Source organism: Streptomyces sp. NPDC059695 (assembly GCF_042733785.1).
GTDB lineage: Bacteria > Actinomycetota > Actinomycetes > Streptomycetales > Streptomycetaceae > Streptomyces.
In genome coordinates, this window is sequence record NZ_JBHWFF010000002.1 from 248,332 (window position 1) to 297,132 (window position 48,801).

General features: G+C 73.1%; 39 protein-coding genes. 24 read left to right on the plus strand and 15 right to left on the minus strand.

Going from position 1 to position 48,801, the window contains the following annotated elements:
* Nucleotides 1-109 precede the first annotated feature (109 nt).
* Nucleotides 110-703: a biotin transporter BioY gene (locus ACFV2S_RS03735; protein ID WP_383791024.1), complete on the minus strand. Its 594-nt coding sequence runs from the start codon at nt 701-703 to the stop codon at nt 110-112.
* Between the two features lie 265 nt (nt 704-968).
* Between ACFV2S_RS03735 and ACFV2S_RS03740 the strand changes: the two genes are divergently transcribed.
* From ACFV2S_RS03740 to ACFV2S_RS03750, 3 genes are all read left to right on the plus strand, one after another.
* Nucleotides 969-2,351 (plus strand): amino acid permease, encoded by a 1,383-nt coding sequence (locus tag ACFV2S_RS03740; protein ID WP_385553909.1) that lies wholly within the window; start codon nt 969-971, stop codon nt 2,349-2,351.
* A 116-nt stretch (nt 2,352-2,467) separates the two neighbouring features.
* Nucleotides 2,468-3,880 carry an amino acid permease gene (locus ACFV2S_RS03745; protein WP_383791030.1) on the plus strand — a complete coding sequence of 471 codons (1,413 nt, stop codon included), beginning with the start codon at nt 2,468-2,470 and terminating at the stop codon, nt 3,878-3,880.
* 168 nt (nt 3,881-4,048) lie between these two features.
* Nucleotides 4,049-4,693, plus strand: a complete 645-nt coding sequence (locus ACFV2S_RS03750) for a superoxide dismutase (RefSeq protein ID WP_385553911.1) — start codon at nt 4,049-4,051, stop codon at nt 4,691-4,693.
* 112 nt (nt 4,694-4,805) lie between these two features.
* On the opposite strand, the gene ACFV2S_RS03755 is transcribed toward ACFV2S_RS03750, so the two are convergent.
* Nucleotides 4,806-5,441 (minus strand): DsbA family protein, encoded by a 636-nt coding sequence (locus ACFV2S_RS03755; protein WP_385553913.1) that lies wholly within the window; start codon nt 5,439-5,441, stop codon nt 4,806-4,808.
* A gap of 147 nt (nt 5,442-5,588) precedes the next feature.
* Between ACFV2S_RS03755 and pepN (ACFV2S_RS03760) the strand changes: the two genes are divergently transcribed.
* Nucleotides 5,589-8,135: an aminopeptidase N gene (gene pepN, locus ACFV2S_RS03760; protein ID WP_385553915.1), complete on the plus strand. Its 2,547-nt coding sequence runs from the start codon at nt 5,589-5,591 to the stop codon at nt 8,133-8,135.
* Nucleotides 8,136-8,272: 137 nt separating this feature from the next.
* On the plus strand, nt 8,273-9,277 hold the full coding sequence (locus ACFV2S_RS03765) for a hypothetical protein (protein ID WP_385553917.1): 1,005 nt from the start codon (nt 8,273-8,275) through the stop codon (nt 9,275-9,277).
* A gap of 3 nt (nt 9,278-9,280) precedes the next feature.
* Here the strand turns inward: ACFV2S_RS03765 and ACFV2S_RS03770 are convergent, their stop codons facing one another.
* The 5 genes from ACFV2S_RS03770 to ACFV2S_RS03790 form a co-directional block, all read right to left on the minus strand.
* Nucleotides 9,281-10,438, minus strand: coding sequence for a serine hydrolase domain-containing protein (locus tag ACFV2S_RS03770; protein WP_385553919.1), 1,158 nt, complete (start codon nt 10,436-10,438; stop codon nt 9,281-9,283).
* 116 nt (nt 10,439-10,554) lie between these two features.
* The gene (locus tag ACFV2S_RS03775; protein ID WP_385553921.1) at nt 10,555-11,022 is read right to left on the minus strand and encodes an NUDIX hydrolase; all 468 of its coding nucleotides are present in this window, start codon (nt 11,020-11,022) and stop codon (nt 10,555-10,557) included.
* Between the two features lie 9 nt (nt 11,023-11,031).
* Nucleotides 11,032-11,541 carry an HPP family protein gene (locus ACFV2S_RS03780; RefSeq protein ID WP_385553922.1) on the minus strand — a complete coding sequence of 170 codons (510 nt, stop codon included), beginning with the start codon at nt 11,539-11,541 and terminating at the stop codon, nt 11,032-11,034.
* Between the two features lie 24 nt (nt 11,542-11,565).
* Nucleotides 11,566-12,426 carry a pyridoxamine 5'-phosphate oxidase family protein gene (locus ACFV2S_RS03785; protein WP_385553924.1) on the minus strand — a complete coding sequence of 287 codons (861 nt, stop codon included), beginning with the start codon at nt 12,424-12,426 and terminating at the stop codon, nt 11,566-11,568.
* 28 nt (nt 12,427-12,454) lie between these two features.
* Nucleotides 12,455-12,910 (minus strand): VOC family protein, encoded by a 456-nt coding sequence (locus ACFV2S_RS03790; RefSeq protein WP_385553926.1) that lies wholly within the window; start codon nt 12,908-12,910, stop codon nt 12,455-12,457.
* 131 nt (nt 12,911-13,041) lie between these two features.
* Here ACFV2S_RS03790 and ACFV2S_RS03795 point away from each other — a divergent pair, with 131 nt between their 5' ends.
* The 5 genes from ACFV2S_RS03795 (at nt 13,042) to pepN (ACFV2S_RS03815) (ending at nt 22,178) form a co-directional block, all read left to right on the plus strand.
* Nucleotides 13,042-13,584 carry a CGNR zinc finger domain-containing protein gene (locus ACFV2S_RS03795; RefSeq protein WP_385553928.1) on the plus strand — a complete coding sequence of 181 codons (543 nt, stop codon included), beginning with the start codon at nt 13,042-13,044 and terminating at the stop codon, nt 13,582-13,584.
* Between the two features lie 194 nt (nt 13,585-13,778).
* Nucleotides 13,779-17,099 carry a S8 family serine peptidase gene (locus tag ACFV2S_RS03800; protein WP_385553930.1) on the plus strand — a complete coding sequence of 1,107 codons (3,321 nt, stop codon included), beginning with the start codon at nt 13,779-13,781 and terminating at the stop codon, nt 17,097-17,099.
* A gap of 181 nt (nt 17,100-17,280) precedes the next feature.
* A complete protein-coding gene (locus ACFV2S_RS03805; protein WP_385553932.1) occupies nt 17,281-18,297 on the plus strand; it encodes an aspartate-semialdehyde dehydrogenase in 1,017 nt (338 codons plus the stop codon).
* Nucleotides 18,298-18,373: 76 nt separating this feature from the next.
* Nucleotides 18,374-19,558, plus strand: a complete 1,185-nt coding sequence (locus ACFV2S_RS03810) for a TerD family protein (protein ID WP_383801633.1) — start codon at nt 18,374-18,376, stop codon at nt 19,556-19,558.
* Between the two features lie 52 nt (nt 19,559-19,610).
* Nucleotides 19,611-22,178 carry an aminopeptidase N gene (gene pepN / locus ACFV2S_RS03815; protein ID WP_385553935.1) on the plus strand — a complete coding sequence of 856 codons (2,568 nt, stop codon included), beginning with the start codon at nt 19,611-19,613 and terminating at the stop codon, nt 22,176-22,178.
* A gap of 120 nt (nt 22,179-22,298) precedes the next feature.
* Here the strand turns inward: pepN (ACFV2S_RS03815) and alc are convergent, their stop codons facing one another.
* Genes alc through ACFV2S_RS03835 form a run of 4 tightly spaced genes read right to left on the minus strand, consistent with a single transcriptional unit; the run spans nt 22,299 to nt 26,370 of the window.
* Nucleotides 22,299-23,450, minus strand: a complete 1,152-nt coding sequence (gene alc / locus ACFV2S_RS03820; protein ID WP_385553936.1) for an allantoicase — start codon at nt 23,448-23,450, stop codon at nt 22,299-22,301.
* A gap of 60 nt (nt 23,451-23,510) precedes the next feature.
* Nucleotides 23,511-24,437: a LysR family transcriptional regulator gene (locus ACFV2S_RS03825; protein ID WP_383794670.1), complete on the minus strand. Its 927-nt coding sequence runs from the start codon at nt 24,435-24,437 to the stop codon at nt 23,511-23,513.
* 24 nt (nt 24,438-24,461) lie between these two features.
* Nucleotides 24,462-25,400, minus strand: coding sequence for a DMT family transporter (locus tag ACFV2S_RS03830; protein ID WP_385553938.1), 939 nt, complete (start codon nt 25,398-25,400; stop codon nt 24,462-24,464).
* Nucleotides 25,401-25,404: 4 nt separating this feature from the next.
* Entirely contained in the window at nt 25,405-26,370 is a 966-nt protein-coding gene (locus tag ACFV2S_RS03835) for an EamA family transporter (protein WP_385553940.1), read from the minus strand.
* 165 nt (nt 26,371-26,535) lie between these two features.
* Between ACFV2S_RS03835 and ACFV2S_RS03840 the strand changes: the two genes are divergently transcribed.
* The gene (locus ACFV2S_RS03840) at nt 26,536-27,042 is read left to right on the plus strand and encodes a MarR family winged helix-turn-helix transcriptional regulator (protein ID WP_385553941.1); all 507 of its coding nucleotides are present in this window, start codon (nt 26,536-26,538) and stop codon (nt 27,040-27,042) included.
* A gap of 77 nt (nt 27,043-27,119) precedes the next feature.
* Here the strand turns inward: ACFV2S_RS03840 and ACFV2S_RS03845 are convergent, their stop codons facing one another.
* From ACFV2S_RS03845 to ACFV2S_RS03855, 3 genes are read right to left on the minus strand one after another with little or no spacing between them, the layout of a single operon-like run.
* Nucleotides 27,120-27,347 (minus strand): hypothetical protein, encoded by a 228-nt coding sequence (locus tag ACFV2S_RS03845; protein WP_329855120.1) that lies wholly within the window; start codon nt 27,345-27,347, stop codon nt 27,120-27,122.
* A 20-nt stretch (nt 27,348-27,367) separates the two neighbouring features.
* Nucleotides 27,368-29,467, minus strand: coding sequence for a 4-alpha-glucanotransferase (gene malQ / locus ACFV2S_RS03850; RefSeq protein ID WP_385553942.1), 2,100 nt, complete (start codon nt 29,465-29,467; stop codon nt 27,368-27,370).
* A 1-nt stretch (nt 29,468) separates the two neighbouring features.
* Nucleotides 29,469-29,669, minus strand: a complete 201-nt coding sequence (locus tag ACFV2S_RS03855) for a hypothetical protein (protein ID WP_383794656.1) — start codon at nt 29,667-29,669, stop codon at nt 29,469-29,471.
* A 235-nt stretch (nt 29,670-29,904) separates the two neighbouring features.
* Here ACFV2S_RS03855 and ACFV2S_RS03860 point away from each other — a divergent pair, with 235 nt between their 5' ends.
* Nucleotides 29,905-33,000, plus strand: coding sequence for a beta-N-acetylglucosaminidase domain-containing protein (locus ACFV2S_RS03860; RefSeq protein WP_385553943.1), 3,096 nt, complete (start codon nt 29,905-29,907; stop codon nt 32,998-33,000).
* Between the two features lie 49 nt (nt 33,001-33,049).
* Here the strand turns inward: ACFV2S_RS03860 and ACFV2S_RS03865 are convergent, their stop codons facing one another.
* A complete protein-coding gene (locus ACFV2S_RS03865) occupies nt 33,050-33,613 on the minus strand; it encodes an HNH endonuclease (protein WP_383794651.1) in 564 nt (187 codons plus the stop codon).
* A gap of 239 nt (nt 33,614-33,852) precedes the next feature.
* Between ACFV2S_RS03865 and ACFV2S_RS03870 the strand changes: the two genes are divergently transcribed.
* From ACFV2S_RS03870 to ACFV2S_RS03925, 12 genes are all read left to right on the plus strand, one after another.
* Nucleotides 33,853-34,932 (plus strand): mechanosensitive ion channel family protein, encoded by a 1,080-nt coding sequence (locus tag ACFV2S_RS03870; protein ID WP_383794648.1) that lies wholly within the window; start codon nt 33,853-33,855, stop codon nt 34,930-34,932.
* A 192-nt stretch (nt 34,933-35,124) separates the two neighbouring features.
* On the plus strand, nt 35,125-36,339 hold the full coding sequence (locus ACFV2S_RS03875; protein ID WP_385553945.1) for an ROK family protein: 1,215 nt from the start codon (nt 35,125-35,127) through the stop codon (nt 36,337-36,339).
* A 52-nt stretch (nt 36,340-36,391) separates the two neighbouring features.
* Entirely contained in the window at nt 36,392-37,738 is a 1,347-nt protein-coding gene (locus ACFV2S_RS03880) for an ABC transporter substrate-binding protein (RefSeq protein WP_385553947.1), read from the plus strand.
* A gap of 13 nt (nt 37,739-37,751) precedes the next feature.
* Nucleotides 37,752-38,750 (plus strand): carbohydrate ABC transporter permease, encoded by a 999-nt coding sequence (locus ACFV2S_RS03885; protein ID WP_383794641.1) that lies wholly within the window; start codon nt 37,752-37,754, stop codon nt 38,748-38,750.
* Between the two features lie 3 nt (nt 38,751-38,753).
* Entirely contained in the window at nt 38,754-39,638 is an 885-nt protein-coding gene (locus tag ACFV2S_RS03890) for a carbohydrate ABC transporter permease (RefSeq protein WP_385553949.1), read from the plus strand.
* 5 nt (nt 39,639-39,643) lie between these two features.
* The gene (locus ACFV2S_RS03895; RefSeq protein WP_385553951.1) at nt 39,644-40,909 is read left to right on the plus strand and encodes a 6-phospho-beta-glucosidase; all 1,266 of its coding nucleotides are present in this window, start codon (nt 39,644-39,646) and stop codon (nt 40,907-40,909) included.
* On the plus strand, nt 40,906-41,889 hold the full coding sequence (locus ACFV2S_RS03900; protein ID WP_385554370.1) for an N-acetylglucosamine kinase: 984 nt from the start codon (nt 40,906-40,908) through the stop codon (nt 41,887-41,889). The genes ACFV2S_RS03895 and ACFV2S_RS03900 overlap by 4 nt, the downstream gene beginning before the upstream one ends.
* Before the next feature lie 295 nt (nt 41,890-42,184).
* The gene (locus tag ACFV2S_RS03905; RefSeq protein ID WP_385553953.1) at nt 42,185-43,612 is read left to right on the plus strand and encodes a hypothetical protein; all 1,428 of its coding nucleotides are present in this window, start codon (nt 42,185-42,187) and stop codon (nt 43,610-43,612) included.
* An 11-nt stretch (nt 43,613-43,623) separates the two neighbouring features.
* The gene (locus tag ACFV2S_RS03910) at nt 43,624-44,655 is read left to right on the plus strand and encodes a glutamate ABC transporter substrate-binding protein (protein ID WP_385553955.1); all 1,032 of its coding nucleotides are present in this window, start codon (nt 43,624-43,626) and stop codon (nt 44,653-44,655) included.
* Nucleotides 44,656-44,708: 53 nt separating this feature from the next.
* A complete protein-coding gene (locus ACFV2S_RS03915; protein ID WP_385553957.1) occupies nt 44,709-46,004 on the plus strand; it encodes a hypothetical protein in 1,296 nt (431 codons plus the stop codon).
* A gap of 59 nt (nt 46,005-46,063) precedes the next feature.
* The gene (locus ACFV2S_RS03920; RefSeq protein ID WP_385553959.1) at nt 46,064-48,556 is read left to right on the plus strand and encodes a tetratricopeptide repeat protein; all 2,493 of its coding nucleotides are present in this window, start codon (nt 46,064-46,066) and stop codon (nt 48,554-48,556) included.
* 2 nt (nt 48,557-48,558) lie between these two features.
* The coding region (locus ACFV2S_RS03925) for a zinc ribbon domain-containing protein (RefSeq protein ID WP_385554372.1) at nt 48,559-48,801 on the plus strand (243 nt) is incomplete at its 3' end.

Here is a 48,801-nt window from a genome sequence, read left to right on the forward strand (position 1 = left end):
CCGAGCCGCGGGGGGTGGGTGCGGGGCGCGCCCCGGAGCGACCCGGGCCCCCCCCCCCCCCCCCCGCGCGGGGGCCCCCCCCCGGGGCCCTTCGCGTACGGCCCGGGGCTCAGCCCTTGCGGCCCACGAGCTTCCAGGCGGCCGGCAGGGCGCCCATGGCGAGCGCGGCCTTGAGGGCGTCGCCGATGAGGAACGGGGTGAGGCCGAGGGCGACGGCCTCGCCGAGGGGCATGCCGGTGGCGAGGGCCAGGTAGGGCACGCCGACCGCGTAGATGAGCGCGGAGCCGAGGACCATGGCGCCCGCGGTGCGGAGCACCGAGCGGTCGGCGCCGCGGCGGGCGAGGGCACCGACGACGGTCGAGGCGAGGAGCATGCCGAGGATGTAGCCGAAGGTGGCCATGGAGGCGCCGGAGGCGCCTTCCGCGAACCACGGGACGCCCGCCACGCCCGCCACCGCGTACAGCGCGAGGGCGAGGAAACCGCGGCGCGCGCCGAGCGCCGTGCCGACGAGGAGGGCGGCGAAGGTCTGGCCGGAGACCGGGACCGGGGAGCCGGGGACCGGCACCGAGAGCTGCGCGGCGAGGCCGGTGAGGGCGGCGCCGCCGGCCACGAGGGCGATGTCGCGGGCGCGGCTCGCCGGGATGAGGTCGGCGAGGACGGTGCCCGCCCGGAGGGTGCGGGCGGGGGCGGCGGCGGTGCTCATCGGTACTCCGCGGAGGGTGAGGGTGGGAGGGACAGGTTGACGGTATGCCAGGAGTGAGCGCCCGATCACCGTCAGCCGCCGACAAAGGGACGGTCGAGCGGTTTATGGAGATCGAACAAACCCTGTCGATCACACCTCGCGCCACGTGACGCTTGTCACTGGGAACTCGTGTGGTGAGGTCCTTTTTGCGCCAGGAGGCGTTCACTGGAGAGACTGTGGGGTCCCAATAAACGTCTCCACGAGCGTCTGAGAGCACGAGCCCCCCATGCACGACCCCCTCGCCCCTGAACCGGAGCCCCTCTCCCACGGTCTGAAGCAGCGTCATCTGACGATGCTGGGGCTCGGCGGGGTGATCGGCGCCGGGCTCTTCGTCGGCTCGGGCGCCGGCATCGCCGTCGCCGGGCCCGGCATCGTGGTCTCGTACCTGATCGCCGGCGCGCTCGCGCTGCTGATCATGCGGATGCTGGGCGAGATGGCGGCGGCGATGCCCGCCTCGGGCGCGTTCTCGGTCCACGCGGAGCGGGCGCTCGGCCGCTGGGCGGGGTTCTCGGTGGGCTGGCTGTACTGGTTCCTGCTGGTCGTGGTCCTCGCCGTGGAGGCGACGGGCGCGGCGCGGATCGCGCACGGCTGGGTGCCGGGCGTGCCGCAGTGGGGCTGGGTGCTGCTCTTCATGGTCGTGTTCACCCTCGCCAACCTGGCGGCGGTGAAGAACTTCGGCGAGTTCGAGTTCTGGTTCGCGGCGCTCAAGGTCGGCGCGATCGTCCTCTTCCTCGTCCTCGGCGTGCTCGCGATCGCGGGGTGGCTGCCCGACACGGACCCGGTGGGCCTGGCCAACCTGACGGGACAGGGCGGATTCCTGCCCCACGGCTGGTCCGGGGTGGTCTCGGGCGTGCTGGCCGTCGTCTTCGCCTTCGGCGGCCTGGAGGTCGTCACGATCGCGGCGGCCGAGTCCGACGACCCGGCGCGGAACGTGGCGCGGGCGGTGCGCAGCGCGGTCTGGCGGATCCTGCTCTTCTACGTGGGCTCGATGCTGGTCATCGTGACCCTGCTGCCGTGGACCGCGATGGAGCCGGGCGAGTCGCCGTACGTGGCGGTCCTGGACGCGATCGGGGTGCCGGCGGCGGGTCAGATCATGAACGTGGTGGTGTTCGTGGCGCTGCTGTCGGCGCTCAACGCGAACCTCTACGGCTCGTCCCGGATGGTCTTCTCGCTGGCGGAGCGCGGCGAGGCGCCGAAGGGGCTGCTGCGGATCACGGGCGGCGGGGTGCCGCGCCGGGCGGTGCTCGCCTCGGTGGCGTTCGGCTTCGTCTCCGTCCTGCTCAATCTGAAGTGGCCGGATTCCGTCTTCCTCTACATGCTGAACGCGGTCGGGGCGGTGCTGCTGTTCGTCTGGGCGCTGATCGCGGTCTCGCAGCTGCGGCTGCGGCGGCGGATCGAGCGGGAGGCGCCGGAGACGCTGACGCTGCGGATGTGGGGTTTCCCGTGGCTGACGTGGGTGGCGCTGGCGGCGATGGGCGCGGTGCTCGTCCTCATGCTCCTCGACGACGGGGCGCGGCCCCAGGTGCTCTGGTCGGCGGGGGCGACGGGGGCGGTCCTGCTGGTGGCGTGGGCGCGGGAACGGCGCACCGCGTCAACGAAGCGGAACTGAATCTTCACCTTGTGTGAAGGTCGTGCCCGTATAGCGGACTCCGGTTCCCTCTGAGCGGTACGCCCACCCAGACTGTGGGCTCCCTCCCCGTCTCAGCTAGTGAACAGGGTTCGCCCATGTCTCGGACCACCGCGCCCGCGCCGGCCGACCGCAAGGACGGCGCGACCGCATCTGCCGAGGGCCTCTCGCACGGCCTCAAGCAGCGCCACCTCTCGATGATCGCCCTCGGCGGCGTCATCGGCGCCGGGCTCTTCGTCGGCTCCGGCGCCGGCATCGCCGCCGCCGGACCCTCGATCGTGATCGCCTACGCGATCTCCGGCATCCTCGTGATGCTGGTGATGCGGATGCTCGGCGAGATGTCGGCCGCGAACCCGGCCTCCGGCTCCTTCTCCGTCCACGCCGAGCGCGCCTTCGGCTCGTGGGCGGGCTTCACCTCCGGCTGGGCCTTCTGGTTCCTGCTCTGCGTGGCCGTCGGCCTGGAGGGCATCGGCGCCGCGAAGATCATGACCGGCTGGTTCCCCGGCAGCCCCGAGTGGGCCTGGGTCGCGCTGTTCATGGTGGTCTTCTGCGCCACCAACCTGGCGGCGGTGAAGAACTTCGGCGAGTTCGAGTTCTGGTTCGCGGCGCTCAAGGTCGGCGCGATCGTGCTCTTCCTCGGCATCGGCGTCCTCGCGATCGTCGGCGTCCTGCCCGGCACGGACGCCCCCGGCACCGCGAACCTCAGCGGCGACGGCGGCTTCTTCCCGCACGGCTCCGAGGGCCTGATCGTGGGCCTGCTGGCGTCCGTCTTCGCGTACGGCGGACTGGAGACGGTCACCATCGCGGCGGCCGAGTCCGAGCACCCGGTGCAGGGCGTCGCCAAGGCCGTCCGTACGGCGATGTGGCGGATCGCGCTGTTCTACATCGGCTCCATGGCCGTCATCGTCACCCTCGTCCCGTGGGACGACAAGGCGGTCGTCGAGAAGGGCCCGTACGTCGCGGCCCTCGACCACCTGGGCATCCCCGCGGCCGGCCAGATCATGAACGTGGTCGTCCTGGTCGCCCTGCTCTCGGCGATGAACGCCAACATCTACGGCGCCTCCCGGATGGCCGGCTCGCTGGTCGCGCGCGACCAGGGCCCGAAGGCGCTGGGCCGCCTGTACGGCGGGGTGCCCCGCCCGGCCGTGCTCGTCTCCTCGGTCGTCGGCTTCGGCTGTGTGCTGCTGAGCTACTGGTCGCCGGACAAGGCCTTCATCTGGCTGCTCAACACCATCGGCGCGATCATCCTGGTCGTCTGGTTCTTCATCGCCGCCTCCCAGCTGGTGCTGCGCCGCCGCACCGAGCGCGAGGCGCCCGAGAAGCTGGTCGTGCGGATGTGGGCCTTCCCCGTGCTGACCTGGGTGGCGCTGGCCGGCATGGCGGCGATCTTCGTCCTGATGGCGCGCGAGGAGGGCACCCGCGTGCAGCTGTACTGGACGGGCGGCCTGACCCTGGTGCTCGCCGCCGTCGGCTTCGTGCGCCAGAAGGCGGCATCGGGCCGCGCGGCCTGAGCTCCCGCCCCTCCCTCCCGGAAACCCCCGGACCGACGCTCGGTTCGGGGGTTTCGCCATGCCGGGAACACGAGACCTAGGACGAAGGGCTGATCAACAACGAGTCTCACCTACTGTTAGCCTGCACCTGCATATAGGTTGCAATAAGCCATCGAAGGGCTCGGTCACATGGCGATCTACACGCTCCCGGAGCTGCCGTACGACTACGCGGCGCTGGAGCCGGTGATCAATCCGCAGATCATCGAGCTGCACCACGACAAGCACCACGCCGCGTACGTCAAGGGCGCGAACGACACCCTCGAGCAGCTGGAAGAGGCGCGCGACAAGGACCAGTGGGGTGCGATCAACGGCCTGGAGAAGAACCTCGCGTTCCACCTCTCCGGCCACATCCTCCACTCCATCTACTGGAACAACATGAACAGCCCGAAGGACGGGGGCGGCGGCGAGCCGCTCGCCGCCGACGGCGTCGGTGAGCTCGCGGACGCGATCACCGAGTCCTTCGGCTCCTTCGCGAAGTTCAAGGCCCAGCTGACCAAGGCCTCCGCGACCACCCAGGGCTCCGGCTGGGGCGTCCTCGCGTACGAGCCGATCAGCGGCCGGCTCATCGTCGAGCAGGTCTACGACCACCAGGGCAACGTCGGCCAGGGCTCCGTCCCGGTGCTGGTCTTCGACGCCTGGGAGCACGCCTTCTACCTGCAGTACAAGAACCAGAAGGTCGACTTCATCGAGGCCATGTGGCAGGTCGTCAACTGGCAGGACGTGAACAAGCGCTACCAGTCGGCCAAGGCCTCGGTGCCGCTGATCTCGTTCTGACCCCTCGCTCCTGCTCGTGATCGTCTTCTCAACCTTCACCGGGCAGGCGGATGAACGAAGAACCCCCGCGATGACGTGAATCGCGGGGGTTCTTCCGTGCCTGCGGCCGGGACTACTCGAAGCTGGGCGCCGCCGTCCGGGTGCGCTTGATCTCGTAGAAGCCCGGCGTCGACGCCACGAGCAGCGTGCCGTCCCACAGCCGGGCCGCCGCCTCGCCGCGCGGGGTCGGGGTGACGACGGGGCCGAAGAAGGCGACCTCGTCGCCCGTCGGGCCCGGCACCGCGATGACCGGCGTGCCGACGTCCTGGCCGACCTTCCCTATGCCCTCCGTGTGGGAGGCGCGCAGCTCGGTGTCGTACGTGTCCAGGTCGGCGAAGTCGGCCAGGTCCTCGGGCAGGCCGACGTCCTTCAGCGCGCCGGCGATCGCCTCGCGGGTCGGGCCCTCGCCGTTGTTGTGGAAGCGGGTGCCGAGGGCCGTGTAGAGCTTGCCGACGACCTCGTCGCCGTGCAGCTGCTGGGCGGCGATCACCACGCGCACCGGGCCCCAGGCCTGGGTCTCCAGCATCTCGCGGTACTCGGCGGGGACCTCGTCGAGCCGGTTCTCGTTGAGCACCGCCAGGCTCATGACCTTCCAGCGCACGTCCACCGGGCGGACCTGCTCCACCTCCAGCATCCAGCGGGAGGTCATCCAGGCCCACGGGCACAGCGGGTCGAAGTAGAAGTCTGCGGTGGTCCTGCTCTCGGACATGTCACTCCTCGGTGAGGCCGCGGGAAGAAGAAGGTGGTGCGCCGAAAGAAGGGAACCCGCTCCGGCGCGCGCGCATTCCCGTGTCCCGGGTGACAGCTGCACATGGGAGGATCGGTGCTGTTTCGAACGCGCCACGAAGGAGTGACCGTGCCCGGTGAGAATCTGTCCCGCGACGAGGCCCACGAGCGGGCCGCGCTGCTGTCCGTCGACGGGTACGAGGTCGTCCTCGACCTCCGGTCGGCGGTCGGCGACTCGGACGAGGCGGTGCGCACCTTCCGCTCCGAGACCACGATCCGGTTCCGCCGCACCGGCGAGGGCACGAGCACGTTCGTCGACCTGATCGCCCCCTCGGTGACCTCGGTCACACTGAACGGCCGCTCCCTCGACCCCGCCGTGGTCTTCGACGGCGCGCGGATCGCGCTCGACGGCCTCGCCGACGAGAACACGCTCGTGGTGGACGCGCAGTGCGCCTACAGCCGGACCGGCGAGGGCATGCACCGCTTCGTCGACCCGGAGGACGGCGAGGTCTACCTCTACACGCAGTACGAGCCGGCCGACGCCCGCCGGGTGTACGCCACCTTCGAGCAGCCCGACCTCAAGGCCCCGTACCGCTTCGCGGTGACCGCGCCCGAGGGCTGGACGGTCTGGTCGAACGGCGCGGGCGAGCGGGACACCGAGGGCGTGTGGCGGTTCGCGGAGACCGCGCCGATCTCCACGTACATCACGTGCGTCGTGGCCGGCCCGTACCACTACGTGACCGACAGCTACACGCGCGGCGAGCTGGAGATCCCGCTCGGCGCGATGTGCCGGAAGTCGCTCGCGAAGCACTTCGACGCGGACGACGTCTTCCTGATCACCAAGCAGGGCTTCGACTTCTTCCACGACAACTTCGACTACCCGTACCCCTTCGGGAAGTACGACCAGGCCTTCGTCCCCGAGTACAACCTCGGCGCGATGGAGAACCCGGGCATGGTGACCTTCCGCGAGGAGTACATCTACCGGGGCAAGGTCACCCAGGCCGCGTACGAGAGCCGCGCCAACGTCATCCTGCACGAGATGGCGCACATGTGGTTCGGCGACCTGGTCACGATGGTGTGGTGGGACGACCTGTGGCTCAAGGAGTCCTTCGCGGACTTCATGGGCTCCTTCGTGAACGCCGAGGCCACCCGCTTCACCAACAGCTGGGTGACCTTCGCCAACAACCGCAAGTCCTGGGCGTACCGCGCCGACCAGCTGCCGTCCACGCACCCGATCACGGCCGACATCCGTGACCTGGAGGACGCCAAGCTCAACTTCGACGGCATCACGTACGCCAAGGGCGCCTCGGTGCTCAAGCAGCTCGTCGCGTACGCCGGCCGGGACGCGTTCCTGGAGGGCGCGCGCCGCTACTTCAAGCGCCACGCCTACGGGAACACGCGCCTGGCCGACCTCCTGTCCATCCTGGAGGAGACCTCCGGGCGGGACATGAAGGCCTGGGCGAAGTCCTGGCTCCAGACCTCCGGCGTCAACAGCCTGACCCCGGCCGTCACCTACGACGCCGACGGCCGGATCACCGAGCTCGCCGTCCTCCAGGAGGGCGACGAGCTGCGTCCGCACCGGGCGGCCGTGGGCCTCTACCGGGTCTCGGGCGGGGAGCTCGTGCGGTACGCGCGGGCCGAGGCCGACCTCACCGGCGCCCGGACCGTCGTCACCGAGCTCGCGGGCGCCGAGAAGCCCGACCTGGTGCTCGTCAACGACGACGACCTCACCTACTGCAAGATCCGCTTCGACGAGGGCTCGCTCGCGACGCTGCGGGCCCACCTCGGTGACATCACGGACCCGCTGGCCCGCGCCCTGTGCTGGTCGGCGCTGTGGAACCTGACCCGTGACGGGCTGATGCCCGCCCGGGACTTCGTGTCCGTCGCGCTCGCCTTCGCGGGCCGCGAGACCGACATCGGCGTCCTGCAGATGGTGCACGGCTGGACGAAGTCGGCCGTCACCCTCTACGCGACGCCCGCGTGGCGCGAGGAGGGCGGGCGGCTGCTCGCCGAGGGCGGGCTGCGCGAGCTGCGGGAGGCCGAGCCGGGCAGCGAGCACCAGCTGACCTGGGCGCGGTTCTTCGCGGCGACCGCCGCCTCCGACGCCGACTTCCAGCTCCTGGAGGGGCTGCTGGAGGGCACGGCGAAGATCGACGGCCTCGACGTCGACCAGGAGCTGCGCTGGGCGCTGCTCTCCCCGCTGGCCGCGCACGGCCGCGCGGACGACGTCCGGATCGGCGAGGAGCTCGCCCGGGACGACACGGCCACGGGCAAGCGCCACCAGACCCGCCTGCTGGCCTCGCGGCCGTCGGCGGCGGTCAAGGCGCAGGCCTGGGCGCAGGTCGTGGAGTCGGACACCCTGTCGAACGCGCTGGTCGAGGCGACCATCGCGGGCTTCGTCCAGCCCTCGCAGCGCGAGCTGATCGCGCCGTACGCGGAGAAGTACTTCGCGGCGATCGAGCGGCTGTGGGGCGAGCGGTCGATCCAGATCGGCATCGACGTGGTCCGGGGCCTGTTCCCCGGGCTCCAGGACGACGAGGCGACCCTGGCCTCGGCGGACGCCTGGCTGTCGGAGCACGAGGCGGCGGCGCCGGCGCTGCGCCGTCTCGTCCTGGAGGCACGGGACGACCTGGCGCGGGCTCTGCGCGCGCAGGCCTGCGACGGCCGGGCGGCCTGAGGCCGCGCCGGTGGGGGTCGCGGACCGCGGCCCCCATCGGCACTCGAACGTGCGTACTTTAGGGCGAGCTTGTCCCCAATTGTCGACGAGCGTGTAACAGGGGTTAGGGGAGCCTTCGGGCGCGGAAGACCCCCGGCATGAACCACAACACCCCCATCACCCCCCGCCCCCTCCCCCTCTCCTCCCGCACCGGTCGTACGCAACGCCTCGCGTCCGCCGACCAGTTGAGGGCCCAGGGCGTGCCCGCCGCCGAGGTCGCCGCGCACTGCCGGCCCGGCGGCTGGCAGCAGCTGCTGCCCGGCGTCTTCCTGCTCCAGCCCGGGCCGCCCACCGGCGAGGACCGGCTGAAGGCCGCGCTGCTCTACGCCCGCGGGGCAGGGAGCGTCCCCCCGCAGGGCCCCGACCCGATGATCACCGGGCTCGCCGCGCTCGCCCTGCACCGCCTCCCCTCCGCTCCCCCGCTCACCGCCCTGGACCGGATCGACGTGCTGGTGCCGCGCACCCGGCGGCTGCGCTCGACGGGGTGGGTGCGGGTGGTGCGCGCCCCCGAGTCGCCGGAGCCGGTGGAGCTCACGGGCGTCCCCGTCGCCCCGGTCGCCCGCGCCGTCGCCGACGCGGTGTCGGGCCTCACGGACGCGGAGACGGTACGCCGGCTGCTCACCGAGGCGGTCCGCGGCGGCCACTGCGAACCGGGCGTGATCGTCCGGGAGTTGAGCCGGGCGCGGCTGCTCTCCCGGACGCACGTGGTGGACGCGGTGGACGCGCTGCTCGCCGAGGGCCGCTCGCGGTCCGAGCAGCGGCTCTACGACATGGTCCGGGAGTTCGCGCTGCCGGACCCGGTGTGGAACGTGGACCTGCGGCTGCCGGGCGGCCCGCACCTGGGCGGGGTGGACGCCTACTGGCCGGAGCAGGCGGTGGCCGTGGAGCTGGACACCCGGGCGCCCCGGCAGGACGACGACGAGCTGTGGACCGAGTACACCCGCAAGCGGGAGCACCTGGAGCGGCTCGGCATCACGGTCGTCCACCTCACCCCGCGCAAGCTGCGGGAGGCGATGGACCAGCAGGCCACCGTGGTCCGTACGGCGCTGATGGCCGCGCCGGACCGGCACCCCGCCACGTACGTCGTCGTCCTGCCGAGGTGAGGGCTAGGACTTCGGGGCGGTGCCGGTCGTGCCGCAGAACTCGGCCTCGACGACCTTCTGGGTGTCGCCCGTCCAGTCGGCGTTGAAGTTGCCGGCGAGGGAGTGCTCGCCGTCGCGGGTCACGTGCGCGAGGGAGGAGGAGCCGTGGATGCCGCCGCCGTGGCCCCAGACCTCCACGCCGCAGCTCAGCCGCTCCTTCATGAGCCCGAGGCCGTAGCCCACGTTCGGGTAGTCGGGGGAGATCCGCACCGTGGTGGTCATCTCCTTCAGAGCGCCCTTCGTGAGGAGCCGGCCCTGGAGGAGGGCGCGGTAGAAGGTCTGCAGGTCGCGGGAGTCGGAGATGATCTCGCCCGCCGCGCCCGCGATGCTCGGGTTGAGCCTGGAGACGTCGTGGACGGGGCCGTTCACGTTCTCGGAGAGCTTGGAGTACGCCGGGCTGCTGGGCCGCGGCATGGCGGCGCGGGTCCCGGGGACGGTGGTGGCGCGGAGCTTGAGCGGCTTGACGATCCGGTTCTCGACGGCCTTGCCGTAGGGGCGGCCGGTGACCTTCTCGATCACCATGCCGGCGAGGACGAAGTTGGTGTTGGAGTAGTTCCAGGAGGTGCCGGCCGCGAAGTCGGGCTCGTGGGCCATGGCGACGGCGACGAGCTGCTCCGGGGTCCAGGTGTCGTAGCGGTGCTCAAGGAATCCGGAGCCGAAGACCTTGGCCTGGAAGGCGGGATCCTCGGTGTAGCTGTAGATGCCGCTGGTGTGGTTGAGGAGCTGGCGCACGGTGATCTTCCGGCCGTCGTGGCCGTGGCCCCGGACGACGCCGGGGAGCCACTTCTCGACCGGGTCGTCGAGGTCGACGCGGCCCTCGGCCTGGAGCTGGAGGAGGACGGTGGCGGTGAAGGTCTTGGTGATGGAGCCGACGCGGTAGCGGTCGTCCCCGCCGCGCGCGCCGGCCGTGCCGGTCCAGCGGTCGTGTCCGTCGCGGGCCTGGGCGACGGCGCCGGGGACTCCGTCGGCGACGGCCGCGTCCAGGGCCTGCTGGGTGGCCGTGTGGCCCCCCTTCGCGGGCGCCCCGCCGGCCGCGAGGGCGGGGGTGGCGAGGGCGGTGGCCGCGAGGCCCGCGACGAGCGTGGCGGCGACGACGGTACGGGCGGTGCGTGCGGCTGACATGCGGGGCTCCCCTGACGTGCGGACTGATCGGTCACGGGAGGGGACCGCGGGGAGCGGGTGGGGGTTGAGGGCGATCGGAGCGGTTGAGCCCTTTTCGGCCGTTCGCGCGGGAGGGGTCAGCCGTTCGCCGGATCGGTGAGACGGGAGCGGCCCACCGGGGGCCTCGCGCGCCACAGGTCGAGGCCGATGTCGACGAGTTCGACGCGGGTGAGGGAGGGCACGGAGTCGAGCGGGTGCCAGGCGGCGAGGTCCGTCGAACCGTCCGTCTCGTTGCGCAGGGCACCCCCGGTGACCTGCGCCTCGTAGATGATCCGCAGCCCTTGCCAGTCGCCGGGGCCGCCGAGTCGGCGGAGCCGGGAGCGCCGGATGGAGTCGATGCCGAGGAGCGCGGTCGGCTCGGTCAGGTACCCGGTCTCCTCCTCGACCTCGCGGACGACGGTGTGGACGGGCTCCTCCCCGTGGTCCATGCCGCCGCCCGGCAGCGTCCACCGCTTGACGCCGTCCTTCGCGACCCAGCGGGCGAGGAGCAACTCGTCGTCACGGACGCACACGGCGTAGGCCGCCACCCTCAACTCCTGCTGCATGGACCGAGATTAGAGCCAGTACGCGGGATACGTCCGCCCCGCGGCACGGGCGGCGCCCAGTCCGACGGCGACCAGCAGGAGCGAGGCGAGGGCGAGAAGGCCGAGAAACGACCAGAAGGGCGGCTCCTGGAGGGCGACGATCACCGCCGTGGCCGCGGCGGGCGAATGCGGGGCCCGGGCGAGCATCATCACGCCGAGGGCCAGACCGCCCGCGACGGCCGCGCCCCACGGGCCGGGCCCGGCCACGGCGAGGACCGCGAAGCCGGTCAGGGCGGACAGCAGCTGCCCGCCGATGACCGAGCGCGGCTGGGAGAGCGGCAGGGCGGGGGCGCCCGCCACCAGCGCCATGCTGGCGGCGAGCGGCGGGATGAGCAGGGGCTGGTGGAGGAGGGCGCCGAGGGCGACGAGCAGGAGGAGCGCGGCGACGGCGGCCGCGGTGGAGGCGAGGACGGTTCCGGGGCGGGGGCGCGGCGGCGCTGCGGGCCGGGGCGGGGCGGCGGGCGCGAGGGTGGCGGTCACGGGGCCTCCAGGGGCGCGGCTCGGTCAGGGGGTCGGCGGGTTGGACGGGGAGTACTCGGGTGGCGACCAGCGCAGGGGGCTGCCGGACGGGTTCTCGGCCGTGCGCTCGATCCGGAAGCGGGTCACGCGGCCGTCGGGCCCGTACTCGGTGTGCGCGAGGCCGCTGAGCGCGAGCGTGAGACCCGTCTCCCAGTCCAGGAAGAGCAGTCCGGCGCGGCCGTCGGACTCCAGGTTGCCCAGGGTCAGGAACATCGCGTTGCCCGGGTAGTCGCGCCAGCTGATCTCCCCGGGCGAGTCGACGCGGACGAAGCCGGGGTTGCCGCCGCGGTGGCTGGTGTCGAGGCCGTCGGGGGCGGCGGTGGCGACGAAGAAGGTGTCGGCCGCCCGGATCCGGCGGATCTGGTCGGGGGTGAGCGCCTCGCCGTGGCGCTCGTCACCGGCGTCGGGGCCGGCGGGCCCGGAGCCGTACCACTCCCTCTTCTGGAGGTACTTCGGGCAGTTGGAGAAGACCTGTTCGGCTTCGATCGTGAAGCCGCGCGCACTGGTCCTGGCGGTGCCGTTGAGGCGCATGCGGCGGCGGGTGCGGGGGTCGAGGGCGAGGGTGCCGACGGGGGCGCCGTCGGCGCCCTCGGGGAGGGCTGCGGCGACCGAGACCGTGTGGGGGCCGGTGGCCCGGACGAAGCCGGGCGCGCCGGTGAGCAGGCGGGCCCAGACGCGCCCCTCGGTGTCCGCGGCGCCGAGCATCAGCATGGGCTGCGCCTCCAGGAAGGCGGCGGCGACGGGGCGGATGCCCGGGGTGATGGAGCGGCCCACGTGGTCGGCGAGGTCGCGGACGCCGACGCGTCGCTGCACGGCGAGGGAGCCGGGGTGGTAGGCGGTGTTCACGGGTGCCTCCGTGCGTGCGGGTCGGCGGCTAGAAGAAGCCGCAGGTCGGGGCCGTATCGGACGGGGCTTCCGCTTCCTCGGCGCCCTTCGGGACCGAGATCTCCAGGCGGGTGCCGTCCGGGTCGTGGAAGAAGATGCCGCCGGAGGCCGCGCCCTCGCGGTGGGCGACGACGCCCTCGTACGCGAAGGAGGCGCCGCGTGCGGTGAGCGCGGCCTCGGCGGCGCGGACGTGCTCGATGGACTCGGCCTCGAAGGCGAGGTGGTGGAGCCCGGGCCGGCCGGCGTCGTAGGTGCCCTCGGACTGCTGCCAGAGGGTGAGGACCAGGCGGCCGTCCTGGCCGAGGAAGGCGTAGCGGCTGTCCTTCTCCGCGCCCTCGCCGAGGACGTCGAAGCCGAGGACGTCGCCGTAGAAGGCGAGCGAGCGCGTCAGGTCGGTGACGTTGAGGCCGACGTGGTGGGTGGCGAGCGTGCCGATCGCGGACATGAGGGTCCCCTCTCTCGTTGCGGCCACCCCCCTCGGGCTAACCGCTTAATTTGACTTTAGAGGTTAGGTGCGGCGGGAGTCAACCGCTCACGTACTCTTGAGGGGTTAGTTCACCGAGGAGGGTGCCCGCCATGACCGCCATCGACCCCCGGCCGCTCACCGGCGAGCCCGTCTCCCTGGACCTGCTGAACACCCGCTGGAACGAGGAGGGCGTCCGCCAGGACCTGCTGACGGACGTCGCGGGGCTCGCCGTCTGGCTCGCCGCCCACGGCCTGGAGGAGCGGTTCGCCGCCGACGCGGCCACCCTGCGGCACACCCTCGCCGCACGGGACGCGCTCGCCGCGCTCGTCGACCACCCCGGCGACCCCGCCGCCACCGCGCGCGTGGACGCCGTCCTCGGCCACGGCCGCATCCGGGCCACGCTCACCACCGAGGGCCCCGGCGAGGAGGCCGAGTTCGCCGATCCCGCCCGGGGCCCCGGCTGGACCGCCGCCCGCGACTACCTCGACCTGCTGCGCACGGCGCCCGACCGGATCCGGGCCTGCGCCCACGAGGCGTGCATCCTGCACTTCTTCGACACCTCGCGGAACGGCACCCGCCGCTGGTGCTCGATGGCGGTCTGCGGCAACCGCGCCAAGGCCTCCCGCCACTACGCCCGCACGAAGGAGAGCTGAGCCCCCCTCGGGAACGACTCGCCCCCGTCCAGGCGGATTCGTCCCGCCTGGCGGGTCCACGGCGCTGGCGGGTTTACGCCGCGGCGGCAATCCGGCCCCGGGCAACTCTCCACAAACCCCTGTGACTTACGAAAGGCTGAGCGGTCATCCGGCATCAATATCCGGACGCCCTCCTTTCACAAACAGGGATGTAGATGACCACCCCCGAAACTCGGAGCTCCATACCCGGAAGCGCGACGCACGGGCCCAGACGCGCGGCCCGCATCGCCGCCGCCGCGGGACTCGTCGCCGCGCTCGTCGCGACCGGTGCCGCGCCCGTGCTCGCCGCCGAAGCCCCGGCGAGCACTCCCCCGGTCAAGTCCTCGGACCCGGCCGACAAGCTCGGCGCCATCGACGCCCAGCGGCTCACCGAGGCCGAGGCGAGCGGTGAGAAGAACGTCACCGTCCTCGTCGCCACCGTGCCCGGTGCCACCGAGCAGGTCGCGGCGCAGCTCGACGCCGTCGCCGGCGCCTCCGTCGGCAAGCAGCAGGACGCGCTCGGCTACGTCCGCGCCACGCTGCCGACGGCCAAGGCCGCCGCCGCCATCAAGGCCGCGACGCAGCTCTCCTCCGTCCAGTCCGTGGACCTCCAGGCGGAGATCCCGCTGGACGACCCGACGCCGGACGCGGGCGCCGCGACGGGTGCCGTCGCCGGCACCACCGTCACGCGGACCTACCCGGCACCGGGCAAGGACACCCCGGCGAAGAACCCGTACAACCCCTCGTACGAGACGGGCGCGGTCGACTTCGTCAAGGAGCACCCGAAGGCCGACGGCCGCGGCGTGACCATCGGCATCCTGGACTCCGGTGTCGACCTGGGCCACCCGGCCCTGCAGAAGACCACCACCGGCGAGCGCAAGATCGTCGACTGGGTCACCGCCACCGACCCGCTGACCGAGGGCGACGCCACCTGGCGCGCCCAGGTCACCCCGGTCACCGGCCCGGTCTTCACCGCCTCCGCGCAGAGCTGGAAGGCCCCGGCGGGCTCGTACCAGTTCAGCCGCTTCACCGAGGCGGTCACCGCGGGCGGCGACCCGAAGGGCGACATCAACCGGGACGGCGACACCACCGACGTCTTCGGCATGCTGTACGACCCCGCCGCCGGGACCGTCCGCGTGGACACCGACCAGAACAACGACTTCACGGACAACGCGCCGATGAAGCCGTACAAGGACGGGTACCAGATCGGCTACTTCGGTACCGACAACCCGGCCACCGAGGTCGTCGAGAAGACCCCGTTCGTGGTGGAGATCCGCAAGGACGTCCCCATGGACCCGCTGGGCGGGACCTGGGTCGGCCAGAAGCGCGACTTCGTCAGCGTGGGTCTCGTCGAGTCCTCGCACGGCACGCACGTCGCCGGCATCACCGCCGCCCACGGCCTCTTCGGCGGGAAGATGAACGGCGCCGCGCCCGGCGCGAAGATCGTCTCCGCGCGCGCGTGCACCTGGTCCGGCGGCTGCACCAACACCGCCCTCACCGAGGGCATGACGGACCTCGTCGTCAACCGCGGCGTCGACATCGTCAACATGTCGATCGGCGGCCTGCCGCAGCAGAACGACGGCGACAACGTCCGTTCGCGCCTCTACACCCGCCTGATCGACCAGTACGGCGTCCAGCTGGTCATCTCGGCCGGCAACGAGGGCCCCGGCATCAACACGATCGGCGACCCCGGTCTGGCCGACAAGGTCATCTCGGTCGGCGCGGCCGTCTCCAAGGAGACCTGGGCCGCCAACTACGGCTCGGCCGTGGACAAGAAGTACGCCATGTTCCCCTTCTCCTCGCGCGGTCCGCGTGAGGACGGCGGCTTCACCCCGACCATCACCGCCCCCGGCTCGGCCGTGAACACCATCCCGACCTGGCAGCCGGGCGCCGGCGTCGCCGAGTCGGGCTACACCCTGCCCGCCGGCTACGGCATGCTCAACGGCACCTCGATGTCCTCGCCGCAGGCGGCGGGCGCGAGCGCGCTGCTGATCTCGGCCGCCAAGCAGAAGGGCATCGCGCTCTCCCCGCTCACCCTGCGGACCGCGCTGACCTCGACCGCGAAGCGCATCCCCGGTGTCGCGGCGCACGAGCAGGGCTCGGGCCTCATGGACATCGAGGAGGCCTGGGAGTCGATCAAGGACGGTGCCACCGCCCACGACTACAAGGTCGAGGCCCCGGTCGACACCGTGATCTTCCCGGCCCCGCACACCGGCACCGGCGTGTACGACCGCGAGGGCGGCCTCAAGGTCGGCCAGAAGCGCGTCTACGACGTCACCATCACGCGCACGAGCGGCCCGAACCGGCCCATCGAGCACGAGCTGGACCTCAAGTACAACGACGGCACCTTCCGCATCCTCGGCGACGACGAGATCGACCTGCCGCTGAACAAGCCGGTCACCGTCAAGCTCCAGGCCCGCGCCACCACCCCCGGCGCGCACAGCGTCATCCTGGAGGCCGACGACGAGCGCACCGAGGGCGTCGACAAGCAGATCCTCGCGACCTCGATCGTCTCCAGCGACCTGGTCGGCCCGGGCTACGGCTTCTCCGCCACCGGCTCGGTGCAGCGCAACAGCAGCACCTCCTACTTCGTCACCGTGCCCGAGGGCGCCAAGACGCTGGAGGTCGCGCTCGGCGGTCTGAAGGAGAAGAGCCAGACCCGGTTCATCTCCATCCACCCGGTCGGCGTGGGCATGGAGGACAGCGCCACCACCATGTGCTACCCGCACTACAACCCGGCCAACACCTGCCGCCCGGACCTGCGGTCCTACGCGAACCCGACGCCCGGCGTCTGGGAGATCGAGGTCGAGGCCCGCCGCACGTCGCCGGACCTGGACAACCCGTACAAGCTGAACGTCACCGCCCTCGGCGTCGACTTCGACCCGGCCGTGCAGACGGTCCCGGAGGCGAAGATCGGCACCCCCGCGGGCGTCCAGTGGCAGGTCTCCAACCGCTTCGCGGGCGTCACCGGCACCCTCAAGGGCGGTTCGCTCGGCTCGCAGAAGAGCGAGACGCCGACGATCCAGCACCACGAGCAGCAGACGAAGACCGTCACCATCGGTGCGGGCGTCGAGCGGCTCGACATCGGCATCGGCAACACCTCCGACAAGGCCGCCGACCTCGACCTCACCGTCCTCCTGGACGGCAAGCAGGTCGGACAGTCGGCGGACGGCGACTCGGAGGAGTCCGTCTCCCTCGTGAACCCGGCCGCGGGCACGTACACCGTCGTCATCGACGGCTACTCGGTCGGTGCCGCGGGCGGCACCACGTACGACTACAAGGACGTGTACTACTCGTCCTCGCTCGGCACCGTGAAGGTCGACGCCTCGAAGCCGGTCGTCCTGGCGAACGGCGCCTCCGCCCCGGTCGCGGCCGAGGTCGTCGTCGCGGGCGCGGCCCCCGAGGGACGCCAGTTCTTCGGCGAGGTCCAGCTGCTCAACGCGCGCGGCACCGTCGCGGGCACCGGCAGCGTCCTGATCGGCTCGGTCACCCCGTAGCACCACGCAGGTGAAGGGGCGGGTGCCGGAACCGGCGCCCGCCCCTTTCACGTCCCGGTGATCGTCCCGGTGGATGCCCCGACACTCGTCCCGACCTGTGGACAATGGATTGGACAAGGCGCCCCGGGACATACGCATCATGGACCGGCAGCACCCTGCACATACGTACGGAGGAGTCCCCGTGAAGGTCGGAATCGTCGGAGCCACCGGTCAGGTCGGCACAGTCATGCGCAGCATCCTGGCCGAGCGCGAGTTCCCGCTCGACGAGCTGCGGCTCTTCGCCTCCGCCCGTTCCGCCGGGACCGTCGTGGACGGCGTCACGGTCGAGGACGCCTCCACCGCCGACTACACCGGCCTCGACATCGTGCTCTTCTCCGCCGGCGGCGCCACCTCCAAGGCCCTCGCCGAGAAGGTCGCCTCGCAGGGCGCCGTCGTGATCGACAACTCCTCCGCCTGGCGCCGTGACCCCGAGGTCCCGCTGGTGGTCTCCGAGGTCAACCCGCACGCGATCAAGGACCGCCCCAAGGGCATCATCGCCAACCCGAACTGCACCACGATGGCCGCCATGCCGGTCCTCAAGCCGCTCCACCAGGAGGCCGGCCTCACCGCGCTGATCGCCACCACCTACCAGGCCGTCTCCGGCTCGGGCGTGGCCGGTGTCGCCGAGCTGCGCACGCAGGCGTGCGCCGTGGCCGAGACCGCCGACCAGCTGGCCTTCGACGGCGAGGCCGTCGAGTTCCCCGAGCCCGCCGTCTACAAGCGCCCGATCGCCTTCAACGTGGTCCCGCTGGCCGGTTCGATCGTCGACGACGGCTCCTTCGAGACCGACGAGGAGCAGAAGCTCCGCAACGAGTCCCGCAAGATCCTGGAGATCCCGGAGCTCAAGGTCTCCGGCACCTGCGTCCGCGTCCCGGTCTTCTCCGGCCACTCCCTCCAGGTGAACGTGCGCTTCGAGCGCCCGATCAGCGTCGAGCGCGCCTACGAGCTCCTGAAGGACGCCGAGGGCGTCGTGCTCTCCGAGATCCCGACCCCGCTCCAGGCCGCCGGCAAGGACGCCTCCTACGTGGGCCGCATCCGCGTGGACGAGACCGTCGACAACGGCCTCGCGCTCTTCCTCTCCAACGACAACCTGCGCAAGGGCGCGGCGCTGAACGCCGTGCAGATCGCGGAGCTCGTCGCGGCCGAGCTCAAGGGCTAGTCACGATCCGAGAGGGGCTGCCTCCCGTTGCGGGGAGCAGCCCCTCCGGCGTGCCCGCCCGTGCCAGAGTTCCCCCATGAACCGGATACCCACGGGTGCCGACGTCCCGGTGCCGCCGCAGGCCCTCCACGTCGCCGTCGGCTGGCGCACCGGGCACGGCGTGCCCGACGTGGACGTCTCCGCTCTGCTCCTCGGAGCCGGGGAGCGGGTGCGGGGCGACGCCGATCTGGTCTTCTACAACCACGCCGAGCACCCCTCGGGGGCCGTCCGGCACCTGGGGAGGTCGGCCCCGGGCGCGCCCGGCAGCCCGGCCGCGGACTGGCTGTGGCTGGACCTCGCGCGCGTGGAGCCGGACGTCGGGCGCCTGGTGATCGCCGCATCCGTCGACGGCGGCGCCTTCGGGCAGGTGCCCGGGCTCGACGTGCGGGTCGCCGACGGGGCCGGGAACCCGGTGGCGTACCGCGCGATCGGGGGCGCGACGACGGAGACCGCCCTCGTGTGCGGGGAGTTCCACCGGTGGGACGGCGGCTGGCTCTTCCGCGCGGCCGGCCGGGGGTACGCCGCGGGGCTCGCCGGGCTCGCGACGGACTTCGGCATCGTGGTGGAGTCCCCGCCGCCGCCGATCCCGGGCCCCGGCTACGTCCCGCCGCCCCCTCCCCCGGTGCCCGCCGCTCCGCCCGTGCCGGTGTCCGACCCGTACGGCGGGGAGTTCCGGCCGTCCGTGTACCAGGGGCGCGGCAAGGAGACGGTGCACTGCGACCCGGGTCTTCCGGCGGGGCACTGGGTGCTCCTGGAGATCGAGTCGTACCACTCGCTGTCCACCACGATCGAGTCCTGCGACGCGTACGGGCGGGCCGTGGACTACCTCCTCACGGCGTACGAGGACGACGTGCGCGCGCGGACGGTGGCGCTCGTCCCGCGCGCCCGGCCGCTGACCCTGCGGGTGGAGGCCGAGACGCCCTGGACGCTGCGGGTGCTGCCGCTGTCCCACGCGCGCCGCTTCGACAGCCGGCTGGAGGGCCTCGCCCATGATCTGGTGATCTACGAGGGGCCGGCCGGGGTGCTGGACTTCGCGCACCACGGGGAGTCGAACTTCACCGTGCACCAGCACACCCCGCCGCTGGACCCGCTCTACGACGACGAGGAGCAGGACCTGCTGGTCAACGAGATCGGCGAGGTCCGGGCGAGCGCTCCGGTGCCGGGTCCGGGGCTGCTGCGGATCAGCGGGGACGGGCCGTGGAAATGTTCCGTGCGCAGCTGAGCCGGCCCGTGGAAGGATGGCCCAAACGTCACGAAACCGAGGAGTTGACCGGGTGCCTGGGACCAACCTGACCCGTGAAGAGGCTCAGCAGCGGGCGGCGCTGCTGACCGTGGACGCGTACGAGGTCGAACTCGACCTCACCGGTGCGCAGGAGGGCGGCACCTACCGGTCCGTCACCACCGTCCGCTTCGATTCCGCCGAGGCAGGCGCCGGGACCTTCATCGATCTCGTCGCCCCCGCCGTCCACGAGGTCGTTCTCAACGGCCGCTCGCTCGACGTCGCCGCCGTCTTCCGCGACTCGCGGATCGCGCTGGACCACCTGGCCCAGGGGCGCAACGAGCTGAAGGTCGTCGCCGACTGCGCGTACACCAACACCGGTGAGGGCCTGCACCGCTTCGTCGACCCGGTCGACGACCAGGCCTACCTGTACACCCAGTTCGAGGTGCCGGACGCGCGGCGGGTCTTCGCCTCGTTCGAGCAGCCCGACCTGAAGGCGACCTTCCAGTTCACCGTGAAGGCGCCGAGCGGCTGGTCGGTGATCTCGAACTCGCCGACCCCGAAGCCCGACAACGACGTGTGGGTCTTCGAGCCGACCCCGCGCATCTCCACCTACATCACGGCCCTGATCGTCGGCCCGTACCACTCGGTGCACTCGACGTACGAGAAGGACGGCCAGGTCGTCCCGCTGGGCATCTACTGCCGTCCCTCGCTGGCCGAGTTCCTGGACGCGGACCACATCTTCGACGTGACCCGCCAGGGCTTCGACTGGTTCCAGGAGAAGTTCGCGTACGACTACCCGTTCGCGAAGTACGACCAGCTCTTCGTGCCGGAGTTCAACGCGGGCGCGATGGAGAACGCGGGCGCGGTCACCATCCGCGACCAGTACGTCTTCCGCTCGAAGGTGACGGACGCGGCGTACGAGCGGCGCGCCGAGACCATCCTCCACGAGCTCGCCCACATGTGGTTCGGCGACCTCGTCACCATGGAGTGGTGGAACGACCTGTGGCTGAACGAGTCGTTCGCCACGTACACCTCGGTCGCCTGCCAGGCCTCGGTGCCGGGCACCCGCTGGCCGAACGCCTGGACCACCTTCGCCAACGCGGAGAAGACCTGGGCCTACCGCCAGGACCAGCTGCCGTCGACGCACCCGATCATGGCCGAGATCAACGACCTGGAGGACGTGCTCGTCAACTTCGACGGCATCACGTACGCCAAGGGCGCCTCGGTCCTGAAGCAGCTCGTGGCCTACGTCGGCCAGGACGAGTTCTTCAAGGGCGTCCAGGCGTACTTCCAGGCGCACGCCTTCGGCAACACCCGCCTGTCCGACCTGCTGGGCGCCCTGGAGGAGACCTCCGGCCGCGACCTGAAGACCTGGTCGAAGGCGTGGCTGGAGACGGCCGGCATCAACATCCTCCGCCCGGAGATCGAGACCGACGAGAACGGCTCGATCACCTCGTTCGCCGTCAGGCAGGAGGCCCCGGCCCTGCCCGCCGGCGCCAAGGGCGAGGCCGTGCTGCGCCCGCACCGCATCGCCATCGGCTTCTACGACCTGGACGCCGGCGGCAAGCTGGTCCGCACCGACCGTCTGGAGCTGGACATCGCGGCCGCCGGACTGACTCCGGTGCCCGAGCTGGTCGGCAGGTCCCGCCCGGCGGTCGTCCTCCTCAACGACGACGACCTGTCGTACGCGAAGGTCCGCCTCGACGAGGTGTCCCTGAAGAACGTCACCGCGCACCTCGGCGACTTCGCCGACTCCCTGCCGCGCGCGCTGTGCTGGGCCTCGGCCTGGGACATGACCCGCGACGGCGAGCTGGCCACCCGCGCCTACCTGGAGCTGGTGCTGTCGGGCATCGCCAAGGAGTCCGACATCGGCGTGGTGCAGTCGCTCCAGGGCCAGGTGAAGGCGGCCCTCGACCTGTACGCGGCGCCGGAGTGGCGCGAGACCGGTCTGACGCGCTGGACGGAGGCGACGCTGGCGCACCTGCGCGCGGCGGAGCCGGCCGGCGACCACCAGCTGGCGTGGGCCCGCGCCTTCGCGGCGACCGCCCGCACCCCGCAGCAGCTCGACCTGCTGGCGGCCCTCCTGGAGGGACGCGAGTCGATCGAGGGCCTCGCGGTCGACACCGAGCTGCGCTGGGCCTTCGTGCAGCGCCTCGCGGCCACCGGCGTCTACGACGAGACCGAGATCGCGGCCGAGCTGGAGCGCGACCGCACGGCGGCGGGCGAGCGGCACGCGGCGACCGCGCGCGCGGCCCGTCCGACGGAGGCGGCGAAGGCGGAGGCCTGGGCCTCGGTCGTCGAGGACGACAAGCTGGCGAACGCCGTGCAGGAGGCCGTCATCGGCGGCTTCGTCCAGGCCGACCAGCGCGAGCTGCTCGCCCCGTACACCGCGAAGTACTTCGCGTCGATCAAGCAGGTCGCGGAGACCCGCAGCCACGAGATGATCCAGCAGATCGTGGTCGGCCTCTACCCGACGTTCCAGGTCTCGCGGGAGACGCTGGACGCGACGGACGCGTGGATCTCCGCGAACGAGCCGGTCCCGGCACTGCGCCGGCTGGTGACGGAGTCCCGCGCCGGCGTCGAGCGGGCGCTGCGGGCGCAGGCGGCGGACGCCTCGTAACACCCCGTCGGCAGAACGGCGAAGGGGCACCCTCCCCCACGGAGGTGCCCCTTCGCCGTGCTTGGAGTCCGCCCGGCGGGCGGGCGTCGGCGCGCGGCCGCGCCGCCGGGCGGAAGCGTGTCAGCCGCCCAGGCGGGCGTACCGGGCGCGCAGGTCGGCCGCGCCCTGCTCGGTGAGGGCGCCGTGCAGGCGCATCCGGGCGACGCCGCCGTCGGGGAAGGCGTCGAGCCGGACGTGGGTGACGACGGCCTGCGCGGGCAGCTTGAAGCGGTGCAGCGTGTCGGGCTGGAGGCGGGTGCGCGGGATGATCTCGAACCACTCGCCCGACTCGCCGTTGCGGCCCTGGAGCGCGATCCAGCCGGCCGAGTTGCCCTTGAGGTAGGCGGTGTCGATCTCGACGGCGCGGACGGCGCCCTGGGCGACGAGCTTGAAGCGGACCCAGTCGTTGGTGTCGCGGACCCGGCGGCGGCGGTTCTCCCAGCCGTCGTCCATCTTGCGGGAGGTGCCGGGCAGGATGATCTGGGTCGGCGAGGAGTAGAACTTGTCCGAGGCGTCCTCGTAGGAGCCGCCGTTGAGCACGGCGATCAGGTCGAGGGTGCCGAGGAGCTCCAGCCACTCGGGGTCGGGCACGACCTCGCCGTGGACGCGGAGCCGGGCGACGCCGCCGTCGGGGTGCTGGCAGAGCCGTACGTGGGTGAAGCGGCGCTCGGCGTCGATGGTGAAGCCGTTGGCGGCGTGGCCGCGGACGGGGGTCTGCGGGACGAGCTCCTCCCACTTCGCGTCGAGCAGCTCGGCGGGGCTGGGCGTGGGGGCACCCCCGCCGCCAGGCAGGGGGACCTCGACGGCGGTGGCCTGGATGCTGACCTTCTGCGGGTAGTTGCCGCGGAAGTGGGCGGTGTCGACGATGATCCCGCGGATCACGCCGGGGGCGCCCAGGCGGACGATCGCCCAGTCGTGGTCCTCGGGGGCGGGGAAGACGTTCTCGGCGTCGGCGCCGCGGCGGCGGCGGGTCTCCCAGCCGTCCATGATCTTGCCCTTGTGGCCGAAGTGCTCCGGGTCGAAGACGGCGCGCTCGCGGACGAGGAGGTTCTCGCGCTCGGCGAAGAACTCGTCGTTGGCGGCGACGACCCCGGCGCCGAGGCGGCGGTCGGCGAGGTCGACGAGCTCGGTGAAGGGGAAGTCACCGGTGCGGTAGTCGGCGTAGGGGTCCCCGCCGGAGTAGGGGGCGGCGTCGTTGGCGTGCGGGTCCTGGTTCGCGTCGAGGCTGCTCATGGCGTCGACTCTGCCGCTCCGACCTCACCCCGGTCCATCGAATGTTTTCGACAGACATGTTCAGTTCTGCTGAACGGTCTCGCGGGCCGCGGCGGCCTGCCGGAGCGCGGCCAGCACCCGGGCCACCGCCGGTCCCTCCTCCGCCCCGCTCCGTACCGCGGCGACGACGTGGCGGCGCGGCTGGTCGGCGGAGAGGACCCGCATGACGACCCCGCTGCCGCCCCGGCGGTCCGCGGAGGCCATCCGGGGCACCAGCGCGATCCCGAGGCCCGCCTCGACCATGGCGAGGATCGCGGTCCAGCCGGAGGCGCTGTGGGCCTGCTCGGGCACGAAGCCGGCGGCCTCGCAGGCGGCGGTGGTGATCTCGGACCAGGGCCCCGAGCCGCCGAAGATCCAGGGCTCGGCGGCGAGGTCGGCGAGTCGCAGGCCGGGCGCGTCGGCGAGCGGGTGGCCGGCGGGCAGGGCGACGTCGAGGGGGTCGGCGAGCAGCGGCACGCGGCTGAACTTGGGGTCGCGCGCGGAGGGCGCGTGGGCGGCGAGCGAGAGGGCGAGGTCGACCTCGCCGGCGGTGAGCAGCTCGTACGCCTCCGCCGCCTCGGCCTCCCGGATCCGGACGTCGAGCCCGGGGTGGGCGGTCCGCAGGTGCCGCACGGCGGGCACGAGCAGCGCGGGCACGGACGTGGAGAAGGCCGCCACCCGGACCTGGCCCGCCTCGCCCCGCAGGTAGCCGTCGAGTTCGGCGTCGGCGCGCTCCAGCTGCGCGAAGACCACCTCGGCGTGGCGGAGCACCAGATGGGCGGCGTCGGTGAGGCGGACCCGGCGGCCCTGGGCCTCCAGCAGCCGCACCCCGAGCTGCCTGGAGAGGTTGGTGAGCTGCTGCGAGACGGCCGAGGGGGTCATGAGCAGCGCCTCCGCGGTCGCGGTGACGGTGCCGCGGTCGCGGAGGGTGCGGAGGATCTGGAGCTTCTTGATGTCCCACTCGGTCATGGGGCGCAACATATCGGGCCCCGGCTACCGGGCCGAGCTGAGCGCGACCCCGCCGAGGATCAGGACCATGCTCGCGCCGCCGAGGAGGCCGAGCCGTTCGCCGAGGAGGGCGTACGAGAGGAGGGCGACGCAGACGGGCTGGAGGTAGTAGACGATCCCGGCGCGGGCGGCGCCGATCAGGGTGACGGCCTTGTTCCAGGCGAAGAAGGCGACGGCCGAGGAGAGGACGCCGACGTAGACGAGGGGGCCGACGGTGCCGGCGGTGGGCTCGAAGCCGCCCTGGACGGCGAGGCTGATCCCGTAGGCCGGGAGGAGCATGAGCGTGCCGAGGACGAAGGTGGTGAAGAGGAAGGCGAGGCCGCCGAGTTCGGCCGGGCGGCGCTTGAGCAGGGCGCTGTAGGAGGCGAAGCAGACGGCCGCGGCCATGACCCAGAGGTCGCCGACGGCGAGGTCGGGGGCGAGGGAGCCCTTGCTGACGAGGAGCAGGACGCCGGCGCAGGCGATGAGCATGCCGGTGGTGCGGCGCGGGCCGAGGCGGTTGCCGCCGAGGCGGGCGAAGACGGCCATGAGGACCGGCGAGGCGGCCATGATCATGCCCATGTTGCCGGCGGAGGTGGCGGTCCCGGCCTGGTTGACCAGGGTGTTGTAGACGGTGATGCCGAGCAGCGACGCGAGGGTGAGGAAGCGGAGGTGGCGGCGGATCAGGTGCCGCTGCCGCCAGGTCTCGCGGGCGGCGAGCGGGGCCACGGCGAGCAGGGCGACGATCCAGCGCCAGAAGGCGGCCTGGACCGGGGGGACGGTGTCGTGGAGGGCGCGGGCGACGACGAAGCTGCCGGACCAGACGACGGTGGCGAGGAGGGCGAGAAGCACGCCGAGGCCGGCGCCCTTGGCGGGTGCCGGCCTCTCGGTGGCGGTGCGGGTTCTGTCGGTGTCGGTCGGGTTGCGGGCGGTGTCCAGGCTCATGCCGTCACCGTCGCACCTCCGAAACCTCCAGGTCCATCGAAACTTCCTGACCGTTCTCTTCAGCTGCACTGAACGATTCGGTCCCGGCCGCCTCGGCTGCCTCGGGGGCCTTGGCGGAACGGGGGCTCAGCTGGCCCGCCAGGGTGGCGCCGAAGGCGATCAGCATGCCCAGGACCTGCACCGCGCCGAGGGCCTGACCGAGCGCCACCCAGCCGATGACGGCCGCGGTGATCGGGGAGAGCGGGCCGAGGAGGGTGGCCGAGGAGGCGCTCATGCGCTCGATGCCGCGGAACCAGAGGAAGTACGAGATCGCGGTGTTGCCGAAGGCGAGGTAGGCGTAGCCGGCCAGGTTGGTGCCGGTCAGGGCCGGCGGGGCGCCCTCCATCAGGAAGGCCAGGGGCAGGATGATCAGGCCGCCCGCGGTGAGCTGCCAGCCGGTGAGCGCGAGGGCGCCGACGCCCTCGGGGCGGCCCCAGCGCTTGGTGAAGACGATGCCGGCGGACATCGAGAGGGCGGAGAGCAGTCCGGCGACCACGCCGATCGTGTCGAAGGCGGCCCCTGCCTTGAGGACGACGAGGCTGACTCCGAAGGCGGCGGTGACGGCGGTGAGCAGGCTCTTCACCGTGGGCTTCTCGCCGAGGAAGAGGGCGGCGAGGCCGACGACGAAGAGCGGGCCGACGGAGCCGACGACCGCGGCGACACCGCCGGGCAGCCGGTAGGCGGCGAGGAAGAGCAGCGGGAAGAACGCGCCGATGTTGAGCGCCCCGAGGACCGCGGACTTCCACCACCAGGCGCCCTGCGGGAGCTTGCGGGTGAGGGCGAGGAGCGCGAGGCCGGCGGGCAGGGCGCGCATCAGACCGGTGAAGAGCGGCCGGTCGGCCGGCAGGAACTCGGTGGTGACGTAGTAGGTGGAGCCCCAGGAGATCGGGGCGATCGCGGTCAGTGCGACGAGTGCGGCCTTGCGGGACATGACGGTTTCCCCCTGCTGCGGTAGGCCGGACCGGCGGGCGCCGGACTGGCTTCGTGGTGATTAACTTACCACTAAGCTACTTTTGCGCAAGAGGCTTTCTTGTAAGTGACTTCCTCGTAACTGACTTTCTTGCGATCGAGGAGCGGAGAAGGGAACACTGAGGACATGGACACGCAGACCCCCGGCCATGACGCCGTCGACGCCATCACCGAGCAGTGGGCGGCCGTCCGCCCCGACCTGGACACCGTCCCCATGGCGGTCTTCGGACGGATCTACCGCCTGGCCAACGCCATGCGCGGCAAGGTGGACAAGGCGTACGCGCCCTTCGGCATGGCGCTCGGGGAGTTCGACGTGCTGGCGACGCTGCGCAGGTCAGGAGAGCCGTACACGCTCTCGCCGCGCGAGCTGACCGCCACGCTGATGATCACCACCGGCGGCATGACCGGCCGGCTGGACAAGCTGGAGAAGGCCGGGCTGCTCACCCGCAGCCCCGACCCGAACGACCGGCGCGGACTGCGCGTCACGCTCAGCGAGCGCGGCAGGGAACTGGTGGACCAGGCCGTCGGGGCCGGTCTCGGGGAGCAGCGGGCCGCCCTGGAGTCCGCGCTCACCCCGGAGGAGGCGGACCAGCTCTCCGGGCTGCTGCGCAAGCTGCTCGCGACCACCGTCTGAAACGGTCCCGACGCATGCGAGGGCGCCGCGCGGTACCTCGTACCGTGCGGCGCCCTCGGCGGAGACCTGTGAGGCGGTTACGCCTTCTTGGACTTGTCGAGCACCATCACCAGACCGGCGATCACCGCGAACAGCACCAGCGGCAGCGCCACGAACAGGCCGAGGGTCTCGACGACACTCAGCTTGGGGGCCGGGTCGTCACCGTCGTCGCGGGTGAGCGCGAGCGCGGGGGACGACATGAGCAGCATCATCAGCGTCGTACCGGCCGCGATCGAGCCGGCGCGCAGAGCGTTCTTCTTGTCCACGGAGCAAACGTAGCGAACACCTAATCGGGCCGCGCGCCCGGGGGTGCCGTACGGGGGTTCCGCGCCGTCGTGCGGTCCCGCAGCCCACGCAGCAGGGCGTGCGCCCGGGGCGAGGCGGCGAGCTGCTCCAGGGTCACCGGCTGGCCGTCCGGACCCGCGAGCGGCAGCCGCCAGTTGGGGTACTCGTCCCAGGTGCCCGGCAGGTTCTGCGGCCGCCGGTCCCCGACCGCGTCCGGCAGCCACACGCCCACCATCCGGGCCGGGGTCTCGAGCAGGAAGCGGTGGACGGCCCTGATCTCCGCCTCCTCGTCCCCCGGCCCCTCCGGGAGCAGCCCCTCCCGCTCGAACAGCCCCAGCCACTCGGCGGTCTCCGCCGCGTCCGCCGCGCGCTCCCGCTCCAGGTCTCCGGCGAGCAGCCCGAGCCGGTGCCGCAGGGCGACGTGCTCGCCGGAGAGGCGGGCCGCCGTGGAGGGCAGGTCGTGGGTGGTGGCCGTGGCCACGCACTCCGGGCGCCACTCCCCCGCGGGCAGCGGCCGGCCGGTGCCCGCCCAGTCGCGCTCGAACCAGAGCACGGAGGTCCCGAACACCCCGCGCCGGGCGAGCTCCTCCCGCACGCCCGGCTCGACCGTGCCGAGGTCCTCGCCGATGACGAGCGCGCCGGCGCGGTGGGCCTCCAGGACGAGGACCGCGAGCATCGCCTCGGCGTCGTACCGGACGTAGGTCCCCTCGGTGGGCTCGCGGCCCTCCGGCACCCACCACAGGCGGAACAGGCCCATCACGTGGTCGATGCGCAGCGCGCCCGCGTGCCGCAGGAGTTCGCGCAGGAGTCCCCGGTACGGGGCGTAGCCGGCGGCGGCCAGGGCGTCGGGCCGCCAGGGCGGCAGCCCCCAGTCCTGGCCCCGGGAGTTGAAGGCGTCGGGCGGGGCGCCGACCGACATGCCGGCCGCGAAGGCCTCCTGCCCGGCCCAGGCGTCGGAGCCCTCGGGGTGGACGCCGACGGCCAGGTCGTGGACGATCCCGACCGCCATGCCGGCCTCGCGGGCGGCCTCGGCGGCGGCGGCGAGCTGCCGGTCCGTCAGCCAGGCCAGCCGGCAGTGGAAGTCGACCCGGGCGGCCAGGGCGGGATCGTCGCGCACGGCGGTCTCCGCGGCGCTCGGGGTGCGCAGCTCCTCCGGCCAGCTCCGCCAGCGGGGCCCGTGGCGCTCGGCGAGGGCCTGGTAGGTGGCGTGGTCCTCCAGGGCGCGGCCCCGCTCGGCGAGGAAGTCGTGGAAGTCGGCGCGGCGGCCGGGTCCGGGCTCGACGGAGCCGAGCACCAGTTCCAGGGCCCGCCGCTTGACCTCCCACACCGCGTCCCGGTCGATCAGGGCGCCCTTGCCGAGGACCCGTTCGCGCAGCTCGGCGGCGTCGGCGAGGATCCGGTCGAGTTCCTCCCGGCGCTCGGGCCCCACCAGGGCGTACTCGGGGATCTCCTCGATCCGCAGGTGGACGGGGTCCGGGAAGCGGCGCGAGGACGGGCGGTAGGGGGACGGGTCGCTCGGCGCGCCGGGCACGCCCGCGTGGAGCGGATTGACCTGGACGAACCCGGCGCCGTGCGTGCGGCCCGCCCAGGTGGCGAGCTCCCGCAGGTCGCCGAGGTCGCCCATGCCCCAGGAGCGGGTGGACAGCAGCGAGTACAGCTGGACGAGCAGCCCGTACGCGCGCCGCCCGGGGCCGGGCACGCGCGCGGGGCTCACGATCAGGGTGCCGGTGGCCGCGCGCCCGTCGGGGGCCCCGGCCTCCACGGTGTGGACGCCGAGCGGCAGCGCCGACCAGTCCGGGCCGGTGACGACGGCGCCGTCCTCGGTGGTGACCCGGAGGCGGGTGCCGGGCGGCAGGTCCTCCGGCGGGCGGACCGGTCCGTCGCCGAGGTGGTGGACCAGGGTCGGGGGCAGCAGGCGCTCGCGGTCGGCCCGTTCGGCCGCGTCGAGTGCCGCGGCGACCGCCTCCGGGGTGGCCGCGTCGACGCCCAGGGCGGCGAGGACGGCCACCACGGTGGCGTCCGGCACGGGCACCGTGACGCCTTCCGAGGGGCTGTGGGCGAGGGCGACGCCGTGACGGGCGGCGAGGCGGGCCAGGGTCACTTCACACTCCGGGGGACTCCGGGCCGCCCGCGCTTCCGGGGGCGGTGGGTTCGCTGGTCAGGGGCGCCGCCACGGCCAGGGGCGGCTCGCTGGTGAGGGGGGACGCGTCGGGCAGCGGCGGCTCGCTGGTCAGCGGTTCACCGGCCGGCGCCGACTGCTCGGGAAGGCGTATCCGTCCGAGGTGAGGGGCGGTCGTGGTCACGGGGGTCTCCCGGTTTCGTCTCGACAGGTGGGACCTGGGCAATGACAGAGCCCTACCCACCGCTCTCGGTTTTACCGGCGGAACACGGCCAAGTGACGTCACCTCGCCGACGGCTCGCCGGGCAAAGCCGACACAACGGCCACGCGCATTGACACCTCCGTGCGACGGGTGGTGGGCTCGTGACCCGATCGTGACCGACCGGCAGAGCCGCCGGCCCCGGCCGAAGGGAGACCCCGTGCACCTCGGGCGCAGGAAGCGCACCGCGACGGCCGTGGCCGCCGCCGTCATCGGCGGCCTGCTCGGCGGCGCGGTCCCGGGCTCGGCGCAGGCCGTCCCGACGGCTCCCGCGGCACCGGCGGCCCCCACTGCCCCGACCGCACCGGCGGCCCCCGCGTCCCCGCCGACGCCCGGGCCCCGGACGGACACCGCCGCCGCGCGCGGACCCGCCGTCTGGCCCCGGCCGCAGTCCCTGACCGCGTCCGGCTCCTCCGTGCGCCTCGGGGACGAGGTGACGCTCCTCGCGGACGCCGACGCCGATCCGTACGCCCTCGCCGAGCTGCGCGAGCTGCTGCGCGCCGCCGGGGTGAGGACCGTCCACACCGGTCTGCCGGGCCGGGGCCCGGTCCTGCGGGCCGCGGGGCCCACCGGCGGGGGCGACGGCGAGGGCTCCGGTGCCGAGGAGGCGCTGGCCGCCCTGCGCGTGCCCGAGCGCCTCGATCTGCCGCGCGGCGGCTACCGGCTCGCGACGGGCCGCTTCCGGGGGCGGGACACCGTCGTCCTGGACGGGGTCGGCGAGGACGGCCTGTTCCACGCCGTCCAGACGCTGCGCCAGCTCCTCGGGACCGGCCGGGAGGTCCCCGGGGTCGTCGTCCGCGACTGGCCGGGCACGGCGGAGCGCGGGATCACCGAGGGCTTCTACGGCACGCCCTGGACGGCCGGACAGCGGCTCGCCCAGATCGACTTCCTGGGCCGGACCAAGCAGAACCGCTACCTCTACGCGCCCGGCGACGACCCGTACCGCCAGGCGCAGTGGCGCGACCCCTACCCGGCCGCGCAGCGCGAGGAGTTCCGCGCGCTCGCCGAGCGCGCCCGCGCCCGCCACGTGACGCTCGGCTGGGCCGTGGCGCCCGCCCAGTCCATGTGCCTGTCCTCGGCCCGCGACGTGGCGGCACTGACCGGGAAGCTGGACGCGATGTGGGAGCTCGGGGTGCGCTCCTTCCAGCTGCAGTTCCAGGACTCCTCGTACGACGAGTGGCACTGCGACCGGGACGCCGACACCTTCGGACGCGGACCGGAGGCCGCGGCCACCGCCCACGCGCGCGTGGCGAACGCCGTCGCCCGGCACCTCGCCGAGCACCACCCGGACGCCGAACCGCCGACGGTGATGCCGACGGAGTACTACCAGGACGGCACGAGCGCGTACCGCACGAAGCTCGCCGAGGCCCTCGACACGGACGTGCGGGTGGCCTGGACGGGCGTCGGGGTCGTGCCGCGCACGATCACCGGCGGCGAACTGGCGGGAACGCGCGAGGCCCTGGGCGGCCACCCGCTGGTCACCATGGACAACTACCCGGTCAACGACTACGCGCAGGACCGGCTGTTCCTCGGCCCCGCGACCGGCCGGGAGCCGGCCGTGGCCGCCGGTTCCGCCGCCTACCTCGCCCACGCCATGGAGCAGCCCGCGGCCTCCCGGGTCCCGCTCTTCACGGCCGCCGACTACGCCTGGAACCCGAGGGGCTACCGGCCCCACGAGTCCTGGCAGGCGGCCGTGGACGACCTCGCGGGCCCGGACCCCGCCGCCCGCGAGGCGCTGCGCGCGCTGGCCGGGAACGGCTCCTCGTCGATCCTCGACCCGGCCGGCGAATCGGCCTATCTGAAGCCGCTCCTGGCGGCGTTCTGGGCGTCCCGCACGAGCAGCGGCACGGCTGCCGCGCGGGAGAAGGCGGCGCGCGAGCTGCGGGCCGCGTTCACCGTGATGCGCCGGGCCCCCGAGCGGCTCACGGCCACGGCCGACGGCACCCTCGACGACGAGACGGGCCCCTGGCTGGAGCAGCTCTCCCGGTACGGCCGGGCCGGCGAGGCGGCCGTCGACATGCTCCTCGCGCAGGCCCGCGGCGACGGCGCGGCGGCCTGGCGGGCGCAGCTGGACCTGGAGGAGCGGCGGAAGGCCCTGGGGGCGAGCCGGGTCACGGTCGGCTCCGGTGTCCTCGATCCGTTCCTCACGCGCGCGGTGAAGGAGGCGGCGGCCTGGACCGGCGCCGACCGGACCCCCGCGGCGCCCGCCGACCGCGCCCCCGGCTCGTACACCGTGCGGCTCGACCGGGCCCGGTCCGTGGAGGCGCTGACCGTCATGACCGAGCCGGGCGGCGGGGCCGCCGGGGCGGGGGACGCGCGCGTGGAGGCGTACGTCCCCGGCGAGGGCTGGCGGCCGCTCGGCCCGCTCTCGGCGTCCGGGTGGACGCAGACCGACCTGAAGGGGCTTCGGGCGGAGGCGCTGCGGGTGGTGTGGAGCGGGGACGGCCCGGCGCCCGGGGTGCGCTCGCTCGTGCCGTGGTTCGCGGACGGGCCGCGCGCCGGACTCGAGCTGGCCAGGACGGAGACGGACGCGGAGATCGGCGGCCCGGCGCAGCGGGTGGACGCGGAGCTGACCGGCCGGCGCGCGGGCGAGGTGCGCGGGGCGCTGACCGCGCGGGCCCCTCGGGGGATCGTGGTGCGGCTGCCCGAGCAGGTCGTGGTGGAGCGCGGCGCGCGGACGAGCGTCCCGCTGGAGGTGTCGGTGGCGGCGGACGTGCCCGCCGGGTCGTACCGGGTGCCGGTGTCCTTCGCGGGCGAGGAGCGGGTCCTGACGGTGCGGGCCTTCCCCCGGACGGCGGGCCCGGACCTGGCACGGTCGGCGACGGCCTCCTCCTCGGGCGACGAGACGCCGGACTTCCCGGCCGCCTCGGCGGTGGACGGCGACCCGGCGACCCGCTGGTCCTCGCCCGCGGAGGACGGGGCCTGGTGGCAGCTGGAGCTGCCCGAGCCGGCCCGGATAGGGCGGGTCGTGCTGCACTGGCAGGACGCCTACGCCTCCCGCTACCGGGTGCAGGTCTCCGCGGACGGGCGGGTCTGGCGGACGGCGGCGACCGTCGCGGACGGACGGGGCGGCCGGGAGTCGGTGCGGATGGACGCGGCGGACACCCGCTTCCTGCGGGTCCAGGGGGAGACGCGGGCGACCCGCTTCGGCTACTCGCTCTGGTCGGTGGAGACCTATGCGGTGGCCCCTGCCGGGAAGGCGGCCCCTCCCGGGGAGGAGCCGGAGGGCACACCGGAGGAGCGGCCCGCCCCCTGAGGGGCACGCCGCTCCGGCCGGAGGCCTCCGCGTACGCGAAAGGCCCGGCTCAACCCGTCGTCAGCGCCCTCACGGGGGTGTCTGCGACGGAGTCGATCCGGGCCATGACGTCCTCGGCGCCGTACGGCTCCAGGTACGGCAGCCAGCGGGGGTCCCGGTGTCCGGTCCCGATGATCCGCCAGGCCAGGCCGGTCGGCGGGGCGGGTTGGTGCCGCAGCCGCCAGCCCAGCTCGCGCAGGTGCCGGTCGGCCTTGACGTGGTTGCAGCGGCGGCAGGCCGCCACCACGTTCTCCCAGGCGTGCGTGCCCCCGCGGCTGCGCGGGACGACGTGGTCGACGCTGGTCGCGACGGCCCCGCAGTACGCGCAGCGCCCGCCGTCGCGCGCGAAGAGCGCCCGGCGGGTCAAGGGAACGGGCCCCCGGTAGGGGACCCGCACGAAGCGCTTCAGTCGCACCACACTGGGAGCGGGGAGGACTTGGGTCTCGCTGTGCAGGAAGGCGCCGGACTCCTCGAGACAGAGAGCCTTGTTCTCCAGTACGAGGACGAGTGCGCGGCGGAGCGGTACGACGCCGAGCGGCTCGTACGACGCGTTGAGGACCAGGACATGCGGCACGGATGCCTCCTATGACGCCGGCGGCGCGTGGCTCGCGCCGGGACGAACTGCTCTCAGTCTCTCCTCATGCCTGGTCGCGGCGCCACCACGTACCGGAATCGGGGTGACGGCCCCGGGGGTGTTCTCGACCACATCGGCATCTCTCCCCGGTATGTGCCCAGGTGAGGTCCGTCTCTCCCTCGAACACGGCTACGGGACCACGCCCGACGCCCCGTTAGTGTGGATGGCCTGCGTACGCGATGCCTGGAGGTTGTCCCGTGTCCTGGTCCGCCCTTGCGGCTGCCACCGAACCCGATCCGATGCCGGTGACCCTGGACGAGGCCGCGGAGAAGGCCACGAACGCGGCGTCCTGGGTGGAGGAGAACTGGTCCACCTGGCTGAACACCGGGCTGCGCATCCTGCTGATCCTGGTCGTGGCGCTGCTGCTCCGGATGGCCGTGCGGCGGGCCCTGACGAAGCTGATCGAGCGGATGAACCGCTCGGCGCAGGCGGTGGAGGGGACGGCGCTCGGCGGTCTCCTGGTGAACACCGAGCGGCGGCGGCAGCGCTCGGAGGCGATCGGGTCGGTGCTCCGCTCGGTGGCGTCCTTCCTGATCCTGGGCACGGCCGGGCTGATGATCCTCGGCGCCTTCAAGATCGACCTGGCGCCGCTGCTCGCCTCGGCCGGTGTGGCCGGTGTGGCGATCGGTTTCGGCGCGCGGAACCTGGTCACGGACTTCCTGTCGGGCGTCTTCATGATCCTGGAGGACCAGTACGGCGTCGGTGACTCGGTCGACGCGGGCGTGGCCTCCGGCGAGGTCGTCGAGGTGGGCCTGCGGGTGACCAAGCTGCGCGGGGTGGACGGCGAGATCTGGTACGTCCGCAACGGCGAGATCAAGCGGATAGGGAACCTCAGCCAGGGCTGGGCGACGGCCGGTGTGGACGTCACCGTCCGGCCGACGGAGGACCTGGACAAGGTGCGGGCCGTGATCGCGGAGGCGGGCGACGCCATGGCGAAGGAGGAGCCCTGGAACGAGCGCCTCTGGGGTCCGGTGGAGGTGCTCGGCCTGAGCGAGGTGCTGCTGGACTCGATGACGGTCCGGGTCTCGGTGAAGACGATGCCGGGCAAGAAGCTGGGTGTGGAGCGGGAGCTGCGCTGGCGCATCAAGCGGGGTCTGGACGAGGCCGGGATCCGGATCGTGGGCGGGCTTCCGCCGCAGGCCGAGGAGTCCCCCGCCGACCCGACGGCGGGCATGGCGGCCCCGTCGGCGTTCGCCTCGGCGACCTCGCCGCAGTCGGCGGCGGCGACCCCGCTGCCGAGGCCGGACCTCTCGAAGTAGTCCCGGGGAGCCCCTCCCCTCTCCACCCCCCCCCGCGGGTAACGCTTTGGTTGCCTTCGGGGGCGTGTCGCGTTCCCGGGTATTGACGCCCCCGTGACGGCCGCCTTACCTTCCTCCCAACCCAATAGGAAACTTTCCTAACAGTGCTGATCACGGCACTGCGGCCACCGTACGAGGGCAGGTGCCAGTTCCATGGCCGGTACGACCCAGGGGATCCCCGGTACACCGCGCGTCCTGCGGGCCATGAACGACCGCGCGGCCCTGGACCTGCTCCTGGAGCACGGCCCCCTCTCGCGGACCCGGATCGGCAAGCTCACCGGCCTGTCCAAGCCGACCGCCTCCCAGCTGCTCGCCCGCCTCGAAGCGGCCGGGCTCGTCGTCGCCACCGGCACCACCGAGGGCCGGCCGGGACCCAACGCCCAGCTGTACGCGGTGAACGCCCGGGCCGCGTACGCCGCCGGACTCGACGTCGACCAGCACCGCATCCACGCCGCCGTCGCCGACATCACGGGCGAGATCACCGGCGAGTTCGAGCTCCGCACCCCCGGCCGCTCCGCGTCCGGCGTCGTCCGCCAGGTCACCGAAGCCCTCGACGGGGCCGTCAAGGCCGCCGGGATCACCCGTGAGGACGTGCGGCGCCTGGTCATCGGCACCCCCGGCGCCTTCGACCCGGCCACCGGGCGCCTGCGGTACGCCTCCCACCTGCCCGGCTGGCACTCCCCCACCCTCCTGGAGGAGCTGGCCGCCACCCTTCCCATGCCGTTCGAGTACGAGAACGACGTCAACCTCGTCGCCGTCGCCGAGCAGCGCCTGGGCGCCGCCCGGGGCCACGAGGACTTCGCCCTGCTGTGGAACGAGGGGGGCCTCGGCGCCGCCCTCGTCCTCGGCGGGCGGCTGCACCGCGGCTTCACCGGGGGCGCCGGCGAGCTCGGCTTCCTGCCCGTGCCCGGCACCCCGCTGGTCCGGCAGGTCACCAAGGCCAACTCCGGCGGCTTCCAGGAGCTCGCGGGCATCCAGTCCGTGCCCCGGCTCGCCCGCGCCGCCGGGATCGAGACGCCCGACCATCCGTTCGTACCGGTGGTGACGGGGCTGCTCTCGCACGCCGCCGATTCGCACGGCGAGGACCCCCGGTACGCCGAGCTGCTCGACCGGTACGCCGAGCGCCTCGCCACCGGACTCGCCTCGCTGGTGGCGGTCCTCGACCCCGAACTGATCGTGCTGTCCGGGGACGCCCTCGTCACCGGCGGCGAGCCCCTCCGCGCGCGCGTGCAGGCCGAACTCGCCGACCTCGCCCCCTCCCGGCCGCGCCTCGTCCTCTCCACCGTCCGCCGCAGCCCCGTCCTGCGCGGGGCGCTCGAAAGCGCCCTCTCCACCACGCGCGACGAGGTCTTCGACACCTCACGCTGACCCCTCCCCACCCCTCGCCGAAGCCCGACACCCCCACCAGGGAGACACCGTCATGCCCGTACGTCCGCGCGGCACGGCCGCAGCGCTCGCCGCCACCGCCTCGATAGCCCTCTTCGCCACCGCCTGTACCGGTTCCGCGAACAACGCGGCCACCGACGACCCCAAGGCCGCGACGACCATCACCTTCTGGCACGGCTGGGCCGCCCCTGCCGAGGTCAAGGCGATCGAGGACAACGTCGCCCGCTTCGAGAAGGCCCACCCGAACATCAAGGTGAAGCTCGTCGGCGGCATCAACGACGACAAGCTGGGCCAGGCGCTGCGCGCGGGCGGGTCGAACGGCCCGGACGTCGTCGCATCCTTCACGACGGCCAACGTCGGCAAGTTCTGCGCCTCGGGCTCGCTCGCCGACCTCAAGCCGTTCATCGAGAAGGACAAGCTGGACCTCGACAAGATCTTCCCGAAGGTCCTCCAGTCGTACACGCAGTTCGAGGGGAAGCGCTGCTCCCTGCCGCTGCTCTCCGACGCGTACGGCCTCTACTACAACAAGGACCAGTTCAAGGCGGCCGGCCTCGACCCGGAGGCCCCGCCGAAGACCTGGTCGCAGTTCACCGAGGTCGCCAAGAAGCTGACCAGGGCCAAGGGAGACTCGTACGAGAGGCTCGGCTTCATGCCGACCTACCTCGGCTACGAGACCGTCCTCTCCCACTACATGTCGCAGTGGAAGCACGGCGGGTACTTCGACGCGGACGGGAAGTCGACCGTCGGGAAGGACCCGGCGTTCGCCGAGGCGATCACCTACCAGAAGTCCCTGGTCGACGCCCTGGGCGGATTCGAGAAGCTCGACCGGTACCGCGCCGCCTTCGGCGACGAGTGGGGCGCCCAGCACCCGTTCCAGACGGGCCAGGTCGCCATGCAGCTGGACGGCGAGTGGCGGCTGAACTTCATCAAGAACGCCAAGGTGGGCTTCGAGGTCGGCGTCGCGCCGCTGCCCGTCGCCGACGACGACATCGCCGAGTACGGCAAGGGCTACCTCTCCGGCACGATCATGGGCATCGCCCCGCAGAGCAGGAAGCAGAACGCGGCCTGGGAGCTGGTCAAGTACATGACCACGGACACCGGGGCCGTGGTGAACTTCGCCAACGGCATCGGCAACGTCCCCTCCACCCTGGACGCGCTCAAGTCCCCGGACCTGAAGTTCGACGCGCGCTTCAAGACCTTCCTGGACATCGCCCGGCACCCCGCGTCCACCACCTCCGACGGCGCGGTCAACGGCTCCGCCTACCAGGAGACCCTGCAGAAGTTCGCCGGGCAGTACGAGAAGGGCCAGGTCACGGACCTGAAGCAGGGCCTCGCGGACACCGCCGCCCAGATCGACCGCGACATCGCCGCGGCGAAGTGACGGTCACCCGCCCATGAGTACGGACACCCTGCACGCGAAGGAGGCGGCCGCCCCGGCCGCCGCCTCCCCCGAGGCGCGGAACACCCTGCGGTCGAAGCGGCGCCGCGACGCGCTGCGCACCGCGCTGTTCATGTCGCCCTGGCTGATCGGATTCGGCTTCTTCTTCGCCTATCCGCTCGGCTCCACGCTGTACTTCTCGTTCATGCGGTACGACGGCCTCAACCCGCCGGCCTGGCGGGGCCTGGACAACTGGTCGTACGTCTTCTCGGACTTCCCCCAGTTCTGGCCGGCCCTGCAGAACACCCTCTGGCTGGCCGTCGTGATGGTCTCCTGCCGGGTGCTCTTCGGTCTCGGCATCGGCCTCCTGATCACCAAGATCAAGACGGGCGCCGGCATCTTCCGCACCCTCTTCTACCTGCCCTACCTGGCCCCGCCGGTGGCCGCCACGCTCGCCTTCGTCTTCCTGCTCAACCCCGGCACCGGACCGGTCAACTCGCTCCTGGAGGCGGTCGGCATCCCCGCCCCCTCCTGGTTCAACGACGCGGACTGGGCCAAGCCGGCCCTGACGGTCCTCGCCGTGTGGGGCGTCGGCGACCTCATGGTCATCTTCATGGCCGCCCTGCTCGACGTGCCGAAGGAGCAGTACGAGGCGGCCGAGCTGGACGGCGCGTCCCCCTGGCAGCGCTTCCGCTACATCACGCTGCCGAACATCTCGCCGATCGTGCTCTTCGCGGTCGTCACCGGGATCATCGGCGCGATGCAGTACTACACCCAGCCGATCGTGGCCTCCAAGGTCGCCTCGGGCGTGATGGGCGGCTCCGGCGTCACCTTCGTCCCCGGCTACCCGGACGACTCCACGCTCACGCTGCCGCAGCTCGTCTACAGCCTCGGCTTCAGCCAGTTCAACTACGGCGCCGCCTGCGTCGTGGCACTGGTGCTCTTCGCACTCTCCATGGCCTGCACCGCCCTGCTCATGCGCAGGCGCGGCGGCCTGATCGGCTCGGGTGACTGAACCATGACGACCACGACCGCCCCCCTGCGGGCCGGGGCGAGCCCCGCCGCGAAGCGGGCCCGCCGCAAGGCGCTGCTGCACTGGATCGCCGTGCACTCGCTCGGCATCGCCGCCGCCCTGTTCTTCGTGCTCCCGTTCGTCTTCGTCCTCCTGACCTCCCTGATGAGCGACCAGCAGGCGCTCACCCGGGACCTGACACCGAACTCCTGGCACTGGGACAACTACGTCCGGGTCTTCCGGACGGACGGCTTCCTCACCTGGTGGAAGAACTCCCTGCTGTACGCCGGACTGGGCACCGCGCTCGTCGTGGTGTCCTCGGTCCCCGTGGCGTACGCCCTCGCGAAGTTCCGCTTCCGGGGCCGGCACCTGTCGCTGCTGCTCGTCATCGCGATGATGATGCTGCCGCCGCAGGTCGTGATCATCCCCATGTACCTGTTCTGGGCGAAGCAGATGGACCTCTCCGGCACCCTGTGGCCGCTGATCATCCCGATGGCCTTCGGCGACGCCTTCGCCATCTTCCTGCTGCGCCAGTTCCTCCTGACGATCCCCGACGAGTACGTCGAGGCCGCCCGGATCGACGGCTGCGGCGAGTTCCGCACCCTGATCCGGATCGTGCTCCCGATGGCGAAGCCCGGCATCGCCGCCGTCGCCCTCTTCCAGTTCTTCTACTGCTGGAACGACTACTTCGGACCACAGATCTACGCCTCCGAGAACCCCGGTGCCTGGACGCTCAGTTACGGCCTGGAGTCCTTCAAGGGCGCGCACCACACCGACTGGAACCTGACCATGGCCGCGACCGTCCTGGTCATGGCCCCCGTGATCCTCGTGTTCTTCTTCGCGCAGAAGGCGTTCGTCGAGGGAGTCACCCTGACCGGAGTGAAGGGCTGAGAGAGATGAAACTCGCTGTCGTGGGGGGCGGATCCACCTACACCCCCGAACTGATCGACGGATTCGCGCGCCTGCGCGACACCCTGCCCATCACCGAACTCGTCCTCGTGGACCCGGCCGCCGAGCGCCTGGAGCTCGTCGGCGGACTGGCCCGGCGGATCTTCGCCCGGCAGGACCACGACGGGAAGATCGTCACCACCACCGACCTCGACGCCGGCGTCGAGGGCGCCGACGCCGTCCTGCTCCAGCTGCGGGTCGGCGGGCAGGCCGCCCGCGAGCAGGACGAGACCTGGCCGCTGGAGTGCGGCTGCGTCGGCCAGGAGACCACCGGCGCCGGCGGCCTCGCCAAGGCGCTGCGCACGGTCCCGGTCGTCCTGGACATCGCCGAGCGGGTCCGGCGCACCAACCCGGACGCCTGGATCATCGACTTCACCAACCCCGTCGGCATCGTCACGCGCGCGCTGCTCCAGGCCGGCCACAAGGCCGTCGGCCTGTGCAACGTGGCCATCGGCTTCCAGCGGAAGTTCGCGAAGCTCCTCGGTGTCGCCCCTTCCGACGTCCACCTCGACCACGTCGGGCTCAACCACCTGACCTGGGAGCGGGCCGTACGGCTCGGGGGCCCCGAGGGCGAGAACGTGCTGCCCCGGCTGCTCGCCGAGCACGGCGACGCCGTCGCCGACGACCTCCGCCTGCCGCGCCCGGTCCTCGACCGGCTCGGCGTCGTCCCCTCGTACTACCTGCGGTACTTCTACGCGCACGACGAGGTGGTGCGGGAGCTCGGCACGAAGCCCTCGCGCGCGGCCGAGGTCGCGGCGATGGAGCGCGAACTCCTGGAGATGTACGGGGACCCGGCGCTGGACGAGAAGCCGGCGCTGCTCGCCAAGCGGGGCGGCGCCTTCTACTCGGAGGCGGCCGTCGACCTGGCGGCCTCGCTGCTGGGCGGCGGAGGATCGCCGTACCAGGTGGTGAACACGTACAACAACGGCACGCTGCCGTTCCTGCCGGACGACGCCGTCATCGAGACGCAGGCCGCGGTCGGCGCCGGGGGCGCCACGCCGCTGCCGGTCGCGCCGGTGGACCCGCTGTACGCCGGCCTGATCGCGAACGTCACGGCCTACGAGGACCTGGCCCTGGAGGCGGCGCTGCGCGGCGGCCGCGACCGGGTGTTCAAGGCGCTGCTCGCCCACCCGCTGGTCGGTCAGTACGCCTACGCCGACGGGCTCACCGACCGGCTGATCGCACACAACCGGGAGCACCTCGCGTGGGTGTGAACCTGAACGGCACGCTCCTCGCGGTCGACGCGGGGAACAGCAAGACCGACGTCGCGGTGATCGGCCGGGACGGCACCGTCCTGGGGTCGGCGCGCGGCGGAGGGTTCCAACCGCCGGTGGTGGGGGTGGAGACGGCGGTCGACGGGCTCGCGGAGATCGTGGGCCGGGCGTGGGAGGAGGCCGGCGGCGCCGGGCTCTCCCCCGCGTTCACCCATGTCGCGGCCTGTCTCGCCAACGCCGACCTGCCCGTGGAGGAGGCCGCGCTCCAGGAGGAGCTGCTCGGCCGGGGCTGGAGCCGGTCCGTGCGGGTGCACAACGACACCTTCGCGATACTCCGGGCCGGTCTCGACGAGCCGCGGGGCGTCGCCGTGGTGTGCGGGGCCGGGATCAACTGCGTCGGGATGACGCCGGACGGGCGGACCGCGCGCTTCCCCGCGATCGGGAAGATCTCCGGGGACTGGGGCGGCGGCGGCGGACTCGCCGACGAGGCCCTGTGGTTCGCCGCGCGGGCCGAGGACGGCCGGGGCCTGCCCACGGCCCTCGCCGACGCGCTGCCCGCGCACTTCGGCCTGGGGTCGATGTACGCGCTGATCGAGGCGCTGCACCTGGGCGGGATCGCGGTGGAGCGGCGGCACGAACTGACGCCGGTGCTCTTCGCGGTCGCGGCCGGGGGCGACCCGATCGCGCTGTCGCTGGTGCACCGGCTCGCCGAGGAGGTGGTCGCCATGGCGGCGGTCGCGCTCCGCCGGCTGGGGCTGCACCGGGAGGAGGCCCCGGTGATGCTGGGCGGCAGCGTGCTCGCCGCCCGCCACCCGCAGCTGGAGGAGCGGATCCGCGAACTCCTGGCGGCGCGGGCGCCGGAGGCAGTGATCGGTTTCGTGACCGCGCCGCCGGTCCTCGGGGCGGGGCTGCTCGCCCTGGACGAGGCGGACGCGGGCCCGGAGGCGAAGGCCCGGCTGCGGGAGCGGTACGGGGCCTGAGCGCGGGACCGGTGCGGGGTGTCCCGTCGGGGCGACGGGGCACCCCGCACGCATGTTCACCTGTTCGAGCGATGGCCGGAAGGGAACCGATTCCGGCCGGAAGGCGTATTCAAGGTGAGGGGGTTCGCCTCCTGGGACACGGGGGGCATGGGGCACGATAGGCACAAGATCCAGTCAATCCCGGTGTGCGGACGGCCCCCTGAGGCCATACTGCTGGCCGGGTGCTCCTCCACCGGACCGGTCCCACCGGCCCCCGGCCGGACGGGCCGACGTCAGCGACCGAGGGGGAGGTCAAGTGACACACCCGCCGAACGCGTCCGCCGCCTCGACGGCGCCGGGCACGGCTCCGGCGCCCGCGCGCCCCGGCACGGTGCCCGCGCAGCCGTCGGCCGCGCCCGCCGCCGCGCCGCCCGCCGGCCGAGGCGCCTGGGCGGTGGGCCGGGAGCGGCTGCGGGAGGCCGCGACCACCGAGCCCGGCCGGCTCCAGATCCTCGGGGCCGTACTGGCGCTGCTCGTCGTCGCGTTCGGGGCGGTCACCGCCCTGGAGGTCACCGACCGGGCCACCGCCGCCGACGACGTGGTCAGCCGCAGCCAGCCCCTGAGCGCCGACGCCGCCGCCGTCTACCGCTCGCTCGCCGACGCCGACGCCACCGCCGCCGCGGGATTCCTCGCCGGCACCCTGGAGCCCGCGGAGTCCCGGGCGCGGTACACCCGGGACATCACCACCGCCTCCCGGCTCCTCGTCAAGGCCGCGGCGAACACGGACGGTTCGTCGGCATCGGCCCGCGAGATCGCCACCCTCAACGAACAGCTCCCGCGCTACACGGGCCTGATCGAGCGCGCCCGCGCCGCCAACCGGCAGGGCCTGCCGCTCGGCGGCGCCTATCTGCGGTACGCCAACCAGCAGATGTCCACCTCGATGCTCCCGGCCGCCGAGCGGCTGTACGCGGCGGAGACCGCGCGGCTGGACCGGGACGACGACTCGGCCCGCACCCGGCCCTACCTGTCGCTCGCGCTCGGGCTGCTCGCCCTCGGCGTCCTGCTCTGGGCCCAGCGCCGCACCTACGCCCGCACCCACCGGGTCTTCAACCACGGGCTGCTCGCCGCCACCGCAGCCACCGTGGTCGTCCTGCTCTGGCTCGCCGCCGCACACACCATGACGCGGAGCGGTCTCGACAGCGCGCGGGCGCACGGGCAGGAGTCCCTCCAGGTCCTCAACACGGCCCGGATCAGCTCCCTCACCGCCCGCGCAAACGAGAACCTCACCCTGGTCGCCCGGGGCGCCGTCCTCGCCGAGGACGGCAAGACCGACAAGTACGAGGCGGACTACACCGCGAGCATGGGCTCCCTGACGACGGCGCTCGCCCGGGCCCGCGAGCTCGCCGACGACGACGCCGGTCGCGGCCCGGTCGACGAGTCCTCCGAGCACGCCGCCGCGTGGCGGGAGCGCCACAAGGACGCCCGCGCCAAGGACGAGGCCGGCGACTACGAGGGCGCCCTCGGCCGGATCGTCGGAGCCGGGGACTCCACGGGCCGTTCCTTCGACGAGGTCGACGCGGCCCTGGAGAAGGCCCTCGCGCACGAGCAGATCGAGTTCACCCGCTCCGCCGGGGACGCCAGGGACGCGCTGACCGCGCTGCCGCTGGGCGCGGCGGCCCTCGGGATCCTGGGTGCGGCGGGCGCCGTGCTCGGCATCAACCGCAGACTGTCGGAGTACCGGTGAGAGGGGGCGGGATGCCGAACGGCACGGACCCGCTGGTGCGGCGGGCGGGCGGGCGGCTCCGGGGCTGGGGCGGGGTCGCCGCGATGGCCCTGGCCTGCGGGCTCACCGCCTCGCTCACCCTGCTGCCGCTGGCACAGGACGGCGGCACCGCGGCGGCCGCGCCGCGGACGAGCGGCCCCGGCGTGGGGACCGGTGTCCAGGTCAAGGCCGACACCTGCGAGCACCCCGAGGCCTCGCTCCCGCCCTCGTCGGCGGACGGCCCGGCGATCCGGGCGATCAAGGAGCGCGGGAAGCTGATCGTCGGCGTCGACCAGTCCAGCTACCGCTGGGGCTACCGGAATCCGGAGAAGGGCGTCCTGGAGGGCTTCGACATCGACCTGGCCCGGGCGATCGCCAAGGACGTCCTCGGCGACCCGGAGGCGATCATCTTCCGGACGATCCCCACCAACCAGCGGATCGCCGCCCTGGACAGCGGCAAGGTCGACCTCGTCGTGCGCACCATGACGATCAACTGCAAGCGGATCGAGCAGGTCGCCTTCTCCACCGCCTACTTCCGGGCCGGACAGCAGGTCCTGGCGCCCAGGCTCGACCGGAGCATCACCGGCTACGACTCCTCGCTGAGCGGCAAGCGGGTGTGCACCGCCGAGGGCTCCACGGCCTACGACGCCCTGGAGGAGAAGTCCTTCGGCGCGGTCTTCAAGGACGAGGGCGACGGCACCAAGGATGACAAGGACCTGCTGACCGTCCCCAACCAGCTGGACTGCCTGGCCCGGCTCCAGATGGGCGAGGTCGACGCCGTCGTCACCGACAACGCCCTGGCGGCCGGCCAGGCCGCGCAGGATCCGGCGGTCGAGCTCAAGGGGAAGCCGTTCACCGAGGAGTACTACGGGGTCGCGGCGAGGCTCGGCAACGACGACCTGGTCCGCCGGGTCAACCAGGTCCTGGTGGGCTACCGGCAGGGCCCCTGGCAGAAGGCGTACCGGGAGTGGCTGGAGAAGGACCTGCCGGGGATAACGGGTCCGCCCGACCCGCTGTACAGGTAGCCGGCACGCGACCCGAAGGAACACCCCCGAACACGAAGCGGAAGGACTGACCGATGGGCGTCACGGGACCCCCCGGGCCGGTGATGGACCGGGACGAGGTGGACCGTGCGCTGGCGCGGCTCGGCGCCGAGCACAAGGCGGTCGAGGACTCGCTCCTCGCGCTCCAGGACCACGCGGGCCGCAGGCTGCTCGAAGGGGCGGAGCTGACCGGCACGACGCGGGACCGCTGGGCGGCCGCCGAGCGCACCATCACCCTGCTCTGGACCTGCTTCGACGTGTACACCGGCGCCCTGCGGGAGGCCCGTGAGGTGCGGGCGCGGCGCCGCTGGCCCGGCCGGGAGGAGCTCGTCGAGCTGACCGACCGGCTGCGCGGCGACACCGTGCTCGTCCCGGGCGGGGCCGCCGAGGGCGCCCTGCTCACCGAGCGGTTCAGCCTGGAGGGCCTCGTCCGGCGGATGAACGAGCTGTACGCCTCCTCGCTCGACCTGGTCGTCACCGCCGACGCCGTCTGGTCGGCGCTGCCCGCGCGGATAGACCTGCTCGCCGCCGAGCTGGGCCGGACGCGTTCGCTGGCGCACTCGGTCGGCGTGCGGCCCGGGGAGCACCCGGCGGGGGACGAACTGGAGACGATCACGGCCGAGCTGACCGCGCTGCGCTCCCGGGTCGTGACCGATCCGCTGGCGTTCTGGCGCCCGGCGCCGGGGAGTTCGGCGCCCGGCGGCGGACGGCCCGACACCGAGCGGTACGACCGGGCCGCCCTGGCCCTGGAGGAGATCCGGCGCGAGATCGAGGCGGTCCTCGCGGTCCGGCAGGACTCCGAGGACCGGCTGCTGCGGCTGCGGGACGTGCTCTCGCGGGCGGACCGGACGCTCGCCGAGGCGCGGTCGGCGCGCGTCGAGGTCCTGGCGAAGATCGCCGCCTCCGAGGTGCCGGCGGTCAGCGGGCCGCCGATCGTGCTGCAGGAGCGGCTCGCGGCCGCCGCCGAGTACCGCCGGCACGCCCAGTGGCACCGGCTCTCCCCGCTCCTGGACTCCCTGGAGCGGGAGGCGGAGGACGAACTGCTGCGGGCCCGCGAGTCGTTGACGGCGGTCACCGCCCCGCTGGCCGTCCGGGCCGAGCTGCGCGGCCGGCTCGACGCGTACAAGGCGAAGGTGGCGCGGCTCGGCGCGGCGGAGGACCCGGTGCTCGTGGAGCGGTACGACGCGGCGCGCCGGATGCTGTGGAGCGCGCCCTGCGACCTGCGGGTCGCGGAGCAGGCGGTGCTGCGCTACCAGCAGGCGGCGGCGGACGTGCTGTCCGGGCCGAGGGACACCCGGGGCGCGGGAGACGCGGGAGGACGGCAGTGGTGAGCGGGGAGACGGGCGTGGGGAGCTGTCAGCGTCCTTCGTGCGAGGGTTCGTACGAGGACATGGGAGGCGGCGAGCTGTACTGCGACACCTGCGGGCTCGCGCCGGTCGTCGCGCCCGGGGGCCTGATCGGGTCGACCCCGACCGGGATGGCCGTGCCCGGCCGGGGCACGGGCGGTGTCGGGGGGCCGGACTCCGGTTCGTCGCGCAGTGGTTCCCGTGCCTCCTCGCGCGCCTCGTCCCGCTCGTCGACCTCACGGCGTTCGGTGTCCGGCCGGCTCTCGCGCTCGGTCTCCGGCGCCTCCACGGGCCGCTCGGTGTCGGTGCGCAGCTCGGGCACGTCGACCGGGCAGTCCGCGCGGAACCGCCTGGGCGCGGGACTGGTGACGATCCCCGAGGTGCCGCGCCCGGATCCGCGGGGCGCGGTGATGGAGAACGCGGAGGTGCCCGAGCGGAAGCGTTTCTGCTCCCGTTCGGACTGCGGTGCTCCGGTGGGCCGTTCGCGGGGTGACCGGCCGGGACGCACGGAGGGCTTCTGCACCAAGTGCGGGCACCCGTACTCCTTCGTGCCCAAGCTCCGGGCCGGGGACATCGTGCACGGGCAGTACGAGGTCGCGGGCTGCCTCGCGCACGGCGGGCTCGGCTGGATCTACCTCGCCGTGGACCGCGCCGTCTCCGACCGGTGGGTGGTCCTCAAGGGCCTGCTCGACACCGGCGACCAGGACGCCATGGCCGCCGCGATCTCCGAGCGCCGCTTCCTCGCCGAGATCGAGCACTCCAACATCGTCCGCATCTACAACTTCGTCGAGCACCTCGACCAGCGCACCGGCTCCCTCGACGGCTACATCGTCATGGAGTACGTCGGCGGCAAGTCCCTCAAGGAGATCGCCAACGACCGGCGCACCCCCGACGGCCGGCGCGACCCGCTTCCGGTGGAGCAGGCCTGCGCGTACGGCATCGAGGCCCTGGAGGCGCTCGGGCACCTGCACAGCAGGAACCTGCTGTACTGCGACTTCAAGGTCGACAACGCCATCCAGTCCGAGGACCAGCTGAAGCTCATCGACATGGGCGCGGTCCGGCGGATGGACGACGACGAGTCCGCGATCTACGGCACGGTCGGCTACCAGGCGCCCGAGGTGGCCGAGGTCGGCCCGTCGGTGGCGAGCGACCTCTACACGGTGGCCCGCACGCTCGCCGTGATGACCTTCGACTTCCAGGGCTACACGAACGTCTTCGTGGACTCGCTGCCCGACCCCGGGCACATCGAGGTCTTCCGGACGTACGAGTCGTACTACCGCTTCCTGGTCCGGGCGACCGACCCGGACCCGGCCCGCAGGTTCGCCTCCGCGCAGGAGATGGCGGAGCAGCTGACGGGAGTGCTGCGCGAGGTCGTGGCGCTCCAGTCCGGCCGGCCGCGCCCCGCGCTGTCGACGCTCTTCGGCACGGAGGTGCGGGTCACGGACACCACCCTGTTCGCCGAGCTGACGGAGGACGTGTCGCTGCTCGGCGCCCGCCGGGGCCGCGGGCGGTCCCGGACGGCTCCGGCCGCGCTTCCGCCCGGTGCGGTGCCGGGGCAGGCCCGGCCCGCCGGGGCGGGCGCGCTCCCCGGCCCCGGGCTCGGCGGGCTGCTCGCGCCGGTCGACGCTCCCGCCACCGCGCTCGCGCTGCCCGTGCCGCGCGTCGACACCACCGACCCCAACGCCGGATTCCTCGCGGGTCTCGCGGCCGCCGCCCCCGGCGAGCTCCTCGGGGCGCTCCAGGGCGCGCCCGCGCCCTCGGCCGAGCTGCGGCTGCGCACCCTGCGGGCCCAGCTGGAGCTGCGCGACCTGCCCTCCGCCGCGCGGACCCTCGCCGGACTCGAGGAGCGGGACCCGGACGACTGGCGGGTCGTCTGGTGCCGGGGCGTCGCCTCCCTGGTGACCGGGGACCACGAGCACGCGGCGCTGGCGTTCGACGCGGTGTACGACGCCTTCCCGGGCGAGCCGGCGCCGAAGCTGGCCCTCGGGATCTGCGCCGAGGTCCTCGGCCAGCTGGACAACGCCGCCGAGTACTACCGCCTGGTGTGGGCGACGGACCCGAGCTTCGTCAGCGCGGCCTTCGGGCTCGCCCGGGTGCGGCTCGCGGCGGGCGACCGCACCGGAGCCGTCCAGGCCCTGGAGTCCGTACCGGAGGCGTCGATCCACTACACGGCGGCGCGGGTCGCGGCCGTGCGGGCGCGGCTGCGCAGGCGCCCGGCGCACGAGCCGCTCGGCGCCGATCTGACGGCGGCCGCCGCGCAGGTCTCCGCGCTCCAGGGATTCGGTCTGGACGCGGTGCGCCGGGAGCGGTTGTCGACGGAGGTCCTCGGGACGGCCCTCGACTGGGTACTCTCCGGTAGTCCCGGTGCGGCACCGGGCGGCGGCGCGCTGCTGCTCGGCAGTGAACTGGACGAGCGCGGACTGCGCTTCGGCCTCGAACGCTCGTACCGGGTGCTGGCCCGGCTCGCCCAGCGGGGCGAGGAGAGGATCGAACTGGTGGAGCGGGCCAACCGCTTCCGCCCCCGGACGTGGGTGTGAGGATGTCCCAGAAGCCGAAGCCGTCGCACGGACTCGCCGCCTGCCCGGGCTGCGCGGAGCCGCTGGAGTCGGGTGACCGGTTCTGCGGGGCGTGCGGCTACGACCTGTCGGCCGCACCGGCCGCCGACGATCGCCCCACGGGGGCGATCGGCACCCCCCGAGGCAGGCCCGAAGCCCCCCCCCGCGGACCCCGGTCGCGGTGGAAGGCGCACCCACACCCCGGCGGCCTACCCGGGCCCCGCTCG

What these genes read in the sequence shown, in the direction of transcription:
- ACFV2S_RS03915 (WP_385553957.1), top strand. Translation starts at nt 44,709, where the DNA reads ATGGGCGTCACGGGACCCCCCGGGCCGGTGATGGACCGGGACGAGGTG.
- ACFV2S_RS03810 (WP_383801633.1), top strand. Translation starts at nt 18,374, where the DNA reads ATGAACCGGATACCCACGGGTGCCGACGTCCCGGTGCCGCCGCAGGCC.
- ACFV2S_RS03765 (WP_385553917.1), top strand. Translation starts at nt 8,273, where the DNA reads ATGAACCACAACACCCCCATCACCCCCCGCCCCCTCCCCCTCTCCTCC.
- ACFV2S_RS03870 (WP_383794648.1), top strand. Translation starts at nt 33,853, where the DNA reads ATGCCTGGAGGTTGTCCCGTGTCCTGGTCCGCCCTTGCGGCTGCCACC.
- ACFV2S_RS03880 (WP_385553947.1), top strand. Translation starts at nt 36,392, where the DNA reads ATGCCCGTACGTCCGCGCGGCACGGCCGCAGCGCTCGCCGCCACCGCC.
- ACFV2S_RS03745 (WP_383791030.1), top strand. Translation starts at nt 2,468, where the DNA reads ATGTCTCGGACCACCGCGCCCGCGCCGGCCGACCGCAAGGACGGCGCG.
- ACFV2S_RS03875 (WP_385553945.1), top strand. Translation starts at nt 35,125, where the DNA reads ATGGCCGGTACGACCCAGGGGATCCCCGGTACACCGCGCGTCCTGCGG.
- ACFV2S_RS03885 (WP_383794641.1), top strand. Translation starts at nt 37,752, where the DNA reads ATGAGTACGGACACCCTGCACGCGAAGGAGGCGGCCGCCCCGGCCGCC.
- ACFV2S_RS03830 (WP_385553938.1), bottom strand. Translation starts at nt 25,400, where the DNA reads ATGAGCCTGGACACCGCCCGCAACCCGACCGACACCGACAGAACCCGC.
- alc (WP_385553936.1), bottom strand. Translation starts at nt 23,450, where the DNA reads ATGAGCAGCCTCGACGCGAACCAGGACCCGCACGCCAACGACGCCGCC.
- ACFV2S_RS03770 (WP_385553919.1), bottom strand. Translation starts at nt 10,438, where the DNA reads ATGTCAGCCGCACGCACCGCCCGTACCGTCGTCGCCGCCACGCTCGTC.
- ACFV2S_RS03800 (WP_385553930.1), top strand. Translation starts at nt 13,779, where the DNA reads ATGACCACCCCCGAAACTCGGAGCTCCATACCCGGAAGCGCGACGCAC.
- ACFV2S_RS03920 (WP_385553959.1), top strand. Translation starts at nt 46,064, where the DNA reads ATGGGAGGCGGCGAGCTGTACTGCGACACCTGCGGGCTCGCGCCGGTC.
- ACFV2S_RS03835 (WP_385553940.1), bottom strand. Translation starts at nt 26,370, where the DNA reads ATGTCCCGCAAGGCCGCACTCGTCGCACTGACCGCGATCGCCCCGATC.
- ACFV2S_RS03740 (WP_385553909.1), top strand. Translation starts at nt 969, where the DNA reads ATGCACGACCCCCTCGCCCCTGAACCGGAGCCCCTCTCCCACGGTCTG.
- ACFV2S_RS03750 (WP_385553911.1), top strand. Translation starts at nt 4,049, where the DNA reads ATGGCGATCTACACGCTCCCGGAGCTGCCGTACGACTACGCGGCGCTG.
- ACFV2S_RS03910 (WP_385553955.1), top strand. Translation starts at nt 43,624, where the DNA reads ATGCCGAACGGCACGGACCCGCTGGTGCGGCGGGCGGGCGGGCGGCTC.
- ACFV2S_RS03790 (WP_385553926.1), bottom strand. Translation starts at nt 12,910, where the DNA reads ATGTCCGCGATCGGCACGCTCGCCACCCACCACGTCGGCCTCAACGTC.
- ACFV2S_RS03775 (WP_385553921.1), bottom strand. Translation starts at nt 11,022, where the DNA reads ATGCAGCAGGAGTTGAGGGTGGCGGCCTACGCCGTGTGCGTCCGTGAC.
- ACFV2S_RS03795 (WP_385553928.1), top strand. Translation starts at nt 13,042, where the DNA reads ATGACCGCCATCGACCCCCGGCCGCTCACCGGCGAGCCCGTCTCCCTG.
- ACFV2S_RS03840 (WP_385553941.1), top strand. Translation starts at nt 26,536, where the DNA reads ATGGACACGCAGACCCCCGGCCATGACGCCGTCGACGCCATCACCGAG.
- ACFV2S_RS03735 (WP_383791024.1), bottom strand. Translation starts at nt 703, where the DNA reads ATGAGCACCGCCGCCGCCCCCGCCCGCACCCTCCGGGCGGGCACCGTC.
- ACFV2S_RS03755 (WP_385553913.1), bottom strand. Translation starts at nt 5,441, where the DNA reads ATGTCCGAGAGCAGGACCACCGCAGACTTCTACTTCGACCCGCTGTGC.
- ACFV2S_RS03825 (WP_383794670.1), bottom strand. Translation starts at nt 24,437, where the DNA reads ATGACCGAGTGGGACATCAAGAAGCTCCAGATCCTCCGCACCCTCCGC.
- ACFV2S_RS03890 (WP_385553949.1), top strand. Translation starts at nt 38,754, where the DNA reads ATGACGACCACGACCGCCCCCCTGCGGGCCGGGGCGAGCCCCGCCGCG.
- ACFV2S_RS03895 (WP_385553951.1), top strand. Translation starts at nt 39,644, where the DNA reads ATGAAACTCGCTGTCGTGGGGGGCGGATCCACCTACACCCCCGAACTG.